53 protein-coding genes and 2 tRNA genes (2 of these 55 cut by a window edge) are annotated in these 57,671 nt (G+C 41.9%); 21 read left to right on the top strand and 34 right to left on the bottom strand.

Annotated features, from left to right (window positions below):
- Positions 1-140: the final stretch of a DNA repair protein RecN gene (gene recN, locus AACS98_RS04170; RefSeq protein ID WP_066376672.1), read on the top strand. 1,609 nt of this gene lie to the left of the window's left edge; only the last 140 of its 1,749 coding nucleotides appear in the window; the start codon falls outside the window, past its left edge; the stop codon is at positions 138-140.
- 5 nt (positions 141-145) lie between these two features.
- On the opposite strand, the gene AACS98_RS04165 is transcribed toward recN, so the two are convergent.
- On the bottom strand, positions 146-526 hold the full coding sequence (locus AACS98_RS04165) for a type II toxin-antitoxin system HicB family antitoxin (RefSeq protein WP_066376670.1): 381 nt from the start codon (positions 524-526) through the stop codon (positions 146-148).
- Positions 492-767, bottom strand: a complete 276-nt coding sequence (locus AACS98_RS04160; RefSeq protein ID WP_197480100.1) for a type II toxin-antitoxin system HicA family toxin — start codon at positions 765-767, stop codon at positions 492-494. Before AACS98_RS04160 ends, AACS98_RS04165 begins: the two co-directional genes overlap by 35 nt.
- A 173-nt stretch (positions 768-940) precedes the next feature.
- Here AACS98_RS04160 and AACS98_RS04155 point away from each other — a divergent pair.
- Positions 941-1,012 (top strand) — tRNA-Lys (locus AACS98_RS04155).
- Positions 1,013-1,154: 142 nt separating this feature from the next.
- Here the strand turns inward: AACS98_RS04155 and AACS98_RS04150 are convergent.
- Together AACS98_RS04150 and ruvB are read right to left on the bottom strand one after the other, a co-directional pair.
- Entirely contained in the window at positions 1,155-1,961 is an 807-nt protein-coding gene (locus AACS98_RS04150; RefSeq protein WP_066376668.1) for a tetratricopeptide repeat protein, read from the bottom strand.
- Positions 1,962-2,099: 138 nt separating this feature from the next.
- A complete protein-coding gene (gene ruvB, locus AACS98_RS04145; protein WP_066376667.1) occupies positions 2,100-3,200 on the bottom strand; it encodes a Holliday junction branch migration DNA helicase RuvB in 1,101 nt (366 codons plus the stop codon).
- A 153-nt stretch (positions 3,201-3,353) separates the two neighbouring features.
- Between ruvB and hisF the strand changes: the two genes are divergently transcribed.
- The 3 genes from hisF to AACS98_RS04130 all read left to right on the top strand — a co-directional run bounded on the left by hisF (position 3,354) and on the right by AACS98_RS04130 (position 4,590).
- Complete coding sequence (hisF, locus tag AACS98_RS04140) at positions 3,354-4,127, top strand: imidazole glycerol phosphate synthase subunit HisF (RefSeq protein WP_066376665.1); 774 nt, start codon at positions 3,354-3,356, stop codon at positions 4,125-4,127.
- Positions 4,128-4,232: 105 nt separating this feature from the next.
- Entirely contained in the window at positions 4,233-4,424 is a 192-nt protein-coding gene (locus AACS98_RS04135; protein ID WP_066376663.1) for a hypothetical protein, read from the top strand.
- 93 nt (positions 4,425-4,517) lie between these two features.
- Positions 4,518-4,590, top strand: a tRNA-Ala gene (locus tag AACS98_RS04130).
- A gap of 84 nt (positions 4,591-4,674) precedes the next feature.
- Here AACS98_RS04130 and AACS98_RS04125 read toward each other — a convergent pair.
- The 3 genes from AACS98_RS04125 to AACS98_RS04115 form a co-directional block, all read right to left on the bottom strand.
- Positions 4,675-5,916, bottom strand: a complete 1,242-nt coding sequence (locus AACS98_RS04125) for a M20 family metallopeptidase (protein ID WP_066376661.1) — start codon at positions 5,914-5,916, stop codon at positions 4,675-4,677.
- 152 nt (positions 5,917-6,068) lie between these two features.
- A complete protein-coding gene (gene bioD / locus AACS98_RS04120; RefSeq protein WP_066376659.1) occupies positions 6,069-6,746 on the bottom strand; it encodes a dethiobiotin synthase in 678 nt (225 codons plus the stop codon).
- A gap of 163 nt (positions 6,747-6,909) precedes the next feature.
- Positions 6,910-8,604, bottom strand: a complete 1,695-nt coding sequence (locus AACS98_RS04115) for a serine/threonine-protein kinase (protein WP_066376657.1) — start codon at positions 8,602-8,604, stop codon at positions 6,910-6,912.
- 1,259 nt (positions 8,605-9,863) lie between these two features.
- Here AACS98_RS04115 and AACS98_RS04110 point away from each other — a divergent pair.
- Positions 9,864-10,880: a ribose-phosphate pyrophosphokinase gene (locus tag AACS98_RS04110; RefSeq protein WP_066376656.1), complete on the top strand. Its 1,017-nt coding sequence runs from the start codon at positions 9,864-9,866 to the stop codon at positions 10,878-10,880.
- A 69-nt stretch (positions 10,881-10,949) separates the two neighbouring features.
- Here the strand turns inward: AACS98_RS04110 and AACS98_RS04105 are convergent, their stop codons facing one another.
- Positions 10,950-11,537 carry an HD domain-containing protein gene (locus AACS98_RS04105; RefSeq protein ID WP_066376654.1) on the bottom strand — a complete coding sequence of 196 codons (588 nt, stop codon included), beginning with the start codon at positions 11,535-11,537 and terminating at the stop codon, positions 10,950-10,952.
- A gap of 247 nt (positions 11,538-11,784) precedes the next feature.
- On the opposite strand from AACS98_RS04105, the gene mtnA reads away from it, so the two are divergent.
- The 5 genes from mtnA (at position 11,785) to AACS98_RS04080 (ending at position 19,333) form a co-directional block, all read left to right on the top strand.
- A complete protein-coding gene (mtnA, locus tag AACS98_RS04100) occupies positions 11,785-12,810 on the top strand; it encodes an S-methyl-5-thioribose-1-phosphate isomerase (RefSeq protein WP_066376653.1) in 1,026 nt (341 codons plus the stop codon).
- A gap of 956 nt (positions 12,811-13,766) precedes the next feature.
- Positions 13,767-15,362, top strand: a complete 1,596-nt coding sequence (gene bchE, locus AACS98_RS04095; protein WP_066376651.1) for a magnesium-protoporphyrin IX monomethyl ester anaerobic oxidative cyclase — start codon at positions 13,767-13,769, stop codon at positions 15,360-15,362.
- Positions 15,363-15,873: 511 nt separating this feature from the next.
- Complete coding sequence (locus AACS98_RS04090; protein WP_066376649.1) at positions 15,874-16,629, top strand: TspO/MBR family protein; 756 nt, start codon at positions 15,874-15,876, stop codon at positions 16,627-16,629.
- Between the two features lie 719 nt (positions 16,630-17,348).
- A complete protein-coding gene (locus AACS98_RS04085) occupies positions 17,349-18,410 on the top strand; it encodes a reverse transcriptase domain-containing protein (protein ID WP_157087488.1) in 1,062 nt (353 codons plus the stop codon).
- A gap of 38 nt (positions 18,411-18,448) precedes the next feature.
- Positions 18,449-19,333 carry a hypothetical protein gene (locus AACS98_RS04080; RefSeq protein WP_066376643.1) on the top strand — a complete coding sequence of 295 codons (885 nt, stop codon included), beginning with the start codon at positions 18,449-18,451 and terminating at the stop codon, positions 19,331-19,333.
- A gap of 184 nt (positions 19,334-19,517) precedes the next feature.
- Here the strand turns inward: AACS98_RS04080 and AACS98_RS04075 are convergent, their stop codons facing one another.
- Positions 19,518-21,989, bottom strand: a complete 2,472-nt coding sequence (locus AACS98_RS04075) for an ATP-dependent Clp protease ATP-binding subunit (RefSeq protein ID WP_066376642.1) — start codon at positions 21,987-21,989, stop codon at positions 19,518-19,520.
- Between the two features lie 486 nt (positions 21,990-22,475).
- Positions 22,476-23,027: a ribosomal protein S18-alanine N-acetyltransferase gene (gene rimI / locus AACS98_RS04070; RefSeq protein WP_066376640.1), complete on the bottom strand. Its 552-nt coding sequence runs from the start codon at positions 23,025-23,027 to the stop codon at positions 22,476-22,478.
- A 92-nt stretch (positions 23,028-23,119) separates the two neighbouring features.
- On the opposite strand from rimI, the gene lysA reads away from it, so the two are divergent.
- The 3 genes from lysA to AACS98_RS04055 all read left to right on the top strand — a co-directional run bounded on the left by lysA (position 23,120) and on the right by AACS98_RS04055 (position 26,291).
- Positions 23,120-24,523 (top strand): diaminopimelate decarboxylase, encoded by a 1,404-nt coding sequence (gene lysA / locus AACS98_RS04065; protein ID WP_066376639.1) that lies wholly within the window; start codon positions 23,120-23,122, stop codon positions 24,521-24,523.
- Positions 24,524-24,621: 98 nt separating this feature from the next.
- Entirely contained in the window at positions 24,622-25,545 is a 924-nt protein-coding gene (gene cdaA / locus AACS98_RS04060) for a diadenylate cyclase CdaA (protein WP_066376638.1), read from the top strand.
- Positions 25,542-26,291 (top strand): isoprenyl transferase, encoded by a 750-nt coding sequence (locus AACS98_RS04055; protein WP_066376637.1) that lies wholly within the window; start codon positions 25,542-25,544, stop codon positions 26,289-26,291. The genes cdaA and AACS98_RS04055 overlap by 4 nt, the downstream gene beginning before the upstream one ends.
- An 80-nt stretch (positions 26,292-26,371) precedes the next feature.
- On the opposite strand, the gene AACS98_RS04050 is transcribed toward AACS98_RS04055, so the two are convergent.
- From AACS98_RS04050 to AACS98_RS04015, 8 genes are all read right to left on the bottom strand, one after another.
- The gene (locus tag AACS98_RS04050) at positions 26,372-26,644 is read right to left on the bottom strand and encodes a DUF3143 domain-containing protein (RefSeq protein ID WP_066376636.1); all 273 of its coding nucleotides are present in this window, start codon (positions 26,642-26,644) and stop codon (positions 26,372-26,374) included.
- A gap of 34 nt (positions 26,645-26,678) precedes the next feature.
- A complete protein-coding gene (locus AACS98_RS04045) occupies positions 26,679-27,212 on the bottom strand; it encodes a J domain-containing protein (RefSeq protein WP_066376708.1) in 534 nt (177 codons plus the stop codon).
- Between the two features lie 423 nt (positions 27,213-27,635).
- On the bottom strand, positions 27,636-28,100 hold the full coding sequence (locus AACS98_RS04040; protein WP_066376633.1) for a ferredoxin: 465 nt from the start codon (positions 28,098-28,100) through the stop codon (positions 27,636-27,638).
- Positions 28,100-28,486 (bottom strand): DUF1257 domain-containing protein, encoded by a 387-nt coding sequence (locus tag AACS98_RS04035; RefSeq protein ID WP_066376632.1) that lies wholly within the window; start codon positions 28,484-28,486, stop codon positions 28,100-28,102. Before AACS98_RS04035 ends, AACS98_RS04040 begins: the two co-directional genes overlap by 1 nt.
- Before the next feature lie 41 nt (positions 28,487-28,527).
- Entirely contained in the window at positions 28,528-28,737 is a 210-nt protein-coding gene (locus AACS98_RS04030; RefSeq protein WP_066376631.1) for a DUF2997 domain-containing protein, read from the bottom strand.
- A 959-nt stretch (positions 28,738-29,696) separates the two neighbouring features.
- Positions 29,697-30,524: a metallophosphoesterase gene (locus AACS98_RS04025; protein ID WP_066376630.1), complete on the bottom strand. Its 828-nt coding sequence runs from the start codon at positions 30,522-30,524 to the stop codon at positions 29,697-29,699.
- Positions 30,525-30,774: 250 nt separating this feature from the next.
- Positions 30,775-31,605, bottom strand: coding sequence for a metallophosphoesterase (locus AACS98_RS04020; protein WP_066376629.1), 831 nt, complete (start codon positions 31,603-31,605; stop codon positions 30,775-30,777).
- Positions 31,606-31,645: 40 nt separating this feature from the next.
- On the bottom strand, positions 31,646-32,503 hold the full coding sequence (locus AACS98_RS04015) for an alpha/beta hydrolase (RefSeq protein WP_066376627.1): 858 nt from the start codon (positions 32,501-32,503) through the stop codon (positions 31,646-31,648).
- Between the two features lie 93 nt (positions 32,504-32,596).
- Between AACS98_RS04015 and AACS98_RS04010 the strand changes: the two genes are divergently transcribed.
- The gene (locus AACS98_RS04010) at positions 32,597-33,541 is read left to right on the top strand and encodes a lysophospholipid acyltransferase family protein (protein ID WP_066376625.1); all 945 of its coding nucleotides are present in this window, start codon (positions 32,597-32,599) and stop codon (positions 33,539-33,541) included.
- 4 nt (positions 33,542-33,545) lie between these two features.
- Here the strand turns inward: AACS98_RS04010 and AACS98_RS04005 are convergent, their stop codons facing one another.
- A complete protein-coding gene (locus AACS98_RS04005; protein ID WP_066376624.1) occupies positions 33,546-33,842 on the bottom strand; it encodes a hypothetical protein in 297 nt (98 codons plus the stop codon).
- 39 nt (positions 33,843-33,881) lie between these two features.
- Positions 33,882-35,429, bottom strand: coding sequence for a hypothetical protein (locus AACS98_RS04000; protein ID WP_066376623.1), 1,548 nt, complete (start codon positions 35,427-35,429; stop codon positions 33,882-33,884).
- 240 nt (positions 35,430-35,669) lie between these two features.
- Between AACS98_RS04000 and AACS98_RS03995 the strand changes: the two genes are divergently transcribed.
- On the top strand, positions 35,670-38,837 hold the full coding sequence (locus AACS98_RS03995) for an alpha-mannosidase (protein WP_066376622.1): 3,168 nt from the start codon (positions 35,670-35,672) through the stop codon (positions 38,835-38,837).
- 105 nt (positions 38,838-38,942) lie between these two features.
- Here the strand turns inward: AACS98_RS03995 and psbN are convergent, their stop codons facing one another.
- A complete protein-coding gene (gene psbN / locus AACS98_RS03990; protein ID WP_066376620.1) occupies positions 38,943-39,074 on the bottom strand; it encodes a photosystem II reaction center protein PsbN in 132 nt (43 codons plus the stop codon).
- 85 nt (positions 39,075-39,159) lie between these two features.
- Between psbN and psbH the strand changes: the two genes are divergently transcribed.
- The 3 genes from psbH (at position 39,160) to pth (ending at position 40,524) form a co-directional block, all read left to right on the top strand.
- Complete coding sequence (gene psbH, locus AACS98_RS03985) at positions 39,160-39,363, top strand: photosystem II reaction center phosphoprotein PsbH (protein ID WP_015136548.1); 204 nt, start codon at positions 39,160-39,162, stop codon at positions 39,361-39,363.
- A gap of 216 nt (positions 39,364-39,579) precedes the next feature.
- Positions 39,580-39,852, top strand: a complete 273-nt coding sequence (locus AACS98_RS03980) for a TatA/E family twin arginine-targeting protein translocase (protein ID WP_066376619.1) — start codon at positions 39,580-39,582, stop codon at positions 39,850-39,852.
- Positions 39,853-39,885: 33 nt separating this feature from the next.
- Positions 39,886-40,524: an aminoacyl-tRNA hydrolase gene (gene pth / locus AACS98_RS03975; protein ID WP_066376618.1), complete on the top strand. Its 639-nt coding sequence runs from the start codon at positions 39,886-39,888 to the stop codon at positions 40,522-40,524.
- 240 nt (positions 40,525-40,764) lie between these two features.
- Here pth and rpsU read toward each other — a convergent pair whose 3' ends face one another.
- The 6 genes from rpsU to AACS98_RS03945 all read right to left on the bottom strand — a co-directional run bounded on the left by rpsU (position 40,765) and on the right by AACS98_RS03945 (position 47,740).
- Complete coding sequence (gene rpsU / locus AACS98_RS03970) at positions 40,765-40,944, bottom strand: 30S ribosomal protein S21 (protein ID WP_017316130.1); 180 nt, start codon at positions 40,942-40,944, stop codon at positions 40,765-40,767.
- Between the two features lie 183 nt (positions 40,945-41,127).
- Positions 41,128-42,756, bottom strand: coding sequence for a mucoidy inhibitor MuiA family protein (locus tag AACS98_RS03965; RefSeq protein WP_066376616.1), 1,629 nt, complete (start codon positions 42,754-42,756; stop codon positions 41,128-41,130).
- A gap of 191 nt (positions 42,757-42,947) precedes the next feature.
- Positions 42,948-45,461 (bottom strand): DUF3769 domain-containing protein, encoded by a 2,514-nt coding sequence (locus AACS98_RS03960; protein ID WP_066376615.1) that lies wholly within the window; start codon positions 45,459-45,461, stop codon positions 42,948-42,950.
- Between the two features lie 205 nt (positions 45,462-45,666).
- Positions 45,667-45,783, bottom strand: coding sequence for a photosystem II reaction center protein I (locus AACS98_RS03955; protein ID WP_082803686.1), 117 nt, complete (start codon positions 45,781-45,783; stop codon positions 45,667-45,669).
- Between the two features lie 364 nt (positions 45,784-46,147).
- Positions 46,148-46,852, bottom strand: coding sequence for an acyltransferase (locus tag AACS98_RS03950; protein WP_066376614.1), 705 nt, complete (start codon positions 46,850-46,852; stop codon positions 46,148-46,150).
- A gap of 759 nt (positions 46,853-47,611) precedes the next feature.
- Positions 47,612-47,740, bottom strand: coding sequence for a hypothetical protein (locus AACS98_RS03945; RefSeq protein WP_255362686.1), 129 nt, complete (start codon positions 47,738-47,740; stop codon positions 47,612-47,614).
- Positions 47,741-48,321: 581 nt separating this feature from the next.
- Here AACS98_RS03945 and AACS98_RS03940 point away from each other — a divergent pair.
- Both AACS98_RS03940 and glgP read left to right on the top strand, forming a co-directional pair.
- Positions 48,322-48,648, top strand: a complete 327-nt coding sequence (locus tag AACS98_RS03940) for a hypothetical protein (protein WP_066376613.1) — start codon at positions 48,322-48,324, stop codon at positions 48,646-48,648.
- Between the two features lie 373 nt (positions 48,649-49,021).
- Complete coding sequence (gene glgP / locus AACS98_RS03935; protein ID WP_066376611.1) at positions 49,022-51,586, top strand: alpha-glucan family phosphorylase; 2,565 nt, start codon at positions 49,022-49,024, stop codon at positions 51,584-51,586.
- An 86-nt stretch (positions 51,587-51,672) separates the two neighbouring features.
- Here glgP and AACS98_RS03930 read toward each other — a convergent pair whose 3' ends face one another.
- From AACS98_RS03930 to AACS98_RS03900, 7 genes are all read right to left on the bottom strand, one after another.
- Positions 51,673-52,446: a DUF429 domain-containing protein gene (locus AACS98_RS03930; RefSeq protein ID WP_066376610.1), complete on the bottom strand. Its 774-nt coding sequence runs from the start codon at positions 52,444-52,446 to the stop codon at positions 51,673-51,675.
- 93 nt (positions 52,447-52,539) lie between these two features.
- On the bottom strand, positions 52,540-53,490 hold the full coding sequence (gene pip, locus AACS98_RS03925; protein ID WP_066376609.1) for a prolyl aminopeptidase: 951 nt from the start codon (positions 53,488-53,490) through the stop codon (positions 52,540-52,542).
- 166 nt (positions 53,491-53,656) lie between these two features.
- Complete coding sequence (locus AACS98_RS03920) at positions 53,657-55,222, bottom strand: B12-binding domain-containing radical SAM protein (RefSeq protein ID WP_066376607.1); 1,566 nt, start codon at positions 55,220-55,222, stop codon at positions 53,657-53,659.
- Positions 55,223-55,347: 125 nt separating this feature from the next.
- The gene (locus tag AACS98_RS03915) at positions 55,348-55,881 is read right to left on the bottom strand and encodes a rhodanese-like domain-containing protein (protein WP_066376606.1); all 534 of its coding nucleotides are present in this window, start codon (positions 55,879-55,881) and stop codon (positions 55,348-55,350) included.
- A gap of 111 nt (positions 55,882-55,992) precedes the next feature.
- Complete coding sequence (locus tag AACS98_RS03910; RefSeq protein ID WP_066376605.1) at positions 55,993-56,253, bottom strand: hypothetical protein; 261 nt, start codon at positions 56,251-56,253, stop codon at positions 55,993-55,995.
- Between the two features lie 16 nt (positions 56,254-56,269).
- Entirely contained in the window at positions 56,270-57,142 is an 873-nt protein-coding gene (locus tag AACS98_RS03905; RefSeq protein WP_066376604.1) for a CoB--CoM heterodisulfide reductase iron-sulfur subunit B family protein, read from the bottom strand.
- Positions 57,139-57,671 carry the 3' portion of a 4Fe-4S dicluster domain-containing protein gene (locus tag AACS98_RS03900; protein WP_066376603.1) on the bottom strand. The gene runs 49 nt beyond the window's last position, so 533 of the gene's 582 nt are visible here — the last part of the coding sequence; its start codon lies off the right edge, out of view — the gene reads right to left on this strand; the stop codon is at positions 57,139-57,141. Before AACS98_RS03900 ends, AACS98_RS03905 begins: the two co-directional genes overlap by 4 nt.

Below are 57,671 nucleotides of genomic sequence, written 5' to 3'. Positions count from 1 at the left end.
TGACAAACTTGGATGATTTGACGACTCGCCGGGAGGAGTTAGCACAGTTAGCCGGTGGTAAATCTGCCAGTGAAGCGATCGCTTTTGCCGAATCTTTGTTAATTCAAGCTGCTAACCACCGTCGGCAAGAGCAAAGATAAGTAGATTAAGCAACTGCACTCAATAAAAACACAATATATTGATTGAGACTTACACCTTCTCTTTCAGCAGTTTCTGCTAAATGACGATGTAAAGATTTCGGCATTCGCACCAACAACTTACCACTGTAGCTATCATCACTACTGGGTAAAGGAATATTGTCACCAGCTTCATAAGCTGTCTCAATCCACAATTCCCGCGCCTCATTAATATTTGTCATTGTCTCTTCTAAGGTTTCACCTTGGGTGAGACATCCAGGTAAATCTTTAATTTGAGCTACATACCCTGCCTCTGGATCTGGGTAAAGTGTTACAGGGTATGGAAGATTTAAATAGTATTCTAGAGACGGCTTTTCAATCTGCTTGTTCTTCTGGTTCAGTGTCTTCATCAATCCACCCTTCTAAATTTAATAGTTCCACTATTTGCTGGACATACACCCCTTTAACTTTTTGTCCCCCTGTTTTGGGTACAGTAATAGTTTTACCTTGGGAGTCTCGAAAACTATGATGGCTACCCTTAGACCTTTTTTCTTCAAAGCCAAAAGCTTCCAAGAGATAGCGTACATCCTGAAACCGCACTTCTGGAGGCTGCTTGAGAAATTGCTCGACTAATTTTTTGAGTTTGCTCATGCAGCGATAGTATCATATATAGTATCACATCCATGATTAAAATAGCGATGACCTCTGACCAGTGTCGTCAGCAGGAATAGTCTAACTTGATTTTTATTCCCAAGGGGGAAAATAGCTTGTCATTCTCGGCTAGCCAGATTATTATTCTATATAGGCTGTATGCCGATTTTGATGGGTGACTAGCGCAACGGTAGCGCATCGGACTCTTAATCCGCTGGTTCTGGGTTCGAATCCCAGGTCACCCATTAGCTTTTTGAGAACTCAGAATCAGTTCGTAGTAAGGACTTTAGTCCTTATTTGCTCATGACTAAAGTAGGGGCGGGTTCACTAAGATCCTTGTTAATCATTAATCATATCTGTCAACCCGCCCCTACTACCAACCAGCCTTTACTGAATTTTGAGGAATTTATCCAAAGCTGACACCATACTAGGAGGCCAGCGACGGATATTTTTTACCCAGTTCATATCTTTATAGCGGCTATCTAAGCCTGATGCAGCTACCCAGTTACTTTCAGCTTCTCCCTTTTGTCCATTTACCCAGTAAGCGGCGGTGAGGGCAGCACGGACATCAGCAAAGTTAGGATATTTACGGACAATATTTCGCATCTCACGGATAGCTTTGTCTTTCTGTCCAGTTTCGTAGAGACTCAGGGCATAATTGGCACGGGCAAACGCGAAATTAGGGGCAATTTCACAGGATTTCTGATAATCTGCGATCGCATCTTCCCATTGACCTAAACCAGTTTTGGCATTACCCCGATTGTTATACGCCATTGCGTCGTTCGGGTCAAGTTCTAAGACATGATTATAATCTGCGATCGCTTCTTCCCATCTACCCAACCCTTCTAAAGCTGTACCACGGTTCAAATAAGGATCAGTAACATTCGGGGCTAATTTTATCGCTTCATTGTAATCAGCTAGTGCAGCCTCTAGCTTATTCTGACTCACCCGCGAATTACCTCGGTTACTCCATGCCCCGGCATTCGTGGGAAAATTTTCAATAATCTTTGTCCAATACTTTTCGGCGGTAACGAAATCACCCTTATTTGTGGCTGCAAATGCTAAATTTGCCCACTCATTCCCTTGTTCTAATTCTTCTTGAGTAATTGTAGGTTGTTGGGTTTGTGCCATGACTGGTGTACCCCAGCCGAACACAAGTAACAGACTGAGAACAATACTAATTAACTTCAACATTTTCACTTATCGGTGTGAGTGGGGAGTAGGGATTAGGGACTGGGGACTGGTGACTGGGTAAGTCAACCATGATTTTTATTAATCTTCCTTGTCTCCCATGCCCAGTGCATCGATGCCCAATGCCCCATGCCCCATACCCTATAGTAAAGATAACTGATCATTCGGTGGTGTAAAGCCCATGTGTTTGTATGCGGCTTTTGTCGCTATTCGTCCACGGGGAGTCCGGCTAAGGTAGCCAATTTGCATCAGGTAGGGTTCGTAGACTTCCTCAATGGTTTGGGTATCTTCCCCAGTAGTAGCAGCAATCGTTTCTAAGCCTACAGGGCCACCATTAAATTGTTCTATAATTACACTGAGCATCCGGCGGTCTGTCCAATCTAAGCCGCAGGGGTCTACTTGAAATAGTTCTAAAGCCTCGGCTGCAACGTCTTGGTTAACTTCGGGGCAGGATTTCACCTCAGCGTAATCACGGACACGTTTTAGTAACCGATTGGCAATTCTTGGCGTTCCCCGTGAACGACGGGCAATTTCTGTTGCACCATCGTTAGTCACTTGGGTTTGCAGTAACTGAGAACTCCGCAGGACTATTTTACTGAGTTCGTCTACTTCATAAAAGCGCAGTTTTTGAACTAAGCCGAAGCGATCGCGCAGTGGAGAGGTTAAAGCCCCGACGCGGGTTGTCGCTCCCACTAGGGTAAACTTGGATAGGGGCAAACTCCGAATCCTGGCACTAGCACCTTTACCCACGGTAATATCTAGGCGGTAATCTTCCATTGCCGGATAGAGAATTTCCTCTGTCATGCGTGAGAGGCGATGAATTTCATCGATAAATAAAATGTCACCGGGTTTGAGGTTTACCAGTAGCCCAACAATATCTCTAGGTCTTTCTAAGGCTGGCGCACTGGTGATTTTGTAGTTGACTCCCATCTCCGATGCTAATATCATTGCCATTGTTGTTTTACCTAATCCAGGCGGCCCATACAGTAGCAAGTGATCCAATACTTCCCCGCGTGACTTGGCTGCTTTGATGGCAATCTCTAAAACATCCTTCAGGTCTTTTTGTCCGATATAATCGGCAAATTTTTGCGGCCTGATACTTTCTTCTTGTTTACCTTGTTCATCAACAGCCGCTTCCGGTTGCAATATCTTCTCTTTTGGGGTTGGTTTGGCTGATTTTTGTTGCTGTGGTGGTTTACCGTTGGGTTCTGGAGGCTGTTTTTTCGAGGAGATGATCGCCATAATTCAGCTTGCAACCTTACGTGTAGTTCTGTTTTAGTTCAATCTCCGCCGGATTACTGCAAATAGACAAGCTAGCGAAGATTTTCGGCGGGAAATACCCACATCAATTTACAATTTAAATTCCGGACAATTACCCAGAAGTGAGAAATTATTATGTTATCTAAAAGAATTTTACCTTGTTTGGATGTGAAGGCGGGACGGGTTGTCAAAGGAGTTAACTTTGTTAACCTGAAGGATGCAGGTGATCCAGTGGAATTAGCCAAGGTTTACAACGAAGCTGGGGCGGATGAGTTAGTGTTTCTAGATATTACAGCTACTCATGAAGACCGGGGGATTATTCTGGATGTGGTTTACCGGACTGCTGAACAGGTGTTTATTCCCCTGACTGTGGGCGGTGGGATTCAATCCTTAGAAAATGTTAAAGCTTTGTTACGAGCCGGGGCAGACAAGGTTAGTATTAACTCTGCCGCAGTACGTGACCCTGACTTGATTAATCGGGCAAGCGATCGCTTTGGTAATCAGTGCATAGTTGTTGCGATTGATGCTAGGCGCAGAATTGATCCTGAAAATCCAGGTTGGGATGTGTACGTGCGCGGAGGTAGGGAAAATACAGGCTTAGATGCCTTACTTTGGGCGCAAGAAGTCGAAAAACGCGGCGCAGGAGAGTTGCTGGTGACAAGTATGGATGCTGACGGAACTCAAGCCGGTTATGACATCGAGTTAACACGGGCTATTGCTGAAGCGGTGGAAGTTCCAGTCATTGCATCTGGTGGTGCGGGTAATTGTGAACACATCCATACTGCTGTGACGGAAGGTAAGGCAGAAGCGGCGTTATTGGCATCTCTTCTCCATTACGGACAGTTAAGCGTGGCGGAAATTAAGAATTATTTGCGCGATCGCCACGTGCCAGTACGTTTGTACGCTTAATTCTAAAGCCATTATAGAGATTCATTCACATCTACCTCCGGTTGAATACAGTTCTGAAAAAGGGTGTTAGGATAAGTTTACAAGTATGAATAAATATTAAGAAATATGTTGATTCCTATTTTGTTATTTGATGTCGCACTCGTGGCGTGGTCTCTGCACCTGATGGAGAAAGCAGTTGAGAATAAAGAATTTTCTCTCATGTTGGCGGGAACGTTGGTCGCCCTAGCGGCTGCCGCCATGTTAGTGGTTTACTTTCTCATGGGGCATTGTATGAGCTATTTTTTACAAATTAGATAATCCGTATAGATTAGTAAAGGCGATCGCTCAGATTTCACAAAAATAGCTTGACAAACATCATAGGAATAAGATAATATTAGATACTGATCGCGTGGGGTTATAGCTCAGTTGGTAGAGCGCTGCAATGGCATTGCAGAGGTCAGCGGTTCGAACCCGCTTAGCTCCATCTATCAATGAAATCATCTTTTCAGCTTGTAAATGGAAGCACAATGTTTCCGTCTCGGAAATATGATGCTTCCATTGTGGGTGTTCATAAAAACTGCTCCACACAACGCACAAATATCTCAACCCCCATAGCCAAAGCAGTCTCATCAAAATCAAAACGGGGATGATGGTGGGGATAAGCTAAATCTTTGTCTGGGTTAGCTGAACCTAGAAAGAAATAGCAACCAGGAACTTCTTGCAGAAAAAATGACATATCTTCACCGCCCATAGTTTGGCATTCTGGTACTACACCTACAGGTGTTTCTACTATTTCTTCGGCAACCGATCGCACCAATTCTGCCATACTATGATCATTAATCACTGGCGGATACAGTGAACGATATTGAAAATCATACTCCGCCCCATGACTTTGACAAATGCCACTAATAATCTGCTCTATACGCTGTGCAAAGAAACCTTGAAACGCCGGGTTAAAATATCTAACAGTTCCTTTTAAGGTGGCTGTATCAGCAATCACATTATGAGTTGTACCCGCATGAAGTGCGCCTACAGTCACCACTGCTGAGTCAAGGGGGTTAACATTCCGCGCTACTATGGTTTGTAAGGCGGTGACAATTTGCGCGGCAACTACTACAGAATCCACTGTTTGATGCGGGATTGCACCATGTCCACCTTTGCCGACAATTGTACAATCGAACAACTCCACAGCCGCCATCAACGCACCAGAACGAACTCCCACCGTTCCCACTGGCAAATTATTCCACAGGTGCAAACCGATAATCGCATCAACATCAGGGTTTTTGAGTACCCCAGCTTCTATCATCGGTTTTGCTCCTCCTGGCCCTTCTTCCGCAGGTTGGAAGATAATTTTTATAGTACCAGCAAAATCCTGACGATGCTGTTGTAAATAATAAGCTGTTCCGAGAGCGATCGCAGTATGTCCGTCATGCCCGCAAGCGTGCATTACCCCATCATGTTGTGAACAATAGGATACTTGATTTAGCTCTTGAATTGGCAAAGCATCCATGTCTGCACGAATTGCCAAAACACGGGAATCGGGACTGGGGACTGGGGACTGGGTAGTGCGGGGTTTTGTGCCTGTGATAGTGGCTACTATACCAGTTTGGGCGATGCCAGTTTGATGCTCAATTCCCCATGCTTGCAATTGGCTAGAGATAAACTCAGATGTCAGCTTTTCTTGAAAACCTAACTCTGGTTTTTGATGTAGTCGTCGCCGCCATTCTACCAACTGTGGTTGCAATGAGCGAATAGCTAAACGCACACGCGATAAGTCAACAGAAGCGGGATGAGGAAAGGTAGAAACCATGACAGCTAACTCCGCCAGAGAACTTAGGTTATTTTCTCAGTTTATCGTTAGTTATTGGTCATTAGTTATTAGTCATTAGTTATTAGTCATTAGTCATTAGTCATTAGTTTCCTCGTCTCCCCAGTCAACAATCAACAATCAACAGTCAACAATCAACATAATGCTTCTAAATCTAAATTTGAAGCGATTTGTGCGAGTTGGTCAAAGTCTGTAAACTTATCTACATAAGGTAAACAGCCTAAGACTGGAATATTGGTAAAGTTTTGAATTAATTCTTTTGGTGTCAAGTCGGCTATTTCGGCATCTGTACGGGGTTGTGTGCAGTTGAGGACAATGCCTTTAAGATTGATCCGTGTTTGTCTGGCTAGGGCGACATTTGCAACTGTGTGACTAATTGCGCCTAACTTGACTGGTACAACCAACACTGAGGGTAAACGCCATTCTCCAGCCAAATCAGCAACGGTTAACTCTTCAGTCACCGGAGAGCCTAACCCGCCTAACGATTCTATTAACAGAATATCATGACGCGATCGCATCTCTACGATTGCTTGCCAAACTATCCCTAAATCCACAGCCCGATTTTCTTTAGCCGCAGCGATGGGAGGGGCTAAAGGTGCTTGAAAGTATAGCGGCGTAATTTCTGCCGGTGATAGTCCTAAGTTAAATAGATTTTCATACCATTCGCGATCGCCTACTCCTGATTGTATTGGTTTCATAATCCCCAAACGGCTTTGAGGATGATGTTTTTGCCAGTAGGCGGCTAAAACAGTAGTTAAAACCGTTTTACCTGCTTCCGTATCAGTTCCAGTAATTAGTAGTTCTTTCAACAAGCTAATTTAAAACTTAATCTAACGAATCTTGATGCTTTTAGTCATCCTAGATATCATACCATAGCAAATTATTCAGGTGCGTCAGATGTCAAAATCTGTTCTTTGTTCACAAATTATCTTGGCTGACGCACCCCACAACAAACTGGCGTTAGTTCTATCAATGTTACGGTGAAATTATCGGTTCGGGGCTAGGGCTGAGGAAGCTATCAGTCGGTGGGTTATTATTCTCCTCTCCTTCAACAGTTGGGGTTGGGGTGGGTGTGAGTGTGAATGTTGGTGTGGGTGTAGGTGTGAATGTCGGCGTGGGTGTAGGTGTAAATGTCGGTGTGGGTGTAGGTGTGAATGTCGGCGTGGGTGGTTTTTCTAAGCCTACATTTAAGCTGTAATCACTTGCAGCTACACCTGTTGACAAAAGTAACTGAATAGTGTATCTACCAGTATTAGGTAATGTGCCTACATAGTTTGTTACTTGCTGGGCTGTACTTTCAATTGATTCTTGACTAGGACTTAAAACTGTCAGCGTTACCCCATCACCTTGTTCCACAGAAGTAGTTAACGTGTCTCCGGCTTCCGCAAAAAAACTATATTGGATAATTTGGTTAGCTTGGATAGTATCTTCAACGGTGGCTGTGTTAGATTCACCCAAATTCAGACGCTTGCTAATGATAACTGGTTCTGGCGTGGGTGTGGGTGTGGGTTCTAACGTAGGTGTAGCCCTAGTCACCACTGGCGAAGGAAAAGTCTGAGGTGGTGGTGTTTCTTCTGGTGAGGGTGTGGATTGACTACGCAGAGAACTGACTAACGCCCAAGAACCGAAACCCGCTAAAATTACCACAGCACTACCAATAGCCCCTAATACCAAGGGGTTATCTAAAATTGAACTACTGGGACTTGGTGGAATTACAGGGTTAGGTGGATTAGGTGAGGCTGGTGGTGTGGGGGGTATATAATCAGGACGACGACCAACCGCTACTGTTTGCAGACGAGAAACATCAGGAGTAGAGACACCAGCAAGAGGTTGATCTAAAATTTGTAATGCTTGAGCAACATCACTAGCGCGTTGATAGCGATCGCTCGGAGTAGGATTCAACATCCGATTGATAATTTGGGCAAACAGTGGATTTACCACTACCAACCTTTGCCAATTCCACGTCAATTGATGTTCATCAAATAATTCCACCGCTTCCTTACCAGTCAGCAAAACTATAGCTGTCACCGCTAACGCATACAAATCACTGCTAGGATAAGCTCTCCCAGTTTGCATCTGTTCACTAGGAGCATATCCTATTTTTCCTACTGTCGTCACTGGCATAGCACTATCAGGAAATTGCAGACGTGTTGCTATTTCTTTGACAACGCCAAAGTCAATCAACACTGGTTTAGCATCGCTATCTCGTAAAATGATATTATCCGGCGAAATATCGCGGTGAATAATGCCCAAACTATGAAGATGGTCTAGTAGAGGTAACAAATAACGCATTAACTGTATTACTTCTGCCTCAGAGAAAGTTTGCCCCATAGCTTGGCGTACAGTCAGCAACTCTCTATAAGTCTTACCAGCAATGTAATCCTCGACCAAAAATAAACGTTGGCCTTCCTCAAACCTTTCTCGGAATTTCGGTACTTGCGGATGTTCAATTTGATACAAAATACTAGCTTCTCGCTCAAACAGTTCCTGTGCCTTCTCCCAAGCAAAAGTTCCTGTAGCTGAGGGAATTAATTCTTTAATTGCACAAGGTTCATGAAAACGCCTTTGATCTTCTGCTAAATAGGTTCTGCCAAATCCTCCTTGTCCGAGAATTTGTATAATGCGGTAACGGTTTTGTAGGACAGTGCCAGTTGGAATAGGTGGTTGCATGATTCATGAATAGAATGTAATGGCAACTGAGGAGGAAGTCTCCCACCAAGATAAATCAAAGCGGCGACAGACAGTTACCTGCGGCGATATTTTACCTTACCCAAGCCACAAAACCTCCAACAACTGCTCCAACAACAAACTTATTTGCAAAACTGAGGTATTGATCAAGCTAGGGAAGTTGCGGAAATTGACCAAAACTTTCTCAACTGAAAAGTCCGCATTTCATGAAAATACGGTTTTGACGGTGTTAATCGCCGTGGTAGAATTCAATCGGTTAAAATCAGTACGATAGAGCAGTAAAAATCTGTCGTCAGCATCAGCCTTTTGTAAGGTTAATAGGGTGACACCTAAAAACCGCAAAAAGTTGGGTCATGGTAGCAAAATTTTGGGAACATAACTCAGTAACTTTGATGAGTGGTGAAAATTCGCCACAGATATTGTACTAATCTGGATTCTCGGCTGTATACTCAGTCGGTCAGGATGAGTGCAACCCATTCATCACAGGCTGATGGGTAAGCTGTTGAGCGACTATCTATCAAACAGTCATAGGCTGAAAAAACAATGACTTGGACAACTTTCTACTCTCAGTTTTGCAGTCACAGCAACTGGCATAAAACAAGTTTAACCCAAGGCTCATCAAGGTAGCTATCAGCCATGAGGATTGATAAATTAACCTGTTTTCCTATTGCGTGTAGAAGAAATAGCAGCCACAGCAGTAATGCCAAGTTGCTATGGCAGAACCGCCAAAGTCATCATTTACAACCTACACAGGTGAAAAGTCAACTCAATTCCTCAAAGGGGGAATTTTTTTTGTAATTTGTCACCAAAAATATAGCCAATCAGTTTATATTATAATTTTGCAACCAGTATTATAACTTCAGTGAACATTCAGATGCCCTCAATATCATTGTTGGTGTAATTTTGAGTTTCCTGAATTTTACTTGTTCAACATCAATTAAGTCGTGAAGGTTTCTCCCTCAGTTAGAATTAAAATGGATAGAAGCTTTATTCTATCAAAGCAAGCTCTGGAAAATTCGGGTTGTTTTCTCATCAATTCAGGTTCAATAATGAGATTAGTTTATGGACTGGGCAGCAGTGAATTCAGTAAGGCTTCGTTGGTCATCAAGACTAGAAAATGGGCAACTAATAGTTTTATTGCGAAAATTTTAGATTAGTTATGAAAGCTGCAACAAAACTCACAAAAGTTTTTCTGAGGCTGATTCAGTTAAATCTACTAAATATCTAATGCTAATATTGCCATGAATGCACTTCGAGGATCTGCTGTGCTCAGTTCTGCAACTTTACAAGTGCAGCCAGCTGCAACAGGACAGACTGAAAATCATCGCCTGCGGCTATTTTCTGGCTCTGCCAACGTACAATTGTCTCAAGAGGTGGCTCGTTACCTGGGGATGGACTTAGGGCCAATGATTCGCAAAAGATTTGCGGATGGTGAAATCTACGTTCAAATTCAGGAATCGATTCGGGGTTGCGATGTCTACCTCATCCAACCATCTTGTCAGCCCGTTAACGACCATTTAATGGAATTGCTGATTATGATTGATGCCTGTCGGCGTGCTTCTGCCCGTCAGGTGACAGCAGTGCTTCCTTATTATGGTTATGCCCGTGCTGATAGAAAAACAGCAGGGCGAGAATCTATCACCGCCAAGCTAGTTGCAAACCTGATTACTCAAGCAGGTGCTAACCGTGTATTGGCGATGGATTTACACGCGGCGCAAATTCAGGGTTATTTCGATATCCCCTTTGATCATGTTTACGGTTCACCAGTCATATTAGATTATTTGGTGAGTAAAGAACTGCATGACATCGTGGTGGTTTCCCCTGATGTGGGCGGTGTCGCACGAGCTAGAGCTTTTGCTAAAAAACTCAATGATGCGCCTCTGGCTATTATTGACAAACGTCGTCAGGCTCATAATGTTGCCGAAGTCTTGAATGTTATCGGTGACGTTAAAGGCAAAACCGCAGTTTTGGTTGACGACATGATTGATACAGGCGGCACAATTGCCGAAGGTGCTAGACTGCTGCGGGAAGAGGGAGCGCGTCAGGTATACGCTTGTGCTACCCATGCGGTATTCTCGCCACCTGCTGTTGAACGTTTGTCTAGTGGCTTGTTTGAGGAAGTAATTGTTACCAATACAATTCCCATTCCAGAAAGCAAACGATTCCCCCAATTAGTCACCCTGTCAGTAGCTAATTTGTTAGGGGAAACCATCTGGCGGATTCATGAAGATACTTCAGTAAGTAGTATGTTCCGCTAGCCAGAAAAAAACTGTCTTTCCTGTTACAGTAATGTCTTAAAAATTATGAAGAATGAAGTTTGAAATTTTTCAGCCTTCATCCTTCATTTTTTTTGGCGATACCAAAAATTCAATTTCTGTAACTACTCTTTCTAATTCTGCTACTACTGGTTGATTACCAGTGTTTTTAAAGGCATCAACCAATGCCCGATAATACCACAAAGTACCATCTTTGCCACCTTGGAAGCGTTGCCAAAGTGACTCACCCAGCAAGCGATAATCTTTGAGTATGGCTCTGGCATTATAGAGTTTATCCGATGCTGATACCAGTAGCACTGATGGGGATGCTGTGGCAATATGGGCAATATACGCCTCTTTGCGCTGTCGCCACGGGGGTTTAGGTGTGGTGTCTGAGTCTGTACAACCATCGACAATTGCAGTTACAGTGTCACCAAAACGCCGACGGATTTCTTCGCGGGTGGCTGTGCCGCCTTGGTCTTCTATGGCATCATGTAATAGGGCTGCGATCGCTTCATCTTCGTTAGCTCCATATTCTAAAGCTATACTGGCAACTCCCATTAAATGAGCAATATAGGGAACACCTGAACCTTTGCGCTCTTGCTGTGCATGGAGTTGGTGAGCGTAGATGAAGGCTTGGGTAAAGCGTTCGGAAAGCATAGTTAACTATAAAATTGAGAAACTACTTTACCTAGCGTAGATAAATTTACGAATCGTGATGTGTAGAGCCAGCGTCATGGCTCTAATTAGCTGGTAGAGACTTTGCATGCAACGTCTGTACAATTAGATTTCTACTTTTCCTGAGCAATTGATTCTTGCTGACTTTATTGAATAGAATAGGCATTGGGTATTGGGAAGACAAGGAAGAAAAGGGATAATTATTCCCGATACCCCATTCCCAATTCCTATGATTTATCCCGTTGTTTGGCAAAATAACTCAGTATGTCTCATTGATCAAACTCGTTTGCCTAATGAGTATGCTGTTGTAGAAATTAACAGTAGTCAAGAGATGGCGCGAGCGATTAAAACTATGATTGTTCGAGGTGCGCCGGCTATTGGTGTGGCTGCTGGTTATGGGATGTATTTAGGGGCGCGGGAAATTGAGACAAGCGATCGCCAAGAATTTCTCTATCATTTAGATAAGGTGGCAGAGTTATTAGGTTCTACTCGTCCCACAGCAGTAAATTTATTTTGGGCAATTAATCGAATGCTCAAGACTGCTCAAAATACCCCAGGAACGGTAGAAGATATTAAACAAGTTTTATGGCAAACAGCCCAAGCCATCAATAACGAAGACTTGCAAACTTGTCAAGCTATGGGTGATCATGGTTTAGAGGTATTACCAAAATCCCCAGCAAAACTGACGCTGTTGACTCATTGCAATGCTGGGGCTTTAGCTACAGCAGGTTACGGTACAGCTTTGGGGGTTGTACGTTCCGCTTGGCGTGAGGGGCGTTTAGAACGGTTGTATGCTGATGAAACCCGTCCCCGCTTGCAAGGTGCTAAACTCACGGCTTGGGAATGTGTACAAGAAGGTATTCCTGTGACAGTGATTACTGATAATATGGCAGCCCATTGTATGCAGCGTGGTTTAATTCATGCTGTAGTTGTAGGTGCTGATCGCATTGCGGCTAATGGTGATACTGCTAATAAAATTGGTACGTATAGTTTAGCGATTGTCGCTAAAGCACATAATATTCCTTTCTTTGTGGCTGCTCCTTTTTCTACCATTGATTTGGCATTATCTGATGGTAGTCAAATTCCAATTGAGGAACGTAACCCTGAAGAAATCTACCAAGTTGGTGATACTATTCTTACACCTTCGGGTGTGGAATTCTACAACCCGGCTTTTGATGTGACTCCGGCTGAGTTAATTACAGCAATTATTACAGAGAAAGGCGCGTTTCCTCCTGGTGAGTTAGGGGGAGTTTGAACAATTTATCGAATGAACCTAACCCCCCTCACCCCCCTTCCCTACAAGGGAATGGGGGAAGATGTAGTCAAAGATAGTCTCGTAGGGTGCGTCAGACTGATTAAATGCTGTCAATAAATATATTTTTGCTATCTGACACACCCTACTGGTGTGCCAGTGGCGTAAGTCCTGACTTTGTTATCCTGAAGCTAACTCTTGTTTTTGCCTGAACAGTGAAGTACCCCAACTAAGCTGACGCTATAGTTGCGGCTTCGCGTCTCATTCGCCATTGCCTGCTTGTACAAGTACAGATTGGTCTTACACAGCGTTTCTGGTATTGCTACCTTTATCTTCTCAAGGAAGAACCCGCGCCGCCATCCCACTTCCTGGGACAGTTTGATTGCTTTTCGTCTTACTCGCCTTGGATTTACGACAATGGTCAACCAGCTAGGTTTTCAGATTCCCCGATCTACCGATTTATCTGCGGCAAGGTTCGTACACCTACTTTGAAGTTAGCCTGTCTGTTCAATACGGTCGGGTGGGTTGTCAACCATCTGTATTCTACCGTAGATTTGACGACTTCTCATACATCTTTGACAGTCTTTCCTACGGAAAAATTGCTCAAAGATGCTATCGTCGTCGTCCGACTTATATCCCCACCTAAAATTCTTATAGGTGGGGACTTACGCCGATTTTGTTAAATTTTGAAAAATTTTCTTTATTGCCACAGCTTTATAGCTTTATAGTTATATAAGTAAATATCTTTAACCAAAAATTTACAAGACAAAAAATTGCGTAATCACCAATTTTTCCGAGCAATTGAATTGGTAAGTTTTTGCATACTTATTTCATCTCTTCTTGATTAGCAAAAATTTATCCATAAGTCTTTGTCTCTTGTGAATTTGGTAGCAACAAAGCTGTTGAAAGCAAAAGATTTTCCATCGTTAATTCCTCTGGTAAGAATTGGGAGGTAGATTATGCGGATTATGATGATTCAACCCAATTATCATTCAGGTGGCGCGGAAATTGCCGGAAATTGGCCGCCTAGTTGGGTTCCTTATGTGGGTGGAGCGTTGAAGACTGCTGGCTTTACCGACATTCGGTTTGTCGATGCCATGACTGATTATATTGCTGATGATGCGTTAGCGGAGATAATCAAACAGTATCAGCCGGATATCGTCTTGGCAACGGCGATTACACCGATGATTTACCAATCTCAAATTACTTTGAAGATTGTGAAAGAAGTTTGTCCTGAAGCTAAGACTGTTATGGGTGGGATTCATCCTACCTATATGTATAGTGAAGTTCTTAATGAAGCCCCCTGGGTAGATTATATTATTCGGGGGGAAGGGGAAGAGATTACAGTTAATTTGGTGAGAGCGATCGCTAATGGTACAGTGGAGAGCGATCGCCGTAATATATTAGGTATTGCCTTTTTAGAAGATGGGCAAGTCATCGCTACACCAGCCCATCCGCCTATCGCTGATTTAGATACCCTCACCCCTGATTGGAGTCTGTTAGATTGGAGTAAATATATTTATACGCCTCTGAATGTGCGCGTAGCTGTTCCCAACTATGCTAGAGGATGTCCTTTTACCTGTCGTTTTTGTTCTCAATGGGCGTTTTGGCGTAAATACCGTTCTAGTAGTCCCAAGAAATTCGTTGATCAAATTGAAATCTTGGTGAAACAACACAAAGTAGGGTTTTTCATTTTAGCTGATGAAGAACCAACTATTAACAAACCCAAGTTTATCGCTTTATGTAACGAGTTGATAGAACGCAATTTAGGCGTTTACTGGGGTATCAATACTAGGGTGACAGACATATTGCGGGATGAGAAAGACTTACCACTTTACCGCAAAGCTGGGCTGGTTCATGTTTCCTTGGGAACAGAAGCAGCAGCCCAGTTAAAGTTGAATTTGTTCCGTAAGGAAACGACTATCGAACAAAATAAACGGGCGATTCAACTGTTGAAAGAAAATGGTATGCTGGCTGAGGCTCAATTTATCATGGGTTTGGAGAATGAAACACCAGACACAATTGAGGAAACTTATAGAATGGCTTTGGATTGGAAAGCTGACATGGTGAACTGGAATATGTTTACCCCTTGGCCATTTTCCGAATTGTTTCAAGATTTAGGCGATCGCGTAGAAGTTCGGGATTATTCACAGTATAACTTTGTCACGCCCATCATGAAACCCGACGCAATGGAACGGGAGGATGTTCTCAAAGGAGTGTTGCGAAATTACGCCCGTTTTTACCTCCGCAAATCCTTTGAATATTGGTTTGAGAAAGATCCCTTTAAGCGCAAATATCTTTTAGGTTGCTTGAAGGCTTTTGTCAAGACAACTCTTAACAAACGGTTCTACAACCTGCAACGAGTGAAGTACAAGGGTTTACAAACCGAAATTGAGTTAGGCTTTGATGAGTCGAAGATACTCACCCGCGAACAAATTGCCCAACGCAAGCAAGAACATCCAGAATTAATGGCAGATGTGAATTTTACAGGCAACATTTCCGCCTGTGGCGCACCCAACGATTTACCAGAATTTGTTGAACAAGAACAAACTTAACCTAGTTTCCGTAGTCATCGAGTTCGTAGTAAGGACTTTAGTCCTTATTTGAGAGGATGTTTGGAAACCCGCACAGTAAGAAACCCCTCTCCAAACCCTCCCCTGTAAATGTAGAGACGTTGCATACAGCGTCTTTACATTTACACCCCCCTTCTCTACAAGGGAATGGGGGTTATACCGTTTCTTAATGTAGCTTGCGTGGCGTAGCCATAGATGCACTTTATTCTGCGCTATGGAGACGTTGCATGCAACGTCTCTACATTGTTTTTCCGTGCAACTTCATAGAGAATTGGTATTAGGGGGTTAGGTTTGAGAGATTTTGTTGTTAACAATAATACTATTCAAACATCCTGTTAGGACTAAAGTCCTTACTACAAACCTGATTAAATAAACCTGCACTGGATACTATAAATTTTACCCTGCTGATTACTTTCGCAATTCTTTTTTATCGTCACAATATCATATAATAAATTCTTGATCAGAATTAAAAAATCCTGGCAATCTGTTAATTATGAATCAAACCAATAACACTGGAATACTTGAAAAGTTTGTCAACACAGTCATGGGGGTAAAAACTGAAAATCAACAACCGTCTGTAGATAAATCAATAGCCACTACACAAGAATTAGACATCAAAGCAGTGATAGTTTATAAACTAGGAACTATCCTGCAAATAGGAGTGATGATTCTTGTATTACTGGGAATGGAAAAATTAATCATGTTGATTGATAACAATGCTTCTTTTCCCAGTTGGTTTAGTACCGTAGTAACTGGATTATTTTTTGCTCTCTTAAGTCTTCGTTCCCGAATTTTTTCCCTTTTAGATAATACCCGTTCTCGTAAAACTTATGACCAAGTTATCAGACCAAGATGGTCTCCACCACCATTAGCATTTCCTATAGTTTGGATGATAATAGCAGTTTTGCGGGTAATTTCTTCTGTCTTAGTTTGGCAGGAAATGAACCATCAATTTTTAGTGTTGCCGTTAATTCTGTTTGCCGTACATCTGGCTGTAGGGGATACTTGGAATACAATTTTTACAGTAGAACGCAGATTAGGTGCTGCTGTTCCTGTAGTGATTTTAGGCCCTTGGTTATCTGCTTTAGTTGTGACTGCAATTTATTGGCAAACTAATCCTGTAGCGGGGGTGATTTTATCTTTCTCTTGTGTATGGCTAACTGTAGCTGCTGCCTTAGTGTTTAGAATTTGGCAATTAAATGGATCTGAGCCATTGTATCCTTTAAAGTTAACACCTGTGGAGCAATAAATACTCAAAATTTAGTTTGAGAGGAGAGCAAGGAAAGATATCAGTTAATTTTTGAGTAACACATTCAAGATATATGATAAACGGTAGGGAAAAATTAATTCTCTACCATTTAATTTACCATTTATGATATCAATTATTTGAGTTAATGGTCATGCGATACCTACGGTAAGCTACCGCTAACGCACTACCCCACAAACAGCCATACCAAAAGTCAGCTAACGCACTTCAAGATATGCGATCGCGCTACTCCACAAATAGCCATACCAAAAGTCAGCTAACGCACTTCAAGATATGCGATACCTTCGGTAAGTTCGCTAACGCAATATCTCTTACTGTAAAATTATTTGATTAAGTGTTTCAAATTTTGCAAATTTTGCACTTGACTATTTAGGTACATTTAGCTGTAAAATGTATGGCAGCTAGATGTAAACTATCAAGTTCAGATGATTGCTTATACTAGCTAATTAAATCACTTGCGGGAACAAGTATTGATTTCCGTTGTTGATCCTGCGACGGTGTATTTCACGGTTAGCTTTACGAGGACTCTGTTCTTCTGAATTGACTCCTTTTCCTTATCCGAATAGGCGAGAATACACCCGTAAGTGATATTTCTTATCAATTCTTCAATGTAAGAATATGTATAACATTTATATTCATGCTCATTCTAAATATGATTATTCTCTAACAAATAGCCGATTAAGGATGATTTAGTAGACAAAGTGAAAGACAGTTTTAAGTTAATTCTCACAGATAACCCTGAATCTTTACGAGAAAAATTTTATTCTCTCAAACAACCATCTGATATAGCTGATCTTTTAGAAGTTTCCTATCCTCGTCTGGTTTATCATATATATATTGTTGACCCTAACGAGCGTTATAAAACTTTTGAAATTCCAAAAAAGTCTGGTGGTGTTCGTCAAATCTCAACTCCGGTAACTGCGCTTAAAATTATCCAAAGAAAACTTAATCAAGTTTTACAAGCAGTTTATGAGATAAAGCCATCTGTACATGGGTTTGTCATGGGAAAAAATATTGTAACTAATGCTCAAGCCCATGCCAAGAAACGCTATGTTTTAAACATTGATTTAAAAGATTTTTTCCCTTCTATTAATTTTGGTAGGGTGCGGGGTATGTTCATGGCTACCCCCTACGGGTTACATCCAGAAGTTGCTACAGTTTTAGCGCAAATCTGTTGTCATAACAACCAGTTACCTCAAGGCGCACCAACTTCACCAATAATTACTAACATGATTTGTGCCAAGATGGATAGTCAATTGCAGAGGTTGGCTAAAGAATGTAAAGCTACCTATACAAGATATGCGGATGATATTACTTTTTCGACAACCTTACCTAAATTTCCTAGCAATTTGGCATATATAGCGAATGACGAAGATGGAGAAAAATTAAATATTGGCGATAATTTACTACAAATCATTAGTGAAAATGGATTTGAGATAAATGAGCATAAAGTTAGATTACAAATCAAAGGAACTCATCAAGAAGTAACGGGATTAACAACAAATATTTTTCCTAATGTTGATCGCAATTATGTGCGTCAGGTTCGTGCTATGCTTCATGCCTGGGCTAAATTTGGGCTTGAGGCTGTAGAAAATGAATATCAAGAGAAATATGAAATTAAAAGTAGATTTACTCAGAAAGAGCAACATAGTTTCAAGCAAGTGCTTCTAGGTAAAATAGAGTTTATTGGTATGGTAAAAGGAAAGAATGATGCTATATATCAAAAATATATGAAGCAATATAAAATATTAGCAAATTTATAAACAAATATAATCTTGTAAAAATAGGCAAATATTAATAAATGGACACAAGAATTCAAATTATTTTAGAACAAATTAATTTTAATTTAAAAAGTATATCTTCATATATAGAAAAATTATCCACAGAAGAAATTAAAATAGACGACGATAAAATACATTTAGTTGATTATTCAATTCATAAATGGTTAAATACATTAGATAATAAGGAATTGAAAAATAGGCTTGAGGAATATAACAAACAATCAGCTAATGATATTATCAATGATAACTTTGTAGAATTTTGCCGTCATATATACCTACAAATAGAAAGTTTACTTGATAAATTTACAGAAATTAATTACTATGGAAATACACAAGATATTAACTATACTAAAATCAAGAAAGTAAAAGATTTTTTTAAAGTTGTAAGAGGTGGAGAGCAATTTTTTAAATCTTATGAAGATAAAGAATTTAAAACCATTACTTACATCATGGATATTAGAGATATTGCTAGTCATGCAGATAGTAATGGTAAATTACTAAAAGAAAGAGTTGAAGCTAAAGGTAAATCTATAAAAATTAGACTCCAAAATTTAAATAACAATATTTCTCAAGAATCTATACAAAATATATTTTCTGAATTTGTAATTAATAAAAATAAAAATTTCCTGAAAATTACGGTTAAACCAGATGATAAGGGATTGCAATATGCTTACATTACACTTTTTAACTTGAATGATAAATATTTAAACCCCGAATCAGTTATCAACTATATTTCAACTAATTTAAATCTATTAAGATACCGCTTAGGCAATAGTGTTAAAGTTTATCCAACTAAAGAACAGCCTATTAATGAACTTAAGATATTTTTTGAAAAAAAAGACTATCAAGAGATAAAGCAAATACTTAATTGGTTTATTCAGCAAATAGGTAATTACCTAGAGTGAAAATATTTAAAATCATATTCTGTTAAATTTATCCGAAATACTCGACTACTCGGCTTAAATTAGAAAACTTGTAGATAATCTCTTTCCGCTCTTTGCGCCTTTGCGCCTTTGCGTGAGACAAAAACAAAAAAACGGCGGAGAACCGAAATCCTCCACCGCTTATTTAATAATTAAAAAATTCTAACTAAGACTCAACACCTTGGGGTAACAATTCCCGACGCTGTTGAGAAGAAACTTGCACATTCCCATTCTCATCAACATCAACAAAGGCGACATCGCCATCTTTGATGCGACCAGACAGAATTTCTTCCGCCAAGCTATCTTCTAACAGGCGCATAATTGCCCGGCGTAATGGTCTTGCACCGTAGCTGGGACTGTAACCTTCTTGAATGAGTCTGTCTTTGAAGCGATCGCTTACTTCTAAAGTTATACCTTTTTCTGTCAAGCGACCAAATACTTCCTTGAGCATAATATCCGCAATTTCGGTAACTTCGGCTTTGCTCAATTGACGGAAGACGATAATCTCATCCAGACGGTTGAGGAACTCAGGACGGAAGTATTGCTTCAGTTCTTCGTTCACCAAGTTCTTAATCCGGTTGTACTGAGATTCGCTTTGGTCTTCGCCAAACTCGAAGCCAATACCGCCACCACCTTTTTCAATTACCTTAGAACCGATGTTGGAAGTCAAAATCAGCAAGGTGTTCTTGAAGTCAACGGTGCGTCCTTTCGCATCTGTTAACCGACCGTCTTCTAAAATTTGCAGCAGCATATTGAAGACATCGGGGTGGGCTTTTTCGATTTCGTCGAACAGCACCACAGTGTAAGGACGACGGCGCACAGCTTCGGTTAATTGTCCGCCTTCGTTATAACCAACGTAACCTGGAGGCGAACCGATTAATTTGCTGACGGTGTGGCGTTCCATGTACTCGGACATATCCAAGCGAATCATCGCTTCTTCAGAACCGAAGAAGTAAGAAGCCAAGGATTTCGCCAACTCGGTTTTACCTACACCAGTCGGCCCGGAGAAGATAAAGCTAGCAATCGGTCGATTGGGATTTTTCAAACCGACACGCGCCCGACGGATAGCCCGTGAAACTGCTTTCACAGCATCTTCTTGACCGATGAGACGCTGATGCAAGGTGTCTTCCATGTGCAGCAGCTTCTCAGATTCGGATTCGGTGAGTTTGTTCACCGGTACGCCTGTCCAGGAAGCGACGATGTGCGCGATGTCTTCTTCTGTAACAACGGGTTCTACTCCGTCACCGCCCGCGCCGTTGGTCTTGCTTTGGGCAATAGCCCGGATTTCGGCTTTGATTTCCATTTCGCGATCGCGCAGTTCCCCGGCTCGGTCAAAGTCTTGGGAACGGACAGCATCATCTTTTTCTTTTAAGATTTGGCGCAGTTCTTTATCTAACTCTTTAGCTGCGGGGGGTAGTTGAGAGTTAATCAACCGCACACGAGAACCAGCTTCATCAATCAAGTCGATGGCTTTGTCTGGCAGATAGCGATCGCTAATATAACGATCAGACAATTTCGCCGCCGCCACTAAAGCTTCATCGGAGATTTTCAGTTTGTGGTGTTGCTCGTAGCGATCGCGCAAACCATATAAAATTTCTATTGTTTCATCGACGGAAGGCTCACCTACCATCACTGGTTGGAAGCGACGTTCTAACGCTGCATCCCGTTCAATATGCTTGCGGTATTCATCCAAGGTTGTCGCGCCGATGCACTGCAATTCACCTCTGGCCAAAGCTGGCTTGAGGATATTCGCCGCATCAATCGCCCCTTCGGCTGCACCTGCACCAATGAGGGTGTGAACTTCGTCTATTACCAGAATTACATTACCCGCCTGACGAATCTCATCCATGATTTTCTTCAGACGTTCTTCAAATTCACCCCGGTATTTCGTCCCTGCAACCAGCAAACCGATATCGAGGGTAACGACACGCTTATCTTCTAAGATGTCGGGGACATCTTTGTTAGCAATGCGTGTTGCCAAACCTTCAGCGATCGCGGTTTTACCAACCCCAGGTTCCCCAATCAATACAGGGTTATTTTTTGTCCGGCGACCCAAAATTTGAATTACACGCTCGATTTCCTTGGCGCGTCCCACCACCGGATCAAGCTTGTTATCCGTAGCCATTTGAGTCAGGTTCGAGCCAAACTCATCCAAAGTTGGCGTTTTGGTGCGTCCAGATTGACCTGTCGCGGAAACCTCGGCGGTTTCGCCCAACATCCGAATGACTTGGGTTCTGACCTTAGATAGATCCACCCCCAGGTTTTCTAGCACCCTGGCTGCCACACCTTCCCCTTCCCGGATCAGGCCCAACAGCAGATGCTCGGTGCCAATGTAGTTATGCCCTAATTGGCGCGCTTCTTCTAGGGATAGTTCTAGAACCCGCTTTGCCCGTGGCGTAAACGGAATTTCCACGGCCACAAAGCCCGAACCCCGGCCTATAATTTTTTCAACTTCAATACGGGCATCTTTGAGATTGACACCCATTGATTTCAACACCTTGGCCGCAACTCCTGTGCCTTCACCAATCAGACCTAGGAGGATCTGTTCGGTTCCCACAAAGTTGTGACCTAAACGGCGGGCCTCCTCTTGGGCCAACATGATTACCTTAATGGCTTTTTCTGTGAAGCGTTCAAACATGGCATTTTTCCCATCACCTGCGTCGTGCCGGTACGCTGATTTTAGCACAGGCCAACCTTGAGGATGTCTGTATAAAGATTATAAACATCCAGGAACTATCACCAAAGTTGATGGGTTAACAATTATTTAGTTATGGCTTGATGCGAGGCTACTGTACTGAGGAGTTTGAATTTATCAGCCTTTTTGGGCTTGCGTCACATACAACAGTCTGCTCAATGGAAAATTTTATTAAACAGTCACAAATATTTATTGTTAGCACAGATGTGCGTTGAAAATCCAGATTTTTGCTCAATCAATATATTATTTAAAATTATTTTTTTTCTTCTATTAAAAATTTTAATAAGTAAAAATATTTAAAAATCCGGTCACTCTCCAATCACTAGGGTGCTGGCGACTCGGATTTTTTGGGAATAGCCTGAGTATTTATACTTAGAATGCCTGGAATTTGCTCTGATGACACAACAGACTTGTTTGCCAGCCTTGTAATTAGATCAGCAAATCCCACGTAGATTTTTCCAGGTGAGAATTAATCATGCTGCGCCAGTGCTGCGATTTTTCTGCAAATGAAGGTGCTTGTAAGTCAGAAAGCCAGAGAATTAAAGCATCTTCGCCGTTATCTTGGTAATAACGCCGTCGTCGCCCAGCTGTTTTGAACCCAAATTTTTGATATAAAGATATTGCTGCTAAGTTAGAAGCCCTAACTTCCAGGGTAGCTCGCTCCAGACCGCGATCGCCAGCAGTTTGTAGCAGGAAATATAACAAAGCCTGCCCCAAACTTCGACGCTGATATTGGGGATGAACTGCCACAATAGTAATATGGGCTTCGTCTAAAATCGACCAAAAGCACCCCATACCCAGCAATTTGCTGCTAGAGTTAGGGGAAAATATTCCCAGTAAATCACTATTCGGACTATCTAACTCACGTTGGTAGCCCTCCATAGTCCAAAGTCCGCCAAAACAAGCTTGATCAAGTTCGAGTATGGCGTTGATATCCTCTAAAGTCAGAGATTTAAATTTTAAGTTAGAAAATAAGACCACTTTTATTAGGATAAGGTTACAAACCCTTTGTAAACTGGGATTGGGTACTAATTCACGCCCATAAATTAAACAAGGACAACTTATTTATAGTTATGGTATCAACTCACCCTGCTGAGGTTCAAAATGCTGGTACTCAGTATTTACCTCAAAGGCGCAACACAAGTACAAATATTTCGCCCAACCAGGAACTTTTACCTTTAACTGCCAAAGTTAATAGTAACGACAACCTGGAAATTGGTGGGTGTGATGTCACAACTTTAGTTGAGCAGTTTGGTTCACCTCTATATATCTTAGATGAAGCCACCCTGCGAACAGCTTGTCAACAATACCGAGATAGCTTTAAAAAATATTATCCTGGCGAATCTCAGGTATTGTACGCTTCCAAAGCCTGGAGTTGTTTGGCGGTTTGTGCGATGATCGCCTCAGAAGGTTTAGGAATTGATGTGGTTTCTGGGGGTGAACTCTACACCGCTTTGACGGCTGGGATGAGTCCTGAAAAAATTTACCTCCACGGTAATAATAAATCCCGTGCTGAACTGACTTTAGCAATTGAGTCTGGTGTCACCATTGTGGTCGATAACTGGTATGAATTGCATACCTTGGTGGAGATATTGAAGGCAATGTCTGTACCATCAACCCGGATTATGCTGCGATTGACACCAGGGATTGAATGTCATACTCATGAATACATCCGCACCGGACACCTAGACAGCAAGTTTGGCTTTGATCCCAACGATTTGGGCGAGGTGTTTGAGTTTGTGAGCAAGCAACCAACTTTAAACTGTGTAGGTGTACACGCTCATATTGGTTCGCAAATTTTCGAGCGTCAACCACATCAAGATTTAGGGGCTGTGATGGTACAGTGGCTCAGGGATGCAGCCAAGTATGGTTTAAATCTCACTGAATTAAATGTTGGTGGTGGTTTGGGGATTAAATATGTAGAATCGGATGATCCCCCAAGCATTGAAGAGTGGGTGAAAGCGATTTGTGAGGTAGTACAAGCCGCTTGTGCAGCCGAAAATCTGCCTTTACCCAAGTTATTGTCTGAGCCTGGGCGATCGCTGATTGCGCCAGCTTGCGTGACTGCCTACACTATCGGCTCATCTAAAACTATACCAGAAATTCGTACCTACGTCGCCATTGATGGCGGTATGTCTGACAATCCCCGTCCGATTACCTATCAGTCAGTTTATCGCGCCGTCGTTGCCAACAAGTTGTCTGCGCCCATCACAGAAACAGTCACAATCGCTGGTAAGCATTGTGAATCTGGGGATATTTTAATTAAAAATGCCCAACTGCCAAAAACTGAAGCTGGGGATATTCTCGTAGTTATGGGAACTGGTGCTTACAATTACAGTATGGCATCCAACTATAACCGCTTACCCCGTCCGGCAGCTGTTGTAGTCGCCGATGGCGAAGCAAACTTAATTTTGCAACGCGAAACATATCAAGATTTAATTCGACAAGACTGCTTACCTGAAAGATTAAAGAGTTAGTCTTGAGTCCTTGGTCATTAGTCATTAGCCAAGTACCAATGACTAATGACTAATGACTAACGACAGTTGACTAAAGTTACAAGAGTAATCCAGATGTCATGAGAGATTGGTGGAAGCAATGGCTGGTAAACCTGGGATGGTCTCAGTCCTTGCTGCTGGGGACTCTGGATATTGTATTTGTGCTGACGCTAACTTACATGATATTGGTTATTATCAGCGAGCGTCGGACACTGTGGATGGTGCGGGGCTTCATTGTGTTAATGCTAGCCTCAGCACTTAGCGGCAGATTTGGTCTACCACTGTTAAATTTTGTTCTAGAAAAGTTGGTGATTGGTTGTGCTGTAGCTATGGCCGTGGCTCTCCAGTCAGAATTCCGGCGATTTTTGGAACAATTGGGACGTGGTGAATTTCGGCAGCTATTTCAACCATCTAATCTTACTATTCCCAAGTCTGATAGTGTAATTGATGAAATTGTGGAAGCGGTTAAAGAACTCTCGAAGAACCGAATTGGAGCTTTACTAATTTTAGAAACTACTGGCCCGATTGATGAGCGAGATTTTTCTGTGCCAGGGGTAAAGCTGAATGCGGACGTTTCTAAGGAACTGATACAGACGATTTTTCAGCCCAAGACTTTGTTACATGATGGGGCAACATTAGTCCGTGGCTCACGGATTGTATCTTCGGGTATAATTTTACCGCTTTCGGGACGCACAGCCTCGCGCCAGTTGGGTACACGCCACCGGGCAGCGATGGGAATTACTGAGCGAGTCGAAAATTGTATTTGTGTCGTTGTATCAGAAGAAACGGGTTCTATTTCCCTAGCGGAACGGGGAACCCTGAATAGGCCACTGACGATTAGGAAGCTGAAAGAGTCTTTAGAGGCTCGATTGTCACCCAGTGTAGATCGGGAAGCTGTCGCCCCTGGTTTGTTAAGCTTGGGTCGTCAGATTGGTAGTAAGGCAATAACACTGGTTTCACGTTTACTCGGATTATCCTCGACCGCTTCTCAAGACAAAAAATGACAATACAAAAAACTGAATTACAAGAATTGCCCCCTGATTTAAAAACAGAACTACTGCCAAAACACGTTGCAGTGATTATGGATGGCAATGGTCGCTGGGCTAAACGCCAAGGTCTACCCAGAATTATGGGTCATAAGCGAGGTGTAGATGCGCTTAAGGATTTGCTACGTTGCTGTAGGGATTGGGGAATTCAGGCATTAACGGCTTATGCTTTTTCTACGGAGAACTGGAAACGACCACAGGAAGAAGTAGATTTTTTGATGACTCTATTCCAGAGAGTTTTACGCCAAGAACTGCGGGAAATGGTCGAGGAGAATGTCCAGATTCAGTTTGTAGGTAATTTAGCAGCTTTGCCGCGATCGCTCCAAGAGGAAATTTCCCGGTCGATGGCAGAAACTCAGCACAATCGCGGTATCCGTTTTGCTGTGGCTACGAACTACGGCGGCAGACAAGAAATTTTACAAGCTTGTCGGGCGATCGCCGAAAAGGTGCAGCAAGGTATCTTAAAACCTGATGACATCTCCGAAGAAATCTTTGAACGTCATCTTTACACAGCCGGAATTGCTGATCCTGATTTGTTAATCCGTACCAGTGGAGAAATGCGCCTCTCCAATTTCCTCCTCTGGCAGATGGCTTATGGCGAAATATATATTACTGATACCCTCTGGCCAGATTTTGACAGGGTGGAATTTCATCGCGCCTTGTGTGCGTATCAAAAAAGGGAGCGACGATTTGGGAAAGTTTAGGGATGGGGGACTGGAAGGGACTCTTGACTGGGGACTGGGAAATAATTTCTTCCTCATCTCCCCCATCTCCCTCATCTGCCTCAAGGGCCTGAAAACACAGCTTGTTCAATATCTTCCCGGCTGAGGGAATATTTAAAGGCGCGTTGGATATCTTGTCCATTCTCTCCCGCTTGGATATATCGGACGACAATTTGCTCAATATCTAGCCACAGTTCGGCTTGCCAATCAGGCTTTTGTACACGCCAGCAATGAAGTTGTGTTTCATCTTGTTGACAACCTTGCTCTCTTAACCACTGCTCAATTTGTGGCAGAGGATGACTGTATAAAGGGGTATCAGAGGGAATAATAGCCATAAAAATTTTAAAATTCAAACTTCAAAGTTCAAAATTAAGCCCAATAGTTGTGAATTTCCAAGTGATTATTTGATGATAATGTTGGGGAAATTGACTGTTGGAGTGTAGCCGTTGGTTGTGGTAGCTGGGTTTGTAAAGGTTTATCTCCACGAATTACGCCAATGGTAATTGCTAGCAGCAAACAACTAACAAACGTGATGCCCAAAATAAATAAGGCGAAAATTTCACCAGAGGAGAGGGGGCGATCGCTCGCATCCAAATAAGCTGATTTTGAGTAATCATAAGCATAGGATACCGGACGATTGAGATCAGCTGGTGCTTGAATTACTCCAAAACGAGAATAGCCAATTTTGATGTCGTAATTTAAACGCCGTTCGGGATTGCTCAAAGTGGCATAAGCTTCGTTGATTTGCTGAAATTTTGGCGTAGCAACCGCAGCCGGTAATTCTGTAGTGTCGGGATGATAACGTTTGCTTAGTTTCCGATAAGCGCGGCGGATATCAATTACTGATGCTGAGGGATGCAGCCCTAGCAAGGAGTAATAGTTGGGTTGACTGCTGTGCCGCATTGCCCCGTTCTGATTCACAGCTGTTTGATTCACTTTGCAATCAAGTTTTTTCTAATATTTTGACATAATCCCATCTGGATACAGCAGGGAACAGGGAACTCTTCACAGGGAATAGTCGTAAATCCTGCCCGAATCATGGGTATGAGCCGCCTAAATTTATTGATAAAAGGTAGTGCTAGAAAAAATACGTCCGTTTCAAATCCCCTAATTTTCATGATGGGGATTTCCCTGTTCCCTGTTCCCTGTTCCCTGTCACCTGTTCCCTATTCCCTATTCCCTATTCCCTGTCACCCCCTGTTCCCTGTTCCCTGTCACCTGTTCCCTGTTCCCTTTTAATGTAAACAACCGACAGTTGTTAGCCCATGAGACAACAAAAGGACTGGTAAAACCAGTCCTATATTTTATATCTTTAACATTTGCTGTTTAAGAATGAGCTTGTTTGTTCTTTAATGAGTTTTGCTTTTTGCGCCGCTTTTGCGCTTCCACAACTGCCTTTTCTACCGGATAGCCAACCACAGGAATAACTTGATATTTGCGCTCTGCTTCTAAGTTTCTCAGTTCCGTGTAATCCACCCAATGAATGCAATCAACCGGACAAGTGTCAATTGCTTCTTGAATAACTTCTTCCGCGTCCCCGTCTTGGCGAATTACACGCGATCGCCCATAATCTGGTTCAATATAAAACGTATTACGGGCAACATGAGCGCAGTGCTTACAGCCAATACAGGTGATTTCGTCTACATAAACACCTTTTTGGCGCAGCATTCCCCCTAATTCCGGTTCTAATCCTGAACGTTCTGGTGCATCTCTTAAGAAACCACCTAGTTCTGGCTCGAACCCGGAACGATTTTCATCTTGTGCTTCCGGAGAGGGCAGAAAATCAGCCATTACGCACTCCAGCGTTGTACAACTAAGCGTATCGAACCATCGTCATTTTTTTGTTGTTCGGTAACTTGAAACCCTACCCGTGCTGTTTCTTTCATGACTGTTTGGAAAGCATAACGTTGGGTAATTTGGCGCAAGAAACCGTCCACAGATAAATTTTGCTGCCAGTATTGTAAGTCAGCAACTAGCTCATATTCTTTGCCATTCCATCTAAAGCCGATGTCATAGCCGTTATCCTGCTCAATAGTGATTTCCGCAGGATGAGTTTGTCCGCGATAACCACGTACTTCGCGCGGGCCTGGTTTCCAATCTATGCCCAAGTCAGTGAGAGCATCTTTTAATGATTCCAAGTTACGGATTTGAGTTTTAATTTGGCTAAAGTGTGACATGGTGGTTGTAAAACTAATGACACTAAACTAAAGGTGAACACTTACCAATCGCTGTAAGTAGCTTGTGTATTCGCTACACCAGATTGCTGTACATTAGTGGCGAAAAATTCTGAGGTTGGCTCCTGACTAAGTACCTGCCCTAGCTGCGCCTCTATGGCTGCTGTAACTTCAGCACAAGAAGCTCCCACAATGCCAGTGACTTTCTCTTGTACTCGACCGTCTGGATAGATAATGAACTCTAATGTCTCCATGCTCTTGGCCAACCACGATAGTACGCTTGATTTGTACTGCCCTAGCAGCATACTAAATATTTAGCCCTAGGAACATTTCTACTTAGGAACAAAATTGCCATTTTTAAACTAATGTTCCATCTCTCAAAATAAATATCTCAGAATGTTTACAAAAATTATAAATTTTATAAGTCTACACATCTGTCATTAGTTAGTCTCTCTTAACCTGATCAATTAGTCAAGCTCAAAACTTAGCTGATGTAGTTAAGCTGCTATACCCTTGAAAATAGCCACTAGCGGTAGTATAGCGAGCTATGTGAACGATAAAACTCACAAGATTATTGAAAATTTTTATCATTATCATCAGATTAAACCTATCCATCCCAGAGGGGGATGAGGGGGATGAGGGAGTGGAGGAAGCAGGGGGGAGAAGAATTTCCCCATTTTTCCCTGCTCAATCCAATTCCTCTTTCCCAGTCAAGAGTCAAGAGTCCCTAAAATGCAGGAAAGTTTAAGATAAATGTGGCAATTGTTGCGATAAGTTAAAGGTATTCAAGTTTAGTAAATAGCTATACCAAGTTAAAAAAAAGGTGCTAAATTAAAAGCAAGGTACAAAAAGGTTAAAAGTTGATTCAAACCAAGCCTTGAAATTAGAGCCTGTACCTCCTGCTCTAAGACCTTAATTCTCGCAATCTTAAGCTCGTGGCTTGCATCCTGTAAACGTGTTTTCGCCTTAAGTTTGTTGAATTTTTTGTGGAGGTTTTGAACTTACAGCCAGAAATGCCTGCCTATTGGAATCAAGGATGTAAGATTCAGAGGTAATCGTTGCGAAAGTTGTTCACCTTAGTTGAGTTCATTCAATCTGTTCTTTCAATCTTCTCTAACGACTATATATTTAAGAAACCGCCGTCAGCTAATGAGATTTTACCGTCTTAGCTTTCGGCGGTTATTGTCATGTTGAATAGCTCTATTTGGCTGAATTAAGATAATGTAATTAGTGTAACTTCTGGCGGACAAAACAAACGTCCTGGTCGATAAGTTCCTAAGCCACGATTGACATACAATTGGTTTTGTGAAACTTGATGGTATCCTTGCGCCCATTCCCAATATCGCACGACTTTGGAACAGTCGCCTAATAGCAATGGTACCCAACGCCGCAGTTTTTTGGGAACTTGTTTGAGCAATTTTTTATAGTGGTAAACTACAGGGCCGATACCTGGTAAAACAATGTGTCCACCGTGGGTATGACCGGATAGTTGTAAATCAACTCGCCATTGTTCTAAGATTTTGGCAGTATCGGGATTGTGAGATAAAACAATTCTGGGTGTGGCATGATGAAGTTGTTGCATGACTGGCGCAGGATTGAATTCTCTTGACCAGTAATCAGCTAATCCGACTATGGGTAAATCTTGTCCTAGGGGGTAAGCTATTTCATTCCATAAGACATGAACCCCTATGCTAGTTAAAGCTTTGGTAACTTCTGCTTTTGAATGACTGTAGTGAATATCGTGATTACCAAGCACAGCATAAATACCATACCGACTTTGTAGATATTTCAGTCTTAATGCTAGTTGATGGATTGGGGTAGGATCATCAGTTACATAGTCCCCAGTTAATAGTATTAAATCTGGTTCTGCTTCATTAGTAGCGGCGATCGCTTCTGCTAGTAGTTCCTCCGATAGCCGCAACCCATCGTAATGAAAATCCGATAATTGCACTAACTTTGTACCTTGTAATCTGGGGGGAAGTTCTGCAATCTTAACCGTTAGTTTATCTACACTTAAACGACCTGTAAACAACCAGTGCATAATGTGCTAGGGACTCCTCATACCAGCGTTTACAGCTTATCAAAAATCACTATAAGTCTGGAGAAAGTGTTAAAAATTAATATTTAAACGCCAAATCAGCAAAGCATTAGCCAAAAGGAAGATATAACTGACGCAAATAGCACATTACTAGGGTGTGTCAAATATAGATTTTATGTTAATTTTGCCCAAATTATCTGTAAAATGCACCCTACAAGCGATGGAATTCTGACTGTTGAATTATTCTCAACAACTATTCTTTTTCTAAGGTAATTACTGTTACTTCCGGCGGACAAAATATCCGCCCTGGGAAATAAGTTCCCAAACCCCGATTCACATATAATTGATTATCCCCGATACGATGTAAACCCTGTGACCATTCCCAATGTCTAACGACAAAATACTCTTTGAGTAAACATGGTATACGCAGACGCAGTTTTATAGGAATTTTGCGGATAATTTTGGAGCGATAGGATAATATAGGCCCCAAGCCTGGTATGATAATTTGTCCACCATGAGTATGACCAGCCAATTGCAAATCTACCCGCCATGTTTTGAGATAAGCGGCGGTGTCTGGGTCATGGGTTAAAACAATGCGTGGTATGCTGGGGTCTAATTGATTAAAAATTAGTGGCGGATTGAATCCTGGTGAGTAGAAATCTAGTATTCCTACTACTGGTAAATCTGTTCCGAAAGGATAAGCAATTTCATTCCACAAAACATGAATCCCGATATTAGTCAGCGATGCTGTAATTTCTTGTTGTGAGTGTCTGTAATACAGATCATGATTACCGAGGATGGCGTAAATACCATGACGACTTTGCAGTTTTTTTAGTCGCTGTGCTAATTGGTGAATCGGTTTTGGGGTAGTGGTGACGTAATCACCAGTGAGTAATACTAAATCGGGTTGTGCTTCATTGCTAACTGCGATCGCTTCTTCTAACAGTTCATCAGCAAGTCGCAAACCATCGTAGTGAAAATCTGATAAATGCACCAACTTCTTACCTTGTAGAGATGCAGCTAAACCGCGAATGTTGACTGTCAATTTTTCCACACTCAACGAACCAGATAAAAACCAGTGCATAATTAAGTTTAATAGTTGATGGTTGATTGTTAATTGTTGACTAATAACTAATGACTCCCAAATGTGCCTCTAGCCATTTTTCTAAATCAGCCAAGACTTCCTGATAATTCAGATCATTTTGTAATTCATGATATGCGCCTGGGTATTCAATTCGCAGTTTATCTGGATAAGCTATCAACTGGTAAAACATTTCACTACCCTCTGGTAAAGCAATTCGATCCGCGCTACCGTGGAGAATCAGCAATGGTACTTGCCAATCTGAAGCATGATGATCAATCCAGGCGACGGCGGCAAGATATTCTGTGGCTAAACGCGCACTTGCTACAGTATGACGTAGCACATCTTGAGTGTAGGCTGCTAAGACTTTCTCATCTCGTGAAGCGGCTGTTAAGTCAAGTCCAGTATTTAAGGTAAAACTTGGCCAGACTCGTGACAATAATCTCCCTAACAGTAAGCGGAATTTGGACACGCCAACTTTACCGATGGCTGGTGCTAGGGCAATTACGCCGTTTAATGTTGATGCTGCTGGTGCATAGTGTAAAACGTAGTCGAAGACTATGACTGCACCTAAGCTATGACCTAACAAAAAAATTGGGCTTTGTGGGTGTTGGCTTTGAATAAACTCCAGAAAAGCCCTGACATCTTCGCGGAATTCAGCCCAAGAAATTATATGACCACGCCGACCAGGCGATCGCCCATGACCCCGCAAATCTAAAGCGTAAATACCATACTGTTTGGGGACAAGATGCTCAAATATATTCCTGTACTTATTGCTATGTCCTCCCAATCCATGTATGATAACTAAGATGGCTTTAACCGTGCCTTTTGGCAACCAGCCTTGATAATAAAGTTTCAGATTCCCGATACTTGGAAAGATGCCTTCACTGTGGTTGATCATCGGGTTAATATTTGATACGTGTTCCTAACAAGCTTCTAGCCTATCAAGCTATATTGTAGGGAATCCCTTACGAGTTGGTAAGAGTTAGCGCAAGTGTCATCTAGCGAACAGTCAGACAGTATTACTACATCAGAAACTTTGCCCCCGGTGACGACAGCAAGTATCAGGCGTGTAGAAGAAGGTGTTGCCGCCGCCAATCATCACGCTGTGCGTGCAATGATTACAGAGACGCTGACTCAGCTAGAAGCGATTAATCAACAGTATCCCACGCCGAGAATTAATTCTGGTATCAGGCGGTTAGTATTGCGATCGCTCATACATTGTATTTTTCGGGTACGGGTGGAAGACTTAGAAAAAGTTCCTCAAACACCAGCCATCCTAGCAGTTAACCATCTTCATCACATTGATCCCCTATTACTACTAGCGGAACTTCCTACCCAACCCTACTATTACATTTTGGGTGATGCCCGCACCTTATATAACAAATGGTGGAAACGCTTAATTTTAAGTATAGCAGGGGGTGTAATTCCTTTAGCGAGGATATGGAAAGAAGAACTTGCTGTTATTCAAGCGGCGAAAGCGGGAAGGGAAGACTTAATTAACTTAGCGCAAGTTATTACAGAAACAGTACCTACAGGTGGAGATATACACACATTACGCCAAATCGACCGCATTGTTTTCGGAATTTTGGCTCATGGAGATAGCTTAATTTTGTTTCCTGAAGGAAGACTTGCAGACACCGAAGGTAAATTAAATTTACCTTTGAAGCGAGGAACTGTAATTTATGCTTTACGGGCTGGTGTGCCAATTGTACCAGTAGCGTTAATTGGGACACAAGACCTATATTGGGGTAAAGAGTTAACGGTACGTTTTGGTGAACCTTTACATTTTAGTCAAACCGCTAGACCAAAGCGGCAGGAAGTGGAAACGGCTTTGATAGAATTACAGAATGCTATGATGTCACTTTTACCAAATGACTATCAAGAACCTACAGGATTAAAGCCTTTGCGTCATTTTTTGAATCATATATTGTGGTAAAACTTCACTTTTCTAAAAAATGCGTAACGTTAAAATTAGAAGTTCCTTCCCAACAATGATTCAAACAAGCATTAACTTGAGCATCAGCAGCATCAGCAGATTCTCTGGAAGCGTTTAACTGCACTGCCGTCACTATATATTCAAAGATAATTATACATTGTTTTTGAGTTGACAATCTTTCAAGCACAATTGTTTCACCAACTCTGGGAATTTGGGGTAAATTAACAATAAATGTCTCAATTTTTGGTTTATCTAGTGGATTTTTAAAATTGAAGTATTTACAGTAAACAATAATTTTCACGCAGAGAAACACCAAATCAATTTAAAGTCACACTATACTTTACTTTCCCCGCCACAGGCTTTGTAGTCGTTGAAAAATCTTGACTAATTTTTCTTCTAGCCAAAGCATAGCATGATCCAACCATTCCAAGACTTGTTCTAGTATGTGTTTTTCATAGCCGACAGAAGTAGCTTTGGTTTCTATCCAGTCTGGTTGTGTTTCTGCTTGTGTTTCTGGGTGAGTTTGTTGAGAAATTTCTACTATTTCATGAGTATTTCTCAGTGGAGAAATAGCACCTCTAGATTTGGGTTGAAATCGCGTTAATTTGCGGGGTTGTTTTTTGCTTGGCACTAAATTAGATTCGGCTTTCGATGGTGGAGAATTCAATTGTCTCTGCCAAGATAACCCTAGCGATGCACTAGGCGCAACAGTAGAATTTAACTTTTTAGTCACCGTTGCCGAATCACCATATAAATCTTGCCAATTTAGCCAACTATCTACTATGGAATTATCATTATTTAATTGATTACTCTCAGGTAAGAATTTGTCATGCTGACTCAGCAATTGCTTATCTTTACCTACGCCAAAAAAGTAATTAAGAGCCACTTCAATTAAAGCTGTAATATTCTGGTTTCGAGTAGCTAAATTATCATGATTAACTGCAATTTCTCCTGTATTTGATAAAGATTCTTTGCCATAAACAAACAGGTTGATTTGAGTTTGGGCAACTCGGATGATTTCCTGGCTGCTTTGTTGCACAGGAATTATTGCTTTTGTTTCCAATTGGGCAACTGCTTTGTCTAGGAATGCTAGAATTTTGTTGGTGTTGGGTAAATCCTGTGATATTCCTGGCTCTAAAGCAGGATTTGTAGCGGTATTACTGCCCGTCAACTTGGTTAATATTTGCTCAATTTCTGGTAATAACTGCGCTTGTTCTTGAGTTGCAGCTAACTGCTGAAAATGGTAATAATTAGCAACTTCACTAATAATTCTGTCGGTTAATTTGGCTTGTTGCTGTGGTGTCAAAATATCTAGAATTTGATTCTCAATGCTGACAAGTACCAATTGCCGATGCCATAAATCTGTAGCAATTCCTCTCACCACAGGTAGCTGAAGCTGAAGCAAATCATTTTGGTTGACTGCGTTGAGACTGTTTACCGTTTTGTTCGGAATAGTTAAGGATTGAGAAACCTGAGAGTTAGTTGTGTGATGAGGCAAAAATTTTGACTTCAAAAACTTCCATGCTTGAGAGAGTGGTGATGTATTTGTCGGGGTAACAGTTACCGCTTCAGATGGGAGATTTTTGACTGCCTCTAGTATATGCTGAATGGGTGTATCAGCAACCGGGGGGGTGTCTGGAGAAAAATCGGTATAATCTGGCTGTAACTTGGGCTGCGGTGCTGGTTCTTGGGAGTATAGCGTTTTTACAGCCGCATTAGCTGATTGCCACAATAAATATACAGGATAAATTAGGGCTTCCACGCCCCACTTAGTTGCAACTTGTAAATGTCTGAAGGTGCTTTCCCACTGCGCTGTCAACCGCCGAGAATGCTGGTGGACAAAGTTAAAGAGTCTGCTTTGATAACGACCAGAAGAACCAGAGGACATGGTAGTAAGTGATTAATTTGAGCCTTGTTGATTTGTGAGACTCCCGCCAAACAATATCAAAGAATTCAGAATACAGGATACAGGATTCTTATGGGCTGGGTGTGGAAAAGTGCAAAATTTATTGCTTTACTTCACAGATGAGTCTTCAGCCAGTGCTACAAAAATCTATTCTTACCCTGAAATTCTGACTTCTGACTGCTTGCTAATAATTGTCGTAGTTGTCCTCATCTTAGCGAAAATATGACCCCTCCTATATCTCCATCCTATACAAAATTAATTTCAGACGCGATCGCTCAATTGCGCGGTTACTGCCAAGTGAATATTCAGCCTTCTTGGTTATCCTCAACATCACACCAAGAAATTACTGATGTCGTAGCATCGAATTTAGCAGACTGGCAAACTGTGGAGTTAAACGCTAAAGGTAACTTTGCTTGGGATGGTGGGCAGAAAGTGTTATGGTTAGCCCAAAAATTCACAGTTCCCGAAAGTTTACACGGGTATCCTGTAGGCGGTTTGTGTTTGCGGTTGTCGTTGTTGTGGTGGGCAGACTCAGTTAAAATTTATGTGAATGGCGAATTAGTATCAGAAGGAGATTTATTTGATTGTTCGCCTAGAATATTGCTAAGTCCAGAGGTGACACCAGGGGAAGAATTTATTATAGCTTTGCGGTTAGTCAGTCCGGGACATTGTGAAGGGGCTTTGGTGCGATCGCTCCTGATGTACGAGTCTAAAGATTATAATTATCCCGACCCCGGTTTTATCGCTGATGAGTTAGCTATATTGCAGTTATATCTAGAAAAGTTCGCCCCAGAACAACTAGACTCTTTAGCAGCCATCATCAATCAATACCCAAACCACACCCCAGAAACTCTCATCAGTTTACGTCAACACCTGATAGATTATCTGTCAGCATCTTCATTTATAGACGTTGCCAAATTTAAAATTTATTTATTAGGACACGCTCATTTAGATTTAGCATGGTTGTGGACTGTCAGTGAAACGTGGAATGCAGCCCAAAACACGTTTGAGTCAGTCTTGAAACTACAACAAGACTTCCCCGAATTAATTTTCTGTCATTCTACCCCAGCCATGTATGCTTGGGTAGAAGAACATCGCCCAGACTTATTTGAGACAATTCAACAAAAAGTAGTTGAGGGAGTTTGGGAAATTGTCGGAGGTTTTTGGGTAGAACCAGATTTAAACTTGATTAATGGAGAGTCGATAGTCCGTCAACTATTATATGGTCAGCGTTATGTACAGGAAAAATTCGGTAAGCTGACGAGTGTGGTTTGGGTTCCCGACACCTTTGGTTTTTGTGCGACATTACCGCAGTTTTTAGCGAATGCTGGAATTGAGTATTTTGTCACGCAAAAGCTGCGGTGGAATGATACTACTAAATTTGATTATGGCCTATTTTGGTGGCGATCGCCTGACGGTAGTCAAGTTTTGAGTTATATGTCTGCACCCATTGGCGAAGGCATTGACCCAGTAAAAATGACAGCCTATGCTTTAGAATGGCAAACCCAAACCAATTTAACCACATCCCTTTGGCTTCCTGGTGTTGGCGACCACGGCGGCGGCCCCACCCGTGATATGTTAGAAACAGCCCGACGCTGGCAAACATCGCCCTTCTTCCCAGACTTAGAATTTATTACGTCTGAAAAATATCTCCAACAAATTCAGGCAGAATGCAAAAGGCAGGAGGCAGAAATTAGAGAAGATGTTACCTCAATGCCCAATGCCCAATACCCAACTTGGAATGATGAACTATATTTAGAATTCCATCGTGGTTGTTATACTACCCACGCCGATCAAAAACGCTGGAATAGAAAGAGTGAGAATTTACTTTATCAAGCTGAACTCTTTGCCAGTTTAGCTCATATTATTTGTGGCGTAACCTATCCCAAAGCGGAAATTGAAACCGCTTGGAAGCAAGTATTATTTCACCAGTTTCATGATATTTTACCTGGTTCGTCGATTACCCAAGTTTATGTAGATGCCTTACCGCAATGGCAGCAAGTGGAACAAGTAGGAACGAAGATATTACAGGAATCATTACAGGCGATCGCATCCCATTTTACCCTACCAGACCCACCACATCCCGACAGTTTACCAATATTCGTATTTAATGCCCTCAACTGGCAACGCTCAGAGGTAGTATCTGTCAACTTACCCACACCTGAGCAACAGTATCAAGTTTACGACACCACCGGACAGCAACTCACATCCCAATTATCTGAACCCTCAACCCTACTCTTCCTAGCTACCGACATACCCCCCGTAGGATATCGCCTATTTTGGTTATCCCCCACATCTTCCTTATCCTCCTCATCCCCCTCACTCCCAACAGAATACATCTTAGAAAACGACCACCTACAGGTTATTGTAGACCCCGACACCGGAGATTTAGCCAGTGTCTTTGACAAAACCCATCAAAGAGAAATATTGAATGGTGCTGGTAATCAATTACAAGCTTTTAAAGACAGTGGTCAATATTGGGATGCTTGGAACATAGACCCCAATTATAACCAGCATCCCTTACCCCCAACCCATCTTAAATCTATAGAATGGCTAGAACAAGGGCAAGTACAACATCGTGTGCGTGTAGTGCGTCAGTTAGGTAACTCAGAATTTTGCCAAGATTATATTTTACAAGCCGGTTCACCCGTCTTAAAAATTGCCTCTAAAGTTAACTGGCAAGAAAATCAGGTTTTAGTCAAAGCCGCCTTTCCTCTCAATCTTACAGCCGACTTTGCCACCTATGAAATCCCCTGCGGTGCAATTCGTCGCCCCACCCAACCCCAAACCCCAGAGGAAAAAGCAAAATGGGAAGTCCCCGCTTTACGTTGGGCTGATTTAACAGAAACCACAGACAAGGGTATTTACGGAGTTAGCCTACTCAATGATTGTAAATACGGTTACGACGCTCAACCACAACAACTACGATTAACCCTACTAAGAAGCCCCAACTGGCCAGACCCAGAAGCCGACCGAGGCTTACACGAATTTACGTATGCTTTGTATCCTCACGCAGATAGCTGGCAGTCAGCCCAGACAGTTAGAAGAGGTTACGAATTAAACATACACTTAGAAGTGATAATACTTAATAATACTCCCACTCACAACTCCCCACTCCCCAATAGAGACAGACTCAGTTGCTTAAATTTCCCAGTCGAAAATCTAGTTTTAATGGCTGTCAAACCATCTGAAGACGAACCCGATAAATTAATTATCCGGTGTTACGAGTCTCAAGGAGAAACAGCCGAATTATCCTTACAGAGTGATGTAGGCTTAACCCTAGCTGAGTCAGTAGACTTGTTAGAACGTCCCACTACAGGAATTTCAACAATCAAACCTGGGAAAATAGCCAGTTTTAAACTGATACGGCAATCCTGGTTAACCTCTTAACACAAAAAGTACAATTTGTCAAGCATATTTATGTTTTGGTGGGCAAAGCCCACCCTAAATTATTTCCCAGTCGCCAGTCCCCACTCCCCAGTCTCTACTCCCTTTTTAATCTTCATGATCCTCAAAAGGATCTGATAATTCCTTGCTAGGAGGGCCGAAGGAGGTATAAATTCCATACCCAGTGATTCCAATGACGGCGGCTGCTACAGAAATGATAAGAACTGTTGCGGGTTCCATAAGTGATTTATTGATGATGAGTGCTATTCTTATAGAATATTACAGAAGATTAAAAAAAGCTTTGGCAACTAATCTCAGGTGAACTATGGCACAACGCACTAGGTTGGGAGATATCCTGCGACCTTTAAATTCTGAGTATGGTAAAGTAGCTCCTGGCTGGGGAACAACTCCAGTAATGGCTATTTTTATGGGGCTATTTTTCGTGTTTTTGCTGATCATTCTGCAACTTTACAACAAGTCCATCATGATTCAAGATGTCATGGTTGACTGGCGCAGTTTAGGTAGCTAAGACAATATACAGCAAATAAGCTGTTAAAGCTAAAAAACACCTACCCGGTTCATCCGGGTTTTTTTGTGGCTTGACTCCTCAACAAGTTAGGCTTAAATAAGTGAGAGAGTGGGGAGTAGGGGGGATGAGGGAGATGAGGAAGATGAGGGGGATAAGGTAGAATCTCTTACCCAGTCCCCAGTCTCCATTTATTAACACTTCAACAGGAGAAACCGCGTGAATATTTTTGGTATCGGTTTACCGGAAATGGCTTTGATTATGGTTGTGGCGTTGTTAATCTTTGGCCCTAAGAAGCTGCCAGAAATTGGTAGAAGTTTAGGTAAAGCAATTCGCGGTTTTCAAGAAGCCTCTAATGAGTTTCAGAGTGAGTTTAAGCGAGAAACTGAACAATTAGAACAGGCTGTTAAAACTACTGCCCAAATTGAACCTAAACAAATTGAAGAGGCTAAATCTGAGCAGGATAATGCTGGTTCTTCGCCAGCTGCTTAAGTCGCTGCTGCTAGTTTATAGACTGAAAACACGATGACGGAAACTGTTACGCCTTCGGCTGTGGTGATTCCTCAGCTAATTGTGGGTTTGGGAAATCCTGAGCCTAAATATGACCAAACTCGCCATAATATTGGCTTTGCGGCTGTTGATGCTTTGGCTCGTTCCTGGCAGATTTCTCTGGCAGAAAATCGCAAGTTCCAAGGGGAATTCGGCGAAGGTATCGCACCAGGAGGGTTAAAAATCCGCTTACTCAAGCCTTTAACTTATATGAATCGCTCAGGACAGGCAATACAAGCGGTGACAAGTTGGTATAAAGTACCTGCTGAGTCGGTGCTGGTGATTTATGATGATTTGGATTTGCCTTTGGGTAAAACCCGCTTGCGCTTGTCTGGTTCGGCTGGGGGACATAATGGTATGAAGAGTGCGATCGCTCATCTGAATACCCAAAACTTCCCCCGGCTACGTATCGGTATCGGCAAACCCAAAAATGCTGCTAATGGAGATAACTCAGAGACAGTTTCCTATGTGTTGGGAAAATTTACTGCTGCTGAAAATCAACTGATGTCTCTTGTACTCCAGTTTGTCGTTGAGTGTGTAGAACTCAGCCTGAAGCAAGGAGTCGAAAAGGCTATGAACCGTTGCAACAGTCGCACTGTTGAGGTTCCTCAGTAAAAACTTAATTTTAGTGCTAATAGGTGTTTATTTTTGGTTGATGGTCAGCAATTTTGCTGAATCCATCGAACCATAATCACACCTTGAAAGTATCAAATTTTATGCAAGAGCGGTATACTCACACCCCATCCGGGGTGCGGCACATCCTGCTTGATTATTCTCAAAAATAATTAGTGGCAAGTTAATGTTGCTTTTTTAGGTGAATTTCCTCAAGCAACACACGTACCAAACCGTATCGGTTTATTTCATCCGTCTTTTACGTCTAGCTGCCACTGCTTTGCGCTTGCGTTTTTCCAACGGTGTTTCAAAGTGCCGATGATACTTAACGTCAGCTAAGATACCGGCTTTAGATACTTGGCGTTTGAACCGGCGTAATGCTGAATCGATGCCTTCGTTTTCTCCTAAAACCACTTGGGTCATTCGTTTTCCTCATTGATCAATAGTCTCCATTTTAATAGTAGCTTTAAACTTCGCCAAACTTCTTTAGTTGCTCAGTTTTAAAGGGAACAGGGAACAGGGAACAGGGAACAGGGAATAGGGAATGTGTAGAGACGTTTCATGAAACATCTCTAAATTGGTTAGGAAGGAGGTTTCCAGAAAGCTTCAAATGTCTAATCCGGTGATTTGTAACTCTGGTGGATGCTCAACAGCAAACTGGTAGTATATCTCTTGACGTTGTTGGGGTGGAATAGTTAAACTCCATTCTAGAATTCCCATTTCACTCAGTTGTATGGGTGGGTTGGTGCGGATGAGGCGGACTTTTATTTGTTCGTTGCGGCTAATTGGCAATTGTTCGGTTAAGGTTAAATCAGTTTCTTGATTGAGCAAGTTAGTAATGATTAACCGATAAGCGTAAGTAGTTCGGCGTTGGTTGCCAATCAGTTTTTTATCTACTTGACGCTCAACTAAATCACGCTCAATTTTTAATCCTTCATCAATGCCTAAATTCAGTTTAAATTCTTGTCCTGGGGCGATATTTTCTAATTGAGTTGTGCCAACAAACATATCATCCCGGAAGATATTGGCTGTACCTGCTAATAAAGTTGTACCATCATGACTATTGTTCACGCTGGCTTCTAGATAAGCAAAACTCACTAGGCGTGGTATTGCTACATACTTCAAATTACAGGGATAATCATCATTAAAAATAATGGTGTTGTGAGGTGCGCCATCGCTGGGAATGTTACCACCACCGTTGAGTTTAAAGGTAACAATACTACCTGTTGTAGATACTTCTGCCACCATGTTTTCTGCGGTAATCAAAGTATCTTCGATGATTTCGGCTTCTGGTTCTGGTAGTGCTTCTTCGGCAGATGGAGCAGACATAGCCATGATAGGGGGTAGCAATGGGCTAGGTTGTCGGCGCGATCGCACTACTTGCGGCGTTAAACTATCAATATACCAAGGGTGTAATTTTGGTGGTAATGTACCTAATCCTGGTTTAGCAGTAGACAGGGTAAGATTTACATTTTGCCAATCTTCGCCAGTGTTTTGGGTGAGTGCTGCCAAATAGCTTAAATGTACTGTCTTGCTAATGCTATCTAACCGCAAGTCATATAACGGTGTCCAACTGGCGTGATTTACCATGTAGGATACCTGCAAATCAAACTCGCCAGCACCAGCAACTTCTACATCAACTATTAAGCTAAAACTTTCTTTGGCGTGGGGTGTTTGGATAATTTGTAATGAGTGACGCAGGGCTTGTATTTGCTTGTCTAATTCTTGTTGCTGACTTTTACACTCACCAGAGGCGATCGCATATTCGCTATACTGACTACCTAAAAAATTGAGAAAATCTAGGGTTTCACTGAGGCTGAGATTTTTTCGTGAGAGACTTTGAGCAAAGGGTTCGGCTGTAGTTTGCCGTAAACCGTCAATAAATTGAGATTGCAAACTTAAAGCATCTACTTGGGCTTGTAGATGGCGTTTTTCTGTTTCTAGCTGCTGAATTTGCCTAGTTAACTGGGCGACTCGTTCCGCAACAGGTTCAGTGGTGTAGATGCGATCGCAACTCACTGCTAACAACCGCACCCCTACCGTACCTTTACCACTTACCCGCACAGACTCAGGTTCTAGAGTCACTGGTAACGAAGAAATCAACAAAGAGCGTTCTGAGCCTGTGAGAGACACCTTACCCTGTCGTGTTACCAGGGCTTTGTCACTATACACCGTCACAGATAGAATCTGACTTTCTACTGTTTTACGCCAAGATGGTAATTCCGGGTTCACCACTGTCAGTTTTCCCTGTGTTAAATGACTCTGCTCGTTAATTGTTAAGGGTTGGAGGATACCAAGTCAAGCAGCTGAAGTTAGTCATGAGTCATTAGTCATTAGTCATTAGTCATTAGTCATTAGTCATTAGTCATTCGTTTCTCTCACCTGCTCCCCTGCTCCCCAGTCCCCAGTCTCCAGTCCCCAGTCCCTCACTTCTCCCGGCGCACACCGCCAACAACTGGGGTGACTTCACCATCAGAAAAGGGATCTGTTCCACCAGTCCAGTTAAAGTCACTAATACGGATGCTAAAACCCCCCAATTCCAGCACGGGATTGTAGCGCAAGGTAATGCCGTAGGTACGACGACTATATTCTAAAATGTAGTCGGTGCTTGTTTCTTGACCTGTATCTAAGTTAATTGATGTTTGAAAGCCCAAACGGAAAGGGCCATAAATCTGTTGTGTGACTCCAGCACTCAGCACTCTAGTATCAACGGAACGGTCAAAGAAAAACGGTGATAGACCACTGTTTAAACCTTGGGAGTAGGTAACATTAAAAGCGGTGTAGTCTAAGAATGGGCGAGAAAAGTGTCCGAACTGCCCTAACAAGCCTACTGAACCAATTAGGGTATTCTGATTATCGCCACTTGTGTAATAGCTAGTAGTACCTGTAACACCAGCGATCGCTTGCAAGTAAGGAACTACAGGTCTAGCTGTATACTTTAATCCCTGTGTGGGAGTACGTGGTAGGCGTTGTCCTTGCCAGAGTAAGAAGGTTTTATTGAGAGCAACACTACCTTGTAAGCGACCTAGAGAAACGCGATCGTTATCCCGATTAATATCTAATAAATCTTGGCGGTCGGTGTTGGCGTTGATATACTGTGCGCCAGCTTGATAACTGAGGTTAATACCAGTTTTACCGAGTGGGATCACTGGAGATATAATCAAACCACCCAAACTACTTTGAACGGTTTGGAAACCCAGCGAACCGTTATAAAGGCGATCGCGGTAGCTATATTCCCAATTCAATGTATGGGGGTTGACATTTCCTAAAGTTTGGCGTAAGCGTAAACTCGCTTTTAAATTTTCATCTATAGTATTGAGGTCGAAGCTAGTTAACTCGCCAGAACCCTGAAGTACAGATGTGGGACTCAACACTGCATTTAAACTAGCTTTCAGACCAAACAGAGAGGGTACATCATCACTACCTTGAACGGCTTTCTGGACAAAAAACTGCGGTGTAACTCGTAAGCGTGTCTTGTCTGTATTCACCACTGTAAAGCCACGTTCCACGAACAAACCCCCCCGGCGATCGCCATCATAGCCAGGGGAGACAATAAACGGGCTGGTGTCTCGTTCTCGTCGATCAATTGTCTGCTGGTTGACGGGTAGGGGTAAAACTACGTTCTGATCAAATACTAGGCGTTGGCGTTGGGTGGTGATGCGGTCGATTAAAGGAGCTTCTCGCGTTACAGTCACTTTATCTGCTCGTAACTCTAACTCTGGAGGCGAAAATGGATCATTGGTAATGCGGACATTTCTCGCTTGCCAACCACGGGGATAAAACTCAATTTGTCCAGCTTCAAATCTCAGGCGGTTGACTTCACCCCCAGACTTTGGTGGTGGTAAATTGCTGGCTGTTGTACCACCCACTGTCAAATCAATGCCACCGGGACTGGTGACATCTGTGGTTGGTTGGTTAGCCCGAATGCGATCGCTTGGTGGTTGTGCGGGAACTCCCCCGGCTGTAACATCAGTGGGTAAGAACGCTAAATCTGTTGACGCTGAGGGGACATAAATCTCCCCACTGCCATTTTCTAATTCCCCACTGTCTAGGAGAAAATTATAGGTAAAGCGTTGTCCTCTTAATACTTGTTCACCCCTAGTTAATGCAACATCGCCTTCCCCAACCGCGATTAAATTCTCTAAATTTACCTGCACGCGATCGGCATCGACTACCGCCCCATCAAATCGCACCACTACATTACCTTCAGCCGTGACTATACGCCGTTGCTGGTCGTATTCTTGTCTATCTGATGTCACCTCCACAATTCTTTCTCTCACTTGTGGGGTAGTTGTGGTTGGTGTACCAGAGGGTGAAAATTGGGCTTGGGGACTGTTGGGTGCAAATGTGACAGTTGCTGGAACTGATGGTTGAGTTTTTTGACGGGACTTAAACTCAATCACATTTTGAATGGCTTGATGGCTGGGTACGCTATCAGGATTAAATACTGACAGATTAATACTATCCCCAGACTGCTGCACTCTCACCTGCTCTTTTTGTGCTTCCTTGCTCAGATTTGCGGTGACAGCAGGGATTTGGGGTGGTGCTAATTCTTGAATGTTATTGGTACTGGAAGCAACTGACCGATTCGATGTTGCTGTTTTCTCAATGGGATAACCAACGACTAAAGGCTGTCCTAAATTAGTAGCACTGTTAGTAGTTGGCTGGGGAGAAAATTCTGGCTCGAACGTTTCTGGACTGCTGGTAGATTTTGCTGGGGTGGGAGTAACTAATAAGTTCTTGTCCGTAGAAGTGTTATTAGCAGCAGTTCCCGTATTCTCTTGGCTAGAATTTTTTAGTGCTTCCGCTTGTGCTGGTGTAGAGGTGTCAACTTCCCCCACACTAGGAAACTGAGTATTGCTAGCAGATAAGCTGGAATTTGCAGGTTGTATGGGTTCAACGAGAGTAGGCGGTGCAGGAGGCAGAACTGGATGAAGCATATTAGAACACAATCAACCTAACAAATAGCCAATTAATAGCCGGAAGGATGAATTCACTTTTTGCCTTCCGACTTGCGCTTTCTGCTACTATGCAGCCAGCTTCCCGGAGATAGACAACCAACTGCAATGGTACAAGCCAGCAGTCGGTGTCTGTAACATCTGGTGTATTCTAGCTTCCGGCACTTACATAGGATTTGTCTAGTTTTTACTCTAAATCCCGACGACCGGGGTTACGAGCTGGGTCGTTAGACAAAAATCCGAAAACAAAAAGAGCCAAAAAGAATGCAACCACAATATAAACAGCGATTTTTAAAGTAACCATCGGCGATCTCTCCAAAGGGTATGACGAAAAAGCTCTTTCTTAGTATCTGCCATGCAGAAAAGATAGCTCCTTTATATTACCCATATCTCGTTCCTTTTGGAGAAGACAACGGTGGTATTTAAACACCATGTTTAGTAGAATTCTCAGATGATTCTACGCTTAGTTGCACCTGATAATATTCTTTTCCTGTTTTTTGTGGGCTGATCCATGTAGCTATCTAATTTGTAGATGTCCCTGATGTCATAGTTATTTACTGGTTGATATTGTGACGTTTAGCCAACCCAGAGGTTTCCTATTTCAGCAAGAACTGACAAAAATTTTTTCCCTGTTTACCACTGTGTCATGCTAGCTGTTTGATTAACTATCAGTCATGAGTTGCATGAGATGTCACAAGGTTCTGGGCTATGCGGCTTTTAATCACGCGTGCCGGTACACCAACAGCCACAGAGAAAGGCGGAATATCTTTAGTAACTACTGCTCCCGCGCCAATTACACTCCCTTCACCGATAGTTACACCATCTAATACTGTTACCCCATGTCCTAACCAACAATCGTCCTCTATAACAATACCTTTACAAGTGACACCTTGGTACTTGATCGGCAATGTTGGATCTGTAAAATTGTGTTGGTTTGCATAGATACCAGTATGAGATGCTATCAAGCAGCGTTTACCAATTTTAATGTTTCCAGGGCCAGCAATACAAACATCAGGCCCAATGAAAGTTTCCTCATGAATTTGGATATCAGTGTCTTGCAAGCATCCTATATCAACATTACGCTCGATTGCTACGCCATTTGCTAAACTAATTCTATTATTTGGATGTCCTTTAGCATCCAGACGCACACCTTTAAATAGGTATACGCCATTGCCAATTTCTATTCCAGCAGTGTTGATAAATTCAACTCCATCTTGGATATAAACTGAGCTACCCATTTGAGCAAAAATCTGCCGATATGCCAGATTTCTTAATTTTGTTCCTAATGCGAGTGTGGGCATATCTCCGAGGAGAGTCATTAGTAACAACTCTTGAAATCGCTGCCATTTTAAGTTGTTTTGCTGCTTCTTCATGACCGAATTCTCAAATGAATGGTGTAAATAATTTTGACTGTGTATTGGCAATGGATTTTTGGTAATGCTAGTAACACTGATTCTGATATCTCTCAATTAAAGAATTCACGGGATAGTGAGATAAAACTATCAAAGATTTTCGTCAAGGGTTAGGTAAATGTGATATTTTTGCTTTGTCATTAAAATTTATTCCTAATTTATAGGACTAAATTAATCACTAAATACCCTTAAATAAGTAACCTCAAATTTAGTTCCGTATTTGAGCCTTGACATCATCAATTTTTAGGCTGAACACATCAGCAATTTAACCAAAAAATCTATCCTGTACTTACAGCAGATTTTTTGTCCACGAATTGTGATTTCTGTATGGAACAACAAAATAGTTGGTTGACAATATCGCTGTTTTTTGTCAACAAACCTATTGTTAATTTCCTGAATACCTCAGCCAATACTTAGGTAATTACAGTTTTTCCCTCAGACTATTAAATTGTGAAATTGAATGCTCAGTGTCAGGTAAGGTAAATAGGTTGGTATGAGTTCATCACAACTACTGACAATCTAGCTGCTGATAGTTTTTTAGCGATGATAGCTGTTTCTGTTGCAGTCAGTTGCTTTTTTTATCAACTAATTTGACCAAATTTCCCTCAACAACAAAACATTTTTAGCAAGTTACATCAATCAAATTAAGCGTTTGTCTTGCCTATAAGAATGTTATTTGTGTTGATTTTACCTTGCTTGGTCTCACTCTATACAATAAAGTTATGGTGGAGTATCTCCGACTTCAGCCATGACATTAAAATTCTCCATCGGTGCAAACAAGTAAGCACTTCCCCGATTGTTATAGCGACTTTCTTGCAACGAATTTCTAGAGTATGTTGCTCTAATCATGTTGCACAATGATGATTTACAACACAACCTAATCACGCTTAATTATTACATGATTTGTTTTTAACAATAATTGCTCCCTAGCATAACACACTTTTTTGAGATGGAGCCATCCTCATAAATAAGTTTCATTTAATTTTCCTAAACCATAATAAATTTGCAACTTAGACTATATTTCACTAACATCATTATCAATAAATAAAGTTTTTATTTGTTAAGTAAATTACATAATAGATAACATTGCTTTGCAACTTGAGAATTTACGATTGAAAATCACGATAACCGGGTAATATTTTTGACTATAAAGTTAAATATATAACTAATTTTTCGGTCAGTATTGAGACTCAAAATAACATAGATGATACAGCTATCAGTGGAATAGAAAAAATAGCTCAAATAAATATTATGAATCGTTAACCGAAATTTGTAAATCACTCTATAAGGTGATCCAATTGGGTGGTTAGTGAAGGATAATATACATGATAAAATTTGCAAACAATTGGGCTATCACTTGTTTACATGATATTCTCAGAATAATATTTTCTCCGAAATATCAATCTTTACTGTCATGCTAGGTGAAAATTATGTCCTCAATTAACGAAATTGTACAACAAGCTTTAAACTCTGGTTATTTAGGTCTTGATACCCAAAATGAAATTCAAACATTATTGCAAAGTCATTATGATTCAGAAGATGTGGATGCGTTGATTATTTTGCAAAGGGCGATCGCCTCTGGTAATGTAGAGCGAGAGCCAAGTTGTCGTTATCAAACCTACTTTCCTGTTGGTAGTCAACAGTCTCAAGCCAATATTAAACTAGCTTATCAAGTAGCGGCAGAAATGACTTTTGCTGTAGCAGTTGCTATGTCTATGCAGAATAATACTCAAAATCAACCATTTTTAGGGAGATAACAGTTAACAAATACCAAGGAGGCGATCAGTTGGCTCGAAGTAAGCGATCGCCAGATAAAATCATCAATAACATATTTCATCAATATTCAGAGAAATATCATCATTTTTTTGGGATCACGGCCGATAAATCCAGCAAAAAAGATTAAATCCCAAATTCTGCCAAAATATTAAAATTTAATAAATAAAAATTTCAGTCTTAGGAGTGATCAGATAATGAAAAACACCCTGAGCATCAACTTTACCAGCATAATTTCTGTATTTTGCCATGCTCCACAAAGTCATGGCAATTTTACAAACATAGTATAAAGAATTGGCAACATTGGGTAAAGACAGTCAACAATAGCCATAGCTAAACTAGGAGCTTTGCTAACCTATGCAGCCAATTCGTACATTCAACGTTTCTCCTTCCCTGCCGCCACGACTCGAACCATTGAGAGGATTGGCGTATAACTTACATTGGGATTGGAATGTTGAGACAAAAGATTTATTTCGCCGTTTAGACCCAGATTTGTGGGAATCTAGTCATCACAATCCAGTCTTGATGCTAGGTACGATTAGTCAAGCCCGGCTTTTGGAAGTCGTGGAAGATGAAGGCTTCCTAGCACAGATGGATCGTGCTGCGCGTCAATTACAAGAATATCTCCAAGAGCGCACTTGGTATCAGAAACAGCGCAGTCAAAAACCAAAGGAATGTTACGCCTATTTTTCGGCGGAATTCGGGCTGGTAGATTGTCTACCCATCTATTCTGGTGGTTTGGGTGTGCTGGCGGGGGATCACCTCAAATCTGCCAGCGACTTGGGTTTACCTCTGGTGGGAGTCGGCTTACTCTACCAGCAAGGCTACTTTGCTCAGTATCTAAATGTGGATGGCTGGCAGCAAGAACGCTACCCGATTAATGATTTTTACAATATGCCCTTGCATCTGGAGCGTAATCCCGACGGTTCAGAATTGCGGATTGCAGTAGACTATCCAGGGCGGAAAGTATACGCGAGAGTTTGGCGCGTACAGGTGGGAACAGTACCCTTGTATATGTTGGACACTAACATTGAACCAAACAATCCCTACGACCACGACATTACAGATCAGCTGTATGGTGGGGATATCGATATGCGTATCCACCAAGAAATTATGTTAGGGATTGGTGGTGTACAGCTATTAAAAGCTTTGGGGTATGAGGTCACAGCTTACCACATGAATGAAGGCCACGCCGCCTTTTCAGCCCTAGAGCGTATCCGTCTGTTAATTAAAGAACAGGGATTAAGCTATACGGAAGCTAGGCAGGTGGTAATTTCCAGCAACATCTTTACCACCCACACCCCAGTACCAGCAGGGATTGACTTGTTCCCTCCCGACAAAATCCTTTACTACCTGGGTTATTATGCAGATATTTTTGGGTTACCCAAAGAACAATTTTTAGGACTGGGGCGAGAGAATACAGGTGATTTATCTGCACCCTTTAGTATGGCAGTGCTGGCTTTAAAAATGGCAACTGCTTCTAATGGTGTGGCGCAGTTGCACGGCGTAGTCTCACGGCAAATGTTCCAAGGTTTGTGGAAAAAAGTACCCGTGGAAGAAGTGCCAATTGCCGCTATTACTAACGGTGTCCACGCCCGCAGTTGTGTTGCTAAATCAACTCAGGAATTATATGATCGCTACTTGGGGCCGAATTGGTCATCTGCACCACCTGATAGCCCATTATGGGAACGGATGGAAGCGATACCCGATGAGGAGTTATGGCGAAATCATGAGCGTTGTCGCTTAGACATGATTTTGTATGTGCGGGAACATCTGGTTAAACATTTACGCGATCGCGGTGCTTCTGCTTCAGATATTGCTCAAGCCCAGGAAGTCCTAGATCCTAATGTTTTAACTATTGGCTTTGCCCGTCGTTTTGCCACTTACAAACGCGCTACCTTGTGGATGCGTGACATTGAACGTATAAAGCGCATTTTGCTAGGTAACAAAAATCGCAAAGTGCAGTTTGTGATTGCGGGTAAGGCACACCCAAAAGACCTTCCTGGTAAAGAACTCATCCGCGAAATTAATCACTTTATCACAGAACAACACTTAGAAAAACATATAGTGTTTGTTCCCAACTACGACATTCATATTTCCCGGTTGATGGTGGCTGGCTGTGATGTCTGGTTAAATACTCCCCGTCGTCCCCGTGAAGCCTCTGGTACTAGCGGGATGAAAGCCGCCATGAATGGACTACCTAATTTAAGTGTCTTAGATGGTTGGTGGGATGAAGCTGATTATGTCCGCACAGGTTGGGCAATTGGTCACGGCGAAAATTATGATGATCCTAATTATCAGGATGAAGTCGAAGCTAATGCTTTGTATGACTTACTAGAAAAAGAAGTTGTACCGTTATTCTATGACCACCGTGATGTCGATGGTTTACCTCGGCGTTGGGTTGCTAAAATGAAAGACGCGATTCAGTTGAATTGTCCGTTTTTCAATACAGCGCGGATGGTGCGAGAATATGCTCAACGGGCTTATTTCCCTGCTAGCGATCGCTATCATACCCTGATAGCTGATAATTATGCTCCAGCTAAGGAATTAGCAGCTTGGAAAGCAAAACTTACTGACCACTGGTTTAATATCAAAATCAAAGATATCGACGTATCCGCAGGTGCAGATATCGAAGTCAATCAAACTGTGGCCGTAAAAGCTAAAGTTGACCTAGCAACTTTAACCAATGATGATGTGCAGGTGGAATTATATCAAGGTGCAATTGATGCCAATGGCGATATCGTCAACGCTGTACCTGTAGTCATGGATTACCAAGGACAGGATACACACGGCTTGAGTATTTACACCGCCAATATCATTTATACCAATTCCGGTTTACAAGGCTTGTCTTTGCGCGTGTTACCTCAACACCCATATCTATCTAGTTCTTATGAACCCCGGTTGATTGCTTGGGCTGAATAGGATGAGGGAGTTATACCAATTCACAATTCGCAATTCGCAATTCGCTATTAAGAAACTTAGATGAGGGAAATTTTCCCCAGAATTCTTTAATTTTGAATTTTGAATTTTGAATTTTGAATTGATTTGTCCCCAGTCCCCAATCCCTTGGGGATGACAATGTAACCTGTAGTGCGATCGCCTAATACTAGGTTACGTTGTGTACCCCAATACCACCAGTAAGCAGCTACATAAGCACAGATTAAGCTATCTAATTTATCTTCTGTAGCTTTGAGTTCTGCACCTGTATAGGGAATCTCCACAGGTAACAAACTACCCACATCTAAAGCAGGTTCATAGGTGGGTAGCATTTCCACAATATATTGATATAGTTTGATTAATTCTAAGCGGCGTTCATTGATACGCCCTTTTTTGTATTTTAGGATGCGTTCTAACCCGAATAAATGCACTATGGCAGGATGGGGAAAGACTTCAATTTGATATCTACCCGGTGTTTGTTGTGTAATTTCCGGTGCATGGGCAAAACCACGGGATTCTAATTCTAAACCAAAGTTAATAGTGCGTTCGGCAAATGGGAGACTTTGGTTAGCGGGGTAACAGCCAGCGTGATATTTTCCAAAGTATGTATGAGTTAGCTTATCAGGAAGACGACTACCTGTAGCGTTAGGGATGAGGGTAGGCGCATCTACGGCGATAAGTGCTGATTCGGTTGGTTTTACGCAGTTATCTATCCAAGCTAAAATGTGAGCGATCGCATCTTTCCGTGCTAAATCAACTAACTCTAATTTTCCCTCTGTTAATTGTAAGTAACACAGCCCACTCGGTTGAGATTTCCAACCCAAATCCACACCTATAAATTTCATTGTTATCAATATAAAATTATTTTGTTTGTAGTGAGGACTTTAGTCCTCCCTATCTTTAAATAAGGACTAAAGTCCTTACTACAAACTATCAACTTACACCCTATCACCAAACCTATCTGTCGCCTCAATCAAAGCACTACGAATTCCCACCTCACTCATCGAGTGTCCCGCATCAGGAACTAGAATAAATTCAGCCTCCGGCCAAGCTCGATGTAATTCCCAAGCTGATATCATTGGGCAAACTACATCATAACGACCTTGAACAATCACCGCCGGAATATGTCGAATGCGGTCAACATTTAATAAGAACTGATTTTCTGGATTTAAAAAACCTTTATTAATAAAATAATGACATTCAATTCTGGCAAAAGCTTCAGCAAATTTATCATCCCCAAAAGTTTGCATTAATTGAGTATCAGGAAATAATTTACTCGTGCTAGCTTCCCAAATTGACCAAGCCCGCGCTGCTGCTTGTCTAATTTGTAAATCTGGGCTAGTTAAACGTTGATAATAAGCTGTGAGTAAATCATCACGTTCATCTACAGGAATTGGTTTGAGATATTCTTCCCAAGCATCAGGAAAAATATAGCTAGCACCTTCTTGATAAAACCATCTTAATTCTTTTTGTCTGAGTAAGAATATACCGCGTAAAATTAACCCTAAACAACGTTCTGGATAAGTTTGACTATAAGCTAATGATAAGGTGCTTCCCCAACTACCACCAAAAACTACCCATTTTTCTATGCCTAAATGTTCTCGCAGTTTTTCAATATCATCAACTAAATGCCAAGTTGTATTTTCTCGTAACTCTGCATGGGGTATACTTTTACCGCAACCACGTTGATCAAACATGATTAACCGCCATTTTTCTGGATGAAAATATTGGCGATAATGTGGCGGACAACCACCACCAGGACCGCCATGCAGCAAAACTATAGGTTTACCTTGGGGGTTTCCTGATTCTTCAAAATGGATTGTGTGTAATTCTGAAACTTGTAATTTACTTTCATTATAAGGTTCAATCAGGGGATAGAGTTCACGCATTTTTATATGTAAATATTTGAGATTAATTTATTACAAAAATTTTGAGGAAGCTGAATAATATTATCATAATTTTTCTTGTGAGGAACAAGATCCCCGACTTCTCTAAGAAGTCGGGGATCTGAAAACAGGTAAGACTGTTATATCTAAAGACATAAAAAGTAAGGAATCAACTCACAGGTGCTAACTGATGAATTGCATCTTCCTGTTTAGACTCCTGCAATATTGCCAATTTCGCTCGTAACTGCGCCCTTACCTCATGACGGTAGCTGAAGAAATGTTCACCTATACCCAAGGTAGTCATGTAATCGTATAATAACCGGGGTTTGGAAAAGGCGATCGCTACCAATTGCCACCAAAACCGCCAGCGTGTAGAACGAACTACACCCTGTCGCCAGCAAATAGCAAAAAACAGACGTATTTCAATCATAGTTACACGACGGTTAGTTTTAGGCCGCCAGCCCGTCATCATCATAAAATGGCGGAAAGTCCGCTTTAAGTAAGGCATTGGCTCATAAATATGCCAAAAACCCTCAATATACTCTTCCGTAATTTCCTCTACGGGACGAGTTGGTACAAAGTTCATAATTGCACCTTGATGAACAGTTCCTAACCCATCAACCAGCCGCCCTTCCTGCTGTAAGCGATTCCAAAGAGCAGTATTTTGTAACGCTTGCAGTAAGCTAAAATGCCCTTGAGGAATGCCAGTTTCCTCAATAAAATCCCTAATTCTTTGACCTGCACCTGAACGCTCATTATCAAAGCCCATAATAAAACCAGACATAATTTGTAATCCTGCCTTGGTGATTTTATGGCAAGATTCTATTAAGTCTTTACGTGTATTCTGGACTTTATGAATACCCAAAAGACTATCTGTGTCTGGGGTTTCGATGCCCATAAAGACCATCGTAAAACCAGCTTTCACCATCAACTCAATTAATTCGTCGTCCTCGGCTAAATTTAGTGATGCTTCTGTCACTAAAGTAAAGGGGTAATTATGTTCCTCCATCCACGGGATGAGTGCTTTTAAAAATACTTTGGCATTACGTTTGTTACCGATAAAATTGTCATCCACCACAAACACATACCTTCGCCAACCCAAATCATAGAGAGTTTGAAATTCTCTCAGCATTTGTTCTGGTGTTTTGGTGCGGGGTTTGCGTCCATACAAATTGATGATGTCGCAAAACTCGCATTGAAACGGACACCCACGGGAAAATTGTACAGTGATTGCTAAATAAGCATCTAAATCCAGTAAATCAAATCGAGCAATAGGCGTTTGGGTAACATCTGGTTTTTCTGGAGAACGAAAAATTCCCCGTTCCTCTCCCCCTGCTAAAGCTGATAAAAACATGGGGATAGTACATTCACCCTCATCCAAAATTAAATAATGCGCCCCTGCTTCCAAAGCAAATTCTGGGACTGACGTAGGGAAAGGCCCTCCTACAGCTACCTTTTTACCTAACGCAACTCCCTTTTTGATCAACTCCCAAAAGTCCTGTTTTTGGATAATCATTGCAGAGATGATTACCAAATCGCACCATTCCCAGTCTGCATCAGTTTCTAAACGTACATTGCGGTCTATCAATCTAATTTCCCAATCACTAGGTAACATCGCCGCCACTGTAATTAAACCCAATGGGGGATTCGTAGAGTGTAAACCTGCTAAATCAAGGGTTTCCTGGTAAGACCAGAAAGAATTGGGCATTATTGGCCAGAGTAGTAAGGCTTTCATAAAGCACACACCCCGGAATTCAAAAACATTACCTCCTAAGTTAATGTAAGTTTTTCAACGGGATATTAAGATTTGTTGTGATGTGTGAAAGCCTAGAGACTGAAACTAGCGTTGCTGAGTTGCAATTAGCTGGAGGAAGTATTTAAAGTTTGACCTGCTGCTTTCCAACCATTGATACTTGGGGGAAAACCTCGCACATTGTCATAACCCAACAAACGTAAAGACATCACAGCCATTGCTGAACGATAACCAGATGTGCAGTATACAACCACAGACTGATTTTGGGGAATTTGGTCAAGGTTTTGCGTTAGTCTTGGCAGAGGAATATTAATTGCATTACCAATATGTCCGGTGGCATACTCAGAAGGTTCTCTGACATCAATCAAAAGAATATTTTCCTCCCTGAGTAACCGTTGCAATTCTTCTACATTACCCACGGTGTAATAGCCTTTAGGGATGGAAGTGAGATAATGATTAACTGCCGTTTTTAGGTCTGAATCTGAATTAACCACGGTTGTATTTTTGGTAACTGGGGTAGATAAGTTTTGATTCAATGACTGGGAAAATGCTAATGCTGACTGGTTATAGGCGAAACCAAAAAGAATATAGACAAATATCCCTAATCCTAATAAACTTGCCAGAATTTTTTGATGTTTCATGGTCTAGATTTTAATAGTATTTCGTGATGGTAACTAAGAAAAAAAATTCCCACTATATTCTAGACCATAAAAATAATCTGCTCGTCAACTCAAAGCATGAATATGTAAGTTTTAGTTGGGGATTTTAGCGGCTACTTCTGCTTTGGCTTCAGTGACAAGTTCTTTACTACTTTCATAGACAAGGATGCCGCCTTTGATGGTTTGCTTGGCGATTGATTTACCAACTTTTTTGACTGCTGGTAGCAGAATTGGTAAAAGAATGAAGCCAGTAGCACTGACAAGCAATAATTTTGTCATGCCTGGAAATGGACAGTAATTGCCAAACAGAGGATTTCTCGTGACTGCCTTGCTCAATTGATATTCCCATTTCATAATTTATCTCTCCTACTTAGTCAGATACATTCAATTTCTGCAAAACCGACTTGGTAGAAATTATGTGCTTATTTAAGCCTAATTTTCTGGGTGCAATACCAAAAGCCAGTCCAATTAACTCCGTAATGTAGATAATGGGTAAACCATAGCTAACATTGTATTTCTTCTCGATATCTGGTTGTTTAATTTCTAAATTTGTAGCACACAAAGGACAAGCCAAAACTATACAATCAGCCCCCAGAGATTGAGCCTCATCTAATAGTCTCTTAGTCAGTTCTAAGGCGACATCTTCTTTGGGGATGACTACAGACCCGCCACAACATTTGGTTTTTGAGCGAAAATCAACCACCTCAGCCTCACACTTTTGAGCTAATTTATCCATTGACATGGGGAAAGTAGGAGAGTCCCACCCAGTAATGTCTGCTGGTCGAGTCAAGAGACAACCATAATAACAAGCCACTTTCAAATTCTTCAGAGGCTTTTTGATGTGGCTGGAAATATCAACATCATTAACCAACACATCAACTACATTCCTGACTCTAATATTGGAGTCGGAAACGGATATACCCATTTCTGAGAGAATCGAGGTGATTTTTTGTCTTTCTGTATCCTTTTCTAATGCCTGTGCTGCCTTCGCTGATTTGTTATAACAACCAGAACAAGATGCTAACAAATCCAGATTTTGCTTTTGTGCCAAAGCGACATTTCGCGCCGCCAAAGCCATACCCACATCATGGGAAACTGCGCCAGCTACAGAACCGCCACAACATGACCAGTCATGCAAATCCTCAAGTTCAATTCCCAGTTCCCGCATCACAACTTTGGTGGAGATATCAAACTCTTTGGCTGTTGTATGCAGACTACATCCAGGATAGTAAGAAAATTTCATTGTTCGACCGCCTTTGATAATGCTGCGCTAAATTGTTTGGGGTCTTTGACTTGAGCCGGAAATGGGGATATTTTGCCCCGTAAAGCTAATTTGATGCCTAATTGCGCTTGTTCCAGCACGGCGGACATACCGCCATACTCTTGCATTAATTCCGGTTCAAACAGGATGCCGCGTTTCTTGATTAATTCCACAAATATTTGATTAAATCTCACAGAGTCATTTTTGATACCTTCCCGAATGGCGATCGCCTTCACTGCTTCCATCACATCCGACGGTCGCACCCCACGCGGACATCGGGTAGTACAAATTTGACAAGATGTACACAACCACAAAGCCTGACTTTGCAGCACCTTTTCCCACTCACCCCTCTGAATCATCAGTACCAAACTGCGTGGTAAAATATCCATCCGGTCAGCATTGGTACAGCCACCGCTACAAGTACCACACTGCATACAACTAGCGATCGCAGCATACTCACCACCCTCCGCCAGAACCTGCTTGAGAAACTCGTGGTTCATTTTGTCACCAT

The sequence above is a fragment of the Anabaena sp. CA = ATCC 33047 genome, assembly GCF_963870205.1.
GTDB lineage: Bacteria > Cyanobacteriota > Cyanobacteriia > Cyanobacteriales > Nostocaceae > Trichormus.
Note: the sequence above shows the minus strand (reverse complement) of the source record. Positions and strands in the feature narration are given on the sequence as shown.

Excerpts from the sequence above, each read along its gene's own strand:
- AACS98_RS03915 (WP_066376606.1), bottom strand. The coding sequence starts at position 55,881 with ATGAAACATCAAAAAATTCTGGCAAGTTTATTAGGATTAGGGATATTT.
- hisF (WP_066376665.1), top strand. The coding sequence starts at position 3,354 with ATGTTATCTAAAAGAATTTTACCTTGTTTGGATGTGAAGGCGGGACGG.
- AACS98_RS04080 (WP_066376643.1), top strand. The coding sequence starts at position 18,449 with ATGGACACAAGAATTCAAATTATTTTAGAACAAATTAATTTTAATTTA.
- AACS98_RS04115 (WP_066376657.1), bottom strand. The coding sequence starts at position 8,604 with ATGCAACCACCTATTCCAACTGGCACTGTCCTACAAAACCGTTACCGC.
- AACS98_RS04055 (WP_066376637.1), top strand. The coding sequence starts at position 25,542 with ATGACAATACAAAAAACTGAATTACAAGAATTGCCCCCTGATTTAAAA.
- AACS98_RS04025 (WP_066376630.1), bottom strand. The coding sequence starts at position 30,524 with ATGCACTGGTTGTTTACAGGTCGTTTAAGTGTAGATAAACTAACGGTT.
- rpsU (WP_017316130.1), bottom strand. The coding sequence starts at position 40,944 with ATGACCCAAGTGGTTTTAGGAGAAAACGAAGGCATCGATTCAGCATTA.
- bchE (WP_066376651.1), top strand. The coding sequence starts at position 13,767 with ATGCGGATTATGATGATTCAACCCAATTATCATTCAGGTGGCGCGGAA.
- AACS98_RS04135 (WP_066376663.1), top strand. The coding sequence starts at position 4,233 with ATGTTGATTCCTATTTTGTTATTTGATGTCGCACTCGTGGCGTGGTCT.
- AACS98_RS04000 (WP_066376623.1), bottom strand. The coding sequence starts at position 35,429 with ATGTCCTCTGGTTCTTCTGGTCGTTATCAAAGCAGACTCTTTAACTTT.
- AACS98_RS04165 (WP_066376670.1), bottom strand. The coding sequence starts at position 526 with ATGAAGACACTGAACCAGAAGAACAAGCAGATTGAAAAGCCGTCTCTA.
- AACS98_RS03930 (WP_066376610.1), bottom strand. The coding sequence starts at position 52,446 with ATGAAATTTATAGGTGTGGATTTGGGTTGGAAATCTCAACCGAGTGGG.
- AACS98_RS03905 (WP_066376604.1), bottom strand. The coding sequence starts at position 57,142 with ATGAAATTTTCTTACTATCCTGGATGTAGTCTGCATACAACAGCCAAA.
- ruvB (WP_066376667.1), bottom strand. The coding sequence starts at position 3,200 with ATGGCGATCATCTCCTCGAAAAAACAGCCTCCAGAACCCAACGGTAAA.
- AACS98_RS03955 (WP_082803686.1), bottom strand. The coding sequence starts at position 45,783 with ATGGTTACTTTAAAAATCGCTGTTTATATTGTGGTTGCATTCTTTTTG.
- AACS98_RS04150 (WP_066376668.1), bottom strand. The coding sequence starts at position 1,961 with ATGTTGAAGTTAATTAGTATTGTTCTCAGTCTGTTACTTGTGTTCGGC.
- AACS98_RS04105 (WP_066376654.1), bottom strand. The coding sequence starts at position 11,537 with ATGCTTTCCGAACGCTTTACCCAAGCCTTCATCTACGCTCACCAACTC.
- AACS98_RS04125 (WP_066376661.1), bottom strand. The coding sequence starts at position 5,916 with ATGGTTTCTACCTTTCCTCATCCCGCTTCTGTTGACTTATCGCGTGTG.
- AACS98_RS03950 (WP_066376614.1), bottom strand. The coding sequence starts at position 46,852 with ATGAAGAAGCAGCAAAACAACTTAAAATGGCAGCGATTTCAAGAGTTG.
- AACS98_RS04110 (WP_066376656.1), top strand. The coding sequence starts at position 9,864 with ATGAATGCACTTCGAGGATCTGCTGTGCTCAGTTCTGCAACTTTACAA.
- AACS98_RS03920 (WP_066376607.1), bottom strand. The coding sequence starts at position 55,222 with ATGAAAGCCTTACTACTCTGGCCAATAATGCCCAATTCTTTCTGGTCT.
- lysA (WP_066376639.1), top strand. The coding sequence starts at position 23,120 with ATGGTATCAACTCACCCTGCTGAGGTTCAAAATGCTGGTACTCAGTAT.
- AACS98_RS03945 (WP_255362686.1), bottom strand. The coding sequence starts at position 47,740 with ATGATTAGAGCAACATACTCTAGAAATTCGTTGCAAGAAAGTCGCTAT.
- cdaA (WP_066376638.1), top strand. The coding sequence starts at position 24,622 with ATGAGAGATTGGTGGAAGCAATGGCTGGTAAACCTGGGATGGTCTCAG.
- AACS98_RS03910 (WP_066376605.1), bottom strand. The coding sequence starts at position 56,253 with ATGAAATGGGAATATCAATTGAGCAAGGCAGTCACGAGAAATCCTCTG.
- pth (WP_066376618.1), top strand. The coding sequence starts at position 39,886 with ATGACGGAAACTGTTACGCCTTCGGCTGTGGTGATTCCTCAGCTAATT.
- AACS98_RS04075 (WP_066376642.1), bottom strand. The coding sequence starts at position 21,989 with ATGTTTGAACGCTTCACAGAAAAAGCCATTAAGGTAATCATGTTGGCC.
- AACS98_RS04020 (WP_066376629.1), bottom strand. The coding sequence starts at position 31,605 with ATGCACTGGTTTTTATCTGGTTCGTTGAGTGTGGAAAAATTGACAGTC.
- AACS98_RS03960 (WP_066376615.1), bottom strand. The coding sequence starts at position 45,461 with ATGCTTCATCCAGTTCTGCCTCCTGCACCGCCTACTCTCGTTGAACCC.
- AACS98_RS04090 (WP_066376649.1), top strand. The coding sequence starts at position 15,874 with ATGAATCAAACCAATAACACTGGAATACTTGAAAAGTTTGTCAACACA.
- pip (WP_066376609.1), bottom strand. The coding sequence starts at position 53,490 with ATGCGTGAACTCTATCCCCTGATTGAACCTTATAATGAAAGTAAATTA.
- AACS98_RS04040 (WP_066376633.1), bottom strand. The coding sequence starts at position 28,100 with ATGGCTGATTTTCTGCCCTCTCCGGAAGCACAAGATGAAAATCGTTCC.
- glgP (WP_066376611.1), top strand. The coding sequence starts at position 49,022 with ATGCAGCCAATTCGTACATTCAACGTTTCTCCTTCCCTGCCGCCACGA.
- AACS98_RS04050 (WP_066376636.1), bottom strand. The coding sequence starts at position 26,644 with ATGGCTATTATTCCCTCTGATACCCCTTTATACAGTCATCCTCTGCCA.
- AACS98_RS04015 (WP_066376627.1), bottom strand. The coding sequence starts at position 32,503 with ATGATCAACCACAGTGAAGGCATCTTTCCAAGTATCGGGAATCTGAAA.
- AACS98_RS04160 (WP_197480100.1), bottom strand. The coding sequence starts at position 767 with ATGAGCAAACTCAAAAAATTAGTCGAGCAATTTCTCAAGCAGCCTCCA.
- AACS98_RS04045 (WP_066376708.1), bottom strand. The coding sequence starts at position 27,212 with ATGCGGCACAGCAGTCAACCCAACTATTACTCCTTGCTAGGGCTGCAT.
- mtnA (WP_066376653.1), top strand. The coding sequence starts at position 11,785 with ATGATTTATCCCGTTGTTTGGCAAAATAACTCAGTATGTCTCATTGAT.
- AACS98_RS03940 (WP_066376613.1), top strand. The coding sequence starts at position 48,322 with ATGTCCTCAATTAACGAAATTGTACAACAAGCTTTAAACTCTGGTTAT.
- psbH (WP_015136548.1), top strand. The coding sequence starts at position 39,160 with ATGGCACAACGCACTAGGTTGGGAGATATCCTGCGACCTTTAAATTCT.
- psbN (WP_066376620.1), bottom strand. The coding sequence starts at position 39,074 with ATGGAACCCGCAACAGTTCTTATCATTTCTGTAGCAGCCGCCGTCATT.
- AACS98_RS04030 (WP_066376631.1), bottom strand. The coding sequence starts at position 28,737 with ATGGAGACATTAGAGTTCATTATCTATCCAGACGGTCGAGTACAAGAG.
- AACS98_RS03995 (WP_066376622.1), top strand. The coding sequence starts at position 35,670 with ATGACCCCTCCTATATCTCCATCCTATACAAAATTAATTTCAGACGCG.
- AACS98_RS04035 (WP_066376632.1), bottom strand. The coding sequence starts at position 28,486 with ATGTCACACTTTAGCCAAATTAAAACTCAAATCCGTAACTTGGAATCA.